Origin of the sequence: Ramlibacter sp. (assembly GCF_036676645.1) — a bacterium.
GTDB lineage: Bacteria > Pseudomonadota > Gammaproteobacteria > Burkholderiales > Burkholderiaceae_C > Ramlibacter.
Window position 1 is genome coordinate 57,253 of sequence record NZ_JAKFCM010000016.1, and the last position, 54,391, is coordinate 111,643.

Annotated in this window: 59 protein-coding genes and 1 tRNA gene (2 of these 60 running past the window's edge); 53 read left to right on the plus strand and 7 right to left on the minus strand. The window is 70.0% G+C overall.

Translation table 11 applies throughout. The annotated features are described in order from the left end of the window. The 7 genes in view from pilQ to V6M57_RS02495 are tightly spaced (at most 43 nt apart) and all read left to right on the plus strand, a layout consistent with a single transcriptional unit that may run on beyond the window. Positions 1 to 1,502, plus strand: the 3' portion of a protein-coding gene (gene pilQ / locus V6M57_RS02465) for a type IV pilus secretin PilQ (RefSeq protein WP_332813391.1). It extends 598 nt beyond the left edge of the window; the window shows 1,502 of its 2,100 coding nt (coding positions 599-2,100); its start codon lies beyond the left edge, outside the window; its stop codon occupies positions 1,500 to 1,502. Between the two features lie 43 nt (positions 1,503 to 1,545). Next, positions 1,546 to 2,049, plus strand: a complete 504-nt coding sequence (locus V6M57_RS02470; protein ID WP_332813540.1) for a shikimate kinase — start codon at positions 1,546 to 1,548, stop codon at positions 2,047 to 2,049. 30 nt (positions 2,050 to 2,079) lie between these two features. Continuing rightward, positions 2,080 to 3,189: a 3-dehydroquinate synthase gene (gene aroB / locus V6M57_RS02475; RefSeq protein WP_332813392.1), complete on the plus strand. Its 1,110-nt coding sequence runs from the start codon at positions 2,080 to 2,082 to the stop codon at positions 3,187 to 3,189. Between the two features lie 35 nt (positions 3,190 to 3,224). After that, complete coding sequence (locus V6M57_RS02480; RefSeq protein ID WP_332813393.1) at positions 3,225 to 4,352, plus strand: deoxyguanosinetriphosphate triphosphohydrolase; 1,128 nt, start codon at positions 3,225 to 3,227, stop codon at positions 4,350 to 4,352. Next, on the plus strand, positions 4,349 to 5,548 hold the full coding sequence (locus V6M57_RS02485) for an MFS transporter (RefSeq protein ID WP_332813394.1): 1,200 nt from the start codon (positions 4,349 to 4,351) through the stop codon (positions 5,546 to 5,548). Before V6M57_RS02480 ends, V6M57_RS02485 begins: the two co-directional genes overlap by 4 nt. Before the next feature lie 33 nt (positions 5,549 to 5,581). Next, positions 5,582 to 6,139, plus strand: a complete 558-nt coding sequence (locus tag V6M57_RS02490; RefSeq protein ID WP_332813395.1) for a DUF1415 domain-containing protein — start codon at positions 5,582 to 5,584, stop codon at positions 6,137 to 6,139. Continuing rightward, positions 6,136 to 6,984 carry a class I SAM-dependent methyltransferase gene (locus V6M57_RS02495; RefSeq protein WP_332813396.1) on the plus strand — a complete coding sequence of 283 codons (849 nt, stop codon included), beginning with the start codon at positions 6,136 to 6,138 and terminating at the stop codon, positions 6,982 to 6,984. The genes V6M57_RS02490 and V6M57_RS02495 overlap by 4 nt, the downstream gene beginning before the upstream one ends. Here the strand turns inward: V6M57_RS02495 and V6M57_RS02500 are convergent. Further along, positions 6,981 to 7,163, minus strand: coding sequence for a hypothetical protein (locus V6M57_RS02500; RefSeq protein ID WP_332813397.1), 183 nt, complete (start codon positions 7,161 to 7,163; stop codon positions 6,981 to 6,983). The genes V6M57_RS02495 and V6M57_RS02500 overlap by 4 nt on opposite strands. 171 nt (positions 7,164 to 7,334) lie before the next feature. Here V6M57_RS02500 and V6M57_RS02505 point away from each other — a divergent pair, with 171 nt between their 5' ends. From V6M57_RS02505 to tatC, 27 genes are all read left to right on the plus strand, one after another. Further along, positions 7,335 to 8,072 (plus strand): transposase, encoded by a 738-nt coding sequence (locus V6M57_RS02505; protein ID WP_332813398.1) that lies wholly within the window; start codon positions 7,335 to 7,337, stop codon positions 8,070 to 8,072. A gap of 96 nt (positions 8,073 to 8,168) precedes the next feature. Then, the gene (locus V6M57_RS02510) at positions 8,169 to 12,899 is read left to right on the plus strand and encodes a glutamate synthase-related protein (RefSeq protein WP_332813399.1); all 4,731 of its coding nucleotides are present in this window, start codon (positions 8,169 to 8,171) and stop codon (positions 12,897 to 12,899) included. A 23-nt stretch (positions 12,900 to 12,922) separates the two neighbouring features. After that, positions 12,923 to 14,389, plus strand: a complete 1,467-nt coding sequence (locus V6M57_RS02515) for a glutamate synthase subunit beta (RefSeq protein WP_332813400.1) — start codon at positions 12,923 to 12,925, stop codon at positions 14,387 to 14,389. 88 nt (positions 14,390 to 14,477) lie between these two features. Further along, positions 14,478 to 15,296, plus strand: a complete 819-nt coding sequence (locus V6M57_RS02520) for an ABC transporter ATP-binding protein (protein ID WP_332813401.1) — start codon at positions 14,478 to 14,480, stop codon at positions 15,294 to 15,296. Next, positions 15,293 to 16,075, plus strand: coding sequence for a lipid asymmetry maintenance ABC transporter permease subunit MlaE (gene mlaE / locus V6M57_RS02525; protein ID WP_332813402.1), 783 nt, complete (start codon positions 15,293 to 15,295; stop codon positions 16,073 to 16,075). The genes V6M57_RS02520 and mlaE overlap by 4 nt, the downstream gene beginning before the upstream one ends. Positions 16,076 to 16,085: 10 nt before the next feature. Then, complete coding sequence (gene mlaD / locus V6M57_RS02530; protein ID WP_332813403.1) at positions 16,086 to 16,571, plus strand: outer membrane lipid asymmetry maintenance protein MlaD; 486 nt, start codon at positions 16,086 to 16,088, stop codon at positions 16,569 to 16,571. Then, positions 16,568 to 17,437, plus strand: a complete 870-nt coding sequence (locus tag V6M57_RS02535; RefSeq protein ID WP_442968769.1) for an MlaA family lipoprotein — start codon at positions 16,568 to 16,570, stop codon at positions 17,435 to 17,437. Before mlaD ends, V6M57_RS02535 begins: the two co-directional genes overlap by 4 nt. 108 nt (positions 17,438 to 17,545) lie before the next feature. Next, positions 17,546 to 18,190, plus strand: coding sequence for an MlaC/ttg2D family ABC transporter substrate-binding protein (locus V6M57_RS02540; RefSeq protein WP_332813404.1), 645 nt, complete (start codon positions 17,546 to 17,548; stop codon positions 18,188 to 18,190). A 2-nt stretch (positions 18,191 to 18,192) separates the two neighbouring features. After that, the gene (locus V6M57_RS02545) at positions 18,193 to 18,471 is read left to right on the plus strand and encodes an STAS domain-containing protein (RefSeq protein WP_332813405.1); all 279 of its coding nucleotides are present in this window, start codon (positions 18,193 to 18,195) and stop codon (positions 18,469 to 18,471) included. Positions 18,472 to 18,532: 61 nt separating this feature from the next. Further along, the gene (locus tag V6M57_RS02550) at positions 18,533 to 19,453 is read left to right on the plus strand and encodes an ABC transporter ATP-binding protein (RefSeq protein WP_332813406.1); all 921 of its coding nucleotides are present in this window, start codon (positions 18,533 to 18,535) and stop codon (positions 19,451 to 19,453) included. A gap of 83 nt (positions 19,454 to 19,536) precedes the next feature. Next, complete coding sequence (locus tag V6M57_RS02555) at positions 19,537 to 20,274, plus strand: ABC transporter permease (protein WP_332813542.1); 738 nt, start codon at positions 19,537 to 19,539, stop codon at positions 20,272 to 20,274. Positions 20,275 to 20,279: 5 nt separating this feature from the next. Then, positions 20,280 to 20,528 (plus strand): BolA family protein, encoded by a 249-nt coding sequence (locus V6M57_RS02560; RefSeq protein ID WP_332813407.1) that lies wholly within the window; start codon positions 20,280 to 20,282, stop codon positions 20,526 to 20,528. A 1-nt stretch (position 20,529) separates the two neighbouring features. Next, on the plus strand, positions 20,530 to 21,798 hold the full coding sequence (gene murA, locus V6M57_RS02565; RefSeq protein ID WP_332813408.1) for a UDP-N-acetylglucosamine 1-carboxyvinyltransferase: 1,269 nt from the start codon (positions 20,530 to 20,532) through the stop codon (positions 21,796 to 21,798). Then, positions 21,795 to 22,442 (plus strand): ATP phosphoribosyltransferase, encoded by a 648-nt coding sequence (gene hisG / locus V6M57_RS02570; protein WP_332813409.1) that lies wholly within the window; start codon positions 21,795 to 21,797, stop codon positions 22,440 to 22,442. Before murA ends, hisG begins: the two co-directional genes overlap by 4 nt. Further along, entirely contained in the window at positions 22,439 to 23,761 is a 1,323-nt protein-coding gene (gene hisD / locus V6M57_RS02575; protein ID WP_332813410.1) for a histidinol dehydrogenase, read from the plus strand. The genes hisG and hisD overlap by 4 nt, the downstream gene beginning before the upstream one ends. Continuing rightward, positions 23,758 to 24,840 carry a histidinol-phosphate transaminase gene (gene hisC / locus V6M57_RS02580; RefSeq protein WP_332813411.1) on the plus strand — a complete coding sequence of 361 codons (1,083 nt, stop codon included), beginning with the start codon at positions 23,758 to 23,760 and terminating at the stop codon, positions 24,838 to 24,840. Before hisD ends, hisC begins: the two co-directional genes overlap by 4 nt. Further along, complete coding sequence (gene hisB, locus V6M57_RS02585) at positions 24,837 to 25,433, plus strand: imidazoleglycerol-phosphate dehydratase HisB (protein WP_332813412.1); 597 nt, start codon at positions 24,837 to 24,839, stop codon at positions 25,431 to 25,433. Before hisC ends, hisB begins: the two co-directional genes overlap by 4 nt. A gap of 34 nt (positions 25,434 to 25,467) precedes the next feature. Then, positions 25,468 to 26,112 (plus strand): imidazole glycerol phosphate synthase subunit HisH, encoded by a 645-nt coding sequence (hisH, locus tag V6M57_RS02590; RefSeq protein ID WP_332813413.1) that lies wholly within the window; start codon positions 25,468 to 25,470, stop codon positions 26,110 to 26,112. Positions 26,113 to 26,167: 55 nt separating this feature from the next. Beyond that, the gene (gene hisA / locus V6M57_RS02595) at positions 26,168 to 26,908 is read left to right on the plus strand and encodes a 1-(5-phosphoribosyl)-5-[(5-phosphoribosylamino)methylideneamino]imidazole-4-carboxamide isomerase (protein WP_332813414.1); all 741 of its coding nucleotides are present in this window, start codon (positions 26,168 to 26,170) and stop codon (positions 26,906 to 26,908) included. Between the two features lie 126 nt (positions 26,909 to 27,034). Beyond that, a complete protein-coding gene (gene hisF, locus V6M57_RS02600; protein WP_332813415.1) occupies positions 27,035 to 27,814 on the plus strand; it encodes an imidazole glycerol phosphate synthase subunit HisF in 780 nt (259 codons plus the stop codon). A gap of 32 nt (positions 27,815 to 27,846) precedes the next feature. Beyond that, positions 27,847 to 28,236, plus strand: coding sequence for a phosphoribosyl-AMP cyclohydrolase (gene hisI, locus V6M57_RS02605; protein WP_332813416.1), 390 nt, complete (start codon positions 27,847 to 27,849; stop codon positions 28,234 to 28,236). A gap of 5 nt (positions 28,237 to 28,241) precedes the next feature. Then, positions 28,242 to 28,610 (plus strand): phosphoribosyl-ATP diphosphatase, encoded by a 369-nt coding sequence (locus tag V6M57_RS02610; RefSeq protein ID WP_332813417.1) that lies wholly within the window; start codon positions 28,242 to 28,244, stop codon positions 28,608 to 28,610. After that, positions 28,607 to 28,963 (plus strand): DUF4870 family protein, encoded by a 357-nt coding sequence (locus V6M57_RS02615; protein ID WP_332813418.1) that lies wholly within the window; start codon positions 28,607 to 28,609, stop codon positions 28,961 to 28,963. Before V6M57_RS02610 ends, V6M57_RS02615 begins: the two co-directional genes overlap by 4 nt. A 5-nt stretch (positions 28,964 to 28,968) precedes the next feature. Continuing rightward, the gene (locus V6M57_RS02620) at positions 28,969 to 29,331 is read left to right on the plus strand and encodes a histidine triad nucleotide-binding protein (protein WP_332813419.1); all 363 of its coding nucleotides are present in this window, start codon (positions 28,969 to 28,971) and stop codon (positions 29,329 to 29,331) included. Positions 29,332 to 29,414: 83 nt separating this feature from the next. Further along, a complete protein-coding gene (gene tatA, locus V6M57_RS02625; RefSeq protein ID WP_332813420.1) occupies positions 29,415 to 29,657 on the plus strand; it encodes a Sec-independent protein translocase subunit TatA in 243 nt (80 codons plus the stop codon). A gap of 22 nt (positions 29,658 to 29,679) precedes the next feature. Beyond that, positions 29,680 to 30,138 carry a Sec-independent protein translocase protein TatB gene (tatB, locus tag V6M57_RS02630; protein WP_332813421.1) on the plus strand — a complete coding sequence of 153 codons (459 nt, stop codon included), beginning with the start codon at positions 29,680 to 29,682 and terminating at the stop codon, positions 30,136 to 30,138. Further along, complete coding sequence (gene tatC, locus V6M57_RS02635; protein WP_332813422.1) at positions 30,138 to 30,929, plus strand: twin-arginine translocase subunit TatC; 792 nt, start codon at positions 30,138 to 30,140, stop codon at positions 30,927 to 30,929. The genes tatB and tatC overlap by 1 nt, the downstream gene beginning before the upstream one ends. Before the next feature lie 31 nt (positions 30,930 to 30,960). Here tatC and V6M57_RS02640 read toward each other — a convergent pair whose 3' ends face one another. Then, on the minus strand, positions 30,961 to 32,106 hold the full coding sequence (locus tag V6M57_RS02640) for a S1C family serine protease (protein ID WP_332813423.1): 1,146 nt from the start codon (positions 32,104 to 32,106) through the stop codon (positions 30,961 to 30,963). A 133-nt stretch (positions 32,107 to 32,239) separates the two neighbouring features. Here V6M57_RS02640 and V6M57_RS02645 point away from each other — a divergent pair, with 133 nt between their 5' ends. Next, a complete protein-coding gene (locus V6M57_RS02645) occupies positions 32,240 to 32,998 on the plus strand; it encodes a Nif3-like dinuclear metal center hexameric protein (protein WP_332813424.1) in 759 nt (252 codons plus the stop codon). Continuing rightward, positions 32,995 to 34,050, plus strand: coding sequence for a 4-hydroxythreonine-4-phosphate dehydrogenase PdxA (pdxA, locus tag V6M57_RS02650; RefSeq protein ID WP_332813425.1), 1,056 nt, complete (start codon positions 32,995 to 32,997; stop codon positions 34,048 to 34,050). The genes V6M57_RS02645 and pdxA overlap by 4 nt, the downstream gene beginning before the upstream one ends. A 1-nt stretch (position 34,051) precedes the next feature. Here pdxA and mscL read toward each other — a convergent pair whose 3' ends face one another. After that, entirely contained in the window at positions 34,052 to 34,486 is a 435-nt protein-coding gene (gene mscL, locus V6M57_RS02655; protein WP_332813426.1) for a large conductance mechanosensitive channel protein MscL, read from the minus strand. A 137-nt stretch (positions 34,487 to 34,623) separates the two neighbouring features. On the opposite strand from mscL, the gene petA reads away from it, so the two are divergent. The 6 genes from petA (at position 34,624) to V6M57_RS02685 (ending at position 38,975) form a co-directional block, all read left to right on the plus strand. Then, positions 34,624 to 35,220 (plus strand): ubiquinol-cytochrome c reductase iron-sulfur subunit, encoded by a 597-nt coding sequence (petA, locus tag V6M57_RS02660; RefSeq protein WP_332813427.1) that lies wholly within the window; start codon positions 34,624 to 34,626, stop codon positions 35,218 to 35,220. A 13-nt stretch (positions 35,221 to 35,233) separates the two neighbouring features. Then, the gene (locus V6M57_RS02665) at positions 35,234 to 36,646 is read left to right on the plus strand and encodes a cytochrome b (RefSeq protein ID WP_332813428.1); all 1,413 of its coding nucleotides are present in this window, start codon (positions 35,234 to 35,236) and stop codon (positions 36,644 to 36,646) included. A gap of 16 nt (positions 36,647 to 36,662) precedes the next feature. Then, positions 36,663 to 37,427 (plus strand): cytochrome c1, encoded by a 765-nt coding sequence (locus tag V6M57_RS02670; protein WP_332813429.1) that lies wholly within the window; start codon positions 36,663 to 36,665, stop codon positions 37,425 to 37,427. 97 nt (positions 37,428 to 37,524) lie between these two features. Then, positions 37,525 to 38,136: a glutathione S-transferase N-terminal domain-containing protein gene (locus V6M57_RS02675; protein ID WP_324918091.1), complete on the plus strand. Its 612-nt coding sequence runs from the start codon at positions 37,525 to 37,527 to the stop codon at positions 38,134 to 38,136. A 26-nt stretch (positions 38,137 to 38,162) separates the two neighbouring features. Beyond that, on the plus strand, positions 38,163 to 38,669 hold the full coding sequence (locus tag V6M57_RS02680) for a ClpXP protease specificity-enhancing factor (protein WP_332813430.1): 507 nt from the start codon (positions 38,163 to 38,165) through the stop codon (positions 38,667 to 38,669). Between the two features lie 231 nt (positions 38,670 to 38,900). Beyond that, a tRNA-Thr gene (locus tag V6M57_RS02685) sits at positions 38,901 to 38,975 on the plus strand. Between the two features lie 42 nt (positions 38,976 to 39,017). Here V6M57_RS02685 and V6M57_RS02690 read toward each other — a convergent pair. After that, positions 39,018 to 39,326, minus strand: a complete 309-nt coding sequence (locus tag V6M57_RS02690) for a hypothetical protein (RefSeq protein ID WP_332813431.1) — start codon at positions 39,324 to 39,326, stop codon at positions 39,018 to 39,020. A gap of 25 nt (positions 39,327 to 39,351) precedes the next feature. On the opposite strand from V6M57_RS02690, the gene V6M57_RS02695 reads away from it, so the two are divergent. Next, positions 39,352 to 40,317, plus strand: coding sequence for a M23 family metallopeptidase (locus V6M57_RS02695; protein ID WP_332813432.1), 966 nt, complete (start codon positions 39,352 to 39,354; stop codon positions 40,315 to 40,317). Positions 40,318 to 40,441: 124 nt separating this feature from the next. Next, positions 40,442 to 43,240, plus strand: a complete 2,799-nt coding sequence (gene secA / locus V6M57_RS02700; RefSeq protein ID WP_332813433.1) for a preprotein translocase subunit SecA — start codon at positions 40,442 to 40,444, stop codon at positions 43,238 to 43,240. A 75-nt stretch (positions 43,241 to 43,315) separates the two neighbouring features. On the opposite strand, the gene V6M57_RS02705 is transcribed toward secA, so the two are convergent. Beyond that, positions 43,316 to 44,281 carry a response regulator gene (locus V6M57_RS02705; protein ID WP_332813434.1) on the minus strand — a complete coding sequence of 322 codons (966 nt, stop codon included), beginning with the start codon at positions 44,279 to 44,281 and terminating at the stop codon, positions 43,316 to 43,318. Positions 44,282 to 44,466: 185 nt separating this feature from the next. On the opposite strand from V6M57_RS02705, the gene V6M57_RS02710 reads away from it, so the two are divergent. The 8 genes from V6M57_RS02710 (at position 44,467) to V6M57_RS02745 (ending at position 51,026) form a co-directional block, all read left to right on the plus strand. After that, complete coding sequence (locus V6M57_RS02710) at positions 44,467 to 45,108, plus strand: helix-turn-helix transcriptional regulator (RefSeq protein WP_332813435.1); 642 nt, start codon at positions 44,467 to 44,469, stop codon at positions 45,106 to 45,108. A 72-nt stretch (positions 45,109 to 45,180) separates the two neighbouring features. After that, positions 45,181 to 46,116: a hypothetical protein gene (locus V6M57_RS02715; protein ID WP_332813436.1), complete on the plus strand. Its 936-nt coding sequence runs from the start codon at positions 45,181 to 45,183 to the stop codon at positions 46,114 to 46,116. 8 nt (positions 46,117 to 46,124) lie between these two features. Next, positions 46,125 to 46,898, plus strand: a complete 774-nt coding sequence (locus V6M57_RS02720) for a type III pantothenate kinase (RefSeq protein WP_332813437.1) — start codon at positions 46,125 to 46,127, stop codon at positions 46,896 to 46,898. Between the two features lie 194 nt (positions 46,899 to 47,092). After that, entirely contained in the window at positions 47,093 to 48,160 is a 1,068-nt protein-coding gene (locus V6M57_RS02725) for a BMP family ABC transporter substrate-binding protein (RefSeq protein ID WP_332813438.1), read from the plus strand. Then, positions 48,157 to 49,446 (plus strand): guanine deaminase, encoded by a 1,290-nt coding sequence (gene guaD, locus V6M57_RS02730; protein WP_332813439.1) that lies wholly within the window; start codon positions 48,157 to 48,159, stop codon positions 49,444 to 49,446. The genes V6M57_RS02725 and guaD overlap by 4 nt, the downstream gene beginning before the upstream one ends. A 58-nt stretch (positions 49,447 to 49,504) precedes the next feature. After that, the gene (dcd, locus tag V6M57_RS02735) at positions 49,505 to 50,071 is read left to right on the plus strand and encodes a dCTP deaminase (protein ID WP_325001473.1); all 567 of its coding nucleotides are present in this window, start codon (positions 49,505 to 49,507) and stop codon (positions 50,069 to 50,071) included. Positions 50,072 to 50,256: 185 nt separating this feature from the next. Continuing rightward, entirely contained in the window at positions 50,257 to 50,523 is a 267-nt protein-coding gene (locus V6M57_RS02740; RefSeq protein ID WP_332813440.1) for a hypothetical protein, read from the plus strand. 173 nt (positions 50,524 to 50,696) lie between these two features. Further along, positions 50,697 to 51,026 (plus strand): hypothetical protein, encoded by a 330-nt coding sequence (locus tag V6M57_RS02745; RefSeq protein ID WP_332813441.1) that lies wholly within the window; start codon positions 50,697 to 50,699, stop codon positions 51,024 to 51,026. On the opposite strand, the gene recJ is transcribed toward V6M57_RS02745, so the two are convergent. Both recJ and V6M57_RS02755 read right to left on the minus strand, forming a co-directional pair. Continuing rightward, a complete protein-coding gene (gene recJ / locus V6M57_RS02750; protein ID WP_332813442.1) occupies positions 51,009 to 52,724 on the minus strand; it encodes a single-stranded-DNA-specific exonuclease RecJ in 1,716 nt (571 codons plus the stop codon). The genes V6M57_RS02745 and recJ overlap by 18 nt on opposite strands. Next, positions 52,721 to 53,674: a phosphoglycerate mutase gene (locus V6M57_RS02755; protein WP_332813443.1), complete on the minus strand. Its 954-nt coding sequence runs from the start codon at positions 53,672 to 53,674 to the stop codon at positions 52,721 to 52,723. The genes recJ and V6M57_RS02755 overlap by 4 nt, the downstream gene beginning before the upstream one ends. A 51-nt stretch (positions 53,675 to 53,725) precedes the next feature. On the opposite strand from V6M57_RS02755, the gene V6M57_RS02760 reads away from it, so the two are divergent. Continuing rightward, positions 53,726 to 54,391, plus strand: the 5' portion of a protein-coding gene (locus V6M57_RS02760) for a lipoprotein-releasing ABC transporter permease subunit (RefSeq protein WP_332813444.1). It continues 591 nt past the right edge of the window; the window shows 666 of its 1,257 coding nt (coding positions 1-666); the start codon lies at positions 53,726 to 53,728; the stop codon falls past the right edge of the window.

A 54,391-nucleotide genomic window follows, 5' to 3' on the forward strand; every position in this document is an offset into this window, starting at 1 on the left:
CGCTGCCCGAGGGGCTGCGTCGCCGCATGGACGTGTCGGACTTCGGCACCCCGGTGCAGACCGTCACCACCTTCCAGAGCGGCGACCGCGTGCGTGTCGTGATCGAGCCCAGGGGCCAGTGGGAGCACAGCGCCTACCAGAGCGACACGCAGTTCGTGGTCGAGGTGCGCCAGCAGAAGGTCGACGCTTCCAAGCTCAGCCAGGGTCCCGGATACACGGGCGAGAAGCTGTCGCTGAACTTCCAGAACATCGAGGTGCGATCGCTGCTGCAGGTGATCGCCGACTTCACCAATTTCAACATCGTCACGTCCGACTCGGTGTCGGGTGCCGTGACGCTGCGGCTGAAGGACGTGCCCTGGGACCAGGCGCTCGACATCATCCTGCAGGCCAAGGGCCTGGGCATGCGCAAGACCGGCAACGTGCTGTGGATCGCGCCCAAGGACGAGATCGCCGCCAAGGAAAAGCTCGAGCTCGAGGCCCGCGCCGCGATCCAGAACCTGGAGCCGCTGCGCACCCAGTCGTTCCAGCTCAATTACACCAAGGCGGCCGACATCGCCGCCCAGATCACGGCCGGCACCGGCGCCGCCCGCATCCTGACCACGCGCGGCAGCGTCATCGCCGAGCCGCGCACCAACCAGCTCTTCGTCACCGACATCCCGTCGCGGCTGGAGCAGGTGCAGAACCTGATCGCCAAGCTGGACATCGCCGTCCGCCAGGTGCTGATCGAGGCGCGCATCGTCGAGGCCTCCGACACCTTCGGCAAGTCGCTCGGCGCGCGGCTGGGTGGCCGCCCCTTCACCTTCAATGGCAACCGCAACTCCATGTTCGGCGCGACCTACATCGCTCCCAACATTCCGGCAGGCGGCACGGCCACGCTGGGCGACAACGTGGGCACCACGGCCGGCGACTTCGTCAGCCTGCCGTCGTCCGGCGTCGGCGGCTTCCCGGCGGCCAGCTTCGCGGTGTCGCTGTTCGAGTCCAACCTGACCCGCCTGCTGAACCTGGAGATCTCCGCGCTGGAGGCCGACGGCAAGGGCAAGCTGGTGTCCAGCCCGCGCATCGTCACGGCCGACCAGACCAAGGCGCTGATCGAGCAGGGCACGGAGTTCCCCTACCAGCAGGCCACCTCCAGCGGCGCCACCTCGGTCGCCTTCCGCCGCGCCACGCTGAAGCTGGAAGTCACGCCGCAGATCACGCCCGAGGGCAACATCATCCTGGACCTGGACATCAGCAAGGACAGCCGGGGCGAGACCACGGCGGCCGGCATCGCGATCAACACCAAGCACATCCGCACCCAGGTGCTGGTCGAGAACGGGGGCACCGTGGTGATCGGCGGCATCTTCGAGCTGACCGAACTGGACACCGAAACCAAGGTGCCGCTGCTGGGCGACATCCCGGTGGCGGGCAACCTGTTCAAGAACCGGCAGCGCACCGCCAACAAGCAGGAGATGCTGGTCTTCATCACGCCCAAGATGGTGGCCGACCGCAGCGCGGCGCGCTGAGGCCGGGACTGGGGGCGCCGTGCGCAGCCTGGTCCTGGTCGGCATGCCGGGCAGCGGCAAGTCGACCGTCGGCCGCAGCCTGGCGCGGCGCCTGCGCCTGCCGTTCCATGACTCCGACCACCTGATCGAGCAGCGCATCGGCTGCTCGATCCGCGACTATTTCGCGCGCGAAGGCGAGGTCGCCTTCCGTGACCTGGAGCAGCAGGTGCTGGCCGAACTGGCGCGGGGCGAGCCTTGCATTCTGGCCACCGGCGGGGGCGCCGTCCTGCGCGAGGCCAACCGCCGGGCACTGCGCGCCGCCGGCCACGTGATCTACCTGCGCTCCAGCCCGGAGGAGCTGTGGCGCCGGTTGCGCCGCGACACCCAGCGCCCGCTGCTGCAGGTGGCGGACCCGCTGGACAAGCTGCGCCAGTTGCACGCCGAGCGCGACCCGCTGTACCGGGACGCGGCGCACTTCATCATCGATACGGGCCGGCCATCGGTGCCCACGCTGGTCAACATGGTCCTGATGCAGCTGGAGCTGGCCGGGGTGCTTCCGCCCGGGTGAGCCTTGCGGCCCGCTTACACTTGGCGGGCCATGTCTTCCGTCGTGTCCGAGCCGGCCATCCTGCACCAAGTGGCGATCGGGCTGGGCGAGCGCAGCTACCCCATCCTCATCGGTTCCGGCCTGCTGGGCGCCCCCGCCTGCTGGCGTGACCTGCCCGCCGCGCCGGCGGCAATGATCGTCAGCAACAGCACCGTCGCGCCGCTCTACCTGCAGCGGCTGGCCGGCGCGCTGCAGGGGCGGTTCCGCAAGGTGCACCACGTCGTGCTGCCCGACGGGGAGGCCCACAAGGACTGGGCCACGCTCAACGCGGTCTTCGATGCGTTGCTGGCCCATGCGTGCGACCGCAAGACGGTGCTGTTCGCGCTCGGCGGCGGCGTGGTCGGCGACATGACTGGCTTCGCCGCGGCCTGCTACATGCGGGGCGTTCCCTTCGTGCAGGTGCCCACCACGCTGCTGGCCCAGGTCGATTCGTCGGTGGGCGGCAAGACGGCGATCAACCACCCCCTGGGCAAGAACATGATCGGCGCCTTCCACCAGCCGGTGCGCGTCGTGTGCGATCTCGACACGCTGGCGACGCTGCCGGCGCGCGAGTTGAGCGCGGGGCTGGCGGAGGTGATCAAGTACGGTCCGATCGCCGACATGGGCTTCCTCGACTGGATCGAGGAGCACCTGGCCGCGCTGCTGGCGCGCGAAACCGGCGCCCTCGCCGAGGCGGTTCGCCGCAGCTGCGAGATCAAGGCCGCGGTGGTCGGCCAGGACGAGCGCGAATCGGGCCTGCGCGCCATCCTCAATTTCGGGCATACCTTCGGGCACGCCATCGAGGCCGGGCTGGGGTATGGCGAATGGCTGCACGGCGAGGCCGTGGGCTGCGGCATGGTGATGGCCATGCAGTTGTCACGCGGGCTGGGCCTGGTCGACGACGCGCTGGTGCAGCGGGTCACGCGCCTGGTGCGCGCAGCCGGGCTCCCGGTGCAGGGCCCGCGCCTCGGGGCCGACCGCTACCTGGAGCTGATGCGGGTGGACAAGAAGGCCGAAGGCGGCGACATCCGCTTCGTCGTCATCGAGTCGCCGGGGCGCGCCGGCGTGCGGCCGGCGCCCGAGCCGCTGGTGCGCGAGGTGCTGGAGCGCTGCACCGCGTGACACCGGCGCCCGATGCAACGGCTGCCTTCCCGCGCATGACGGCCCCCTACGCGTCCGATCCCGGCCGATCGCGCGGCCGCCGCCACCCCGAGCCGCCTGCGCCCACGCGCACCGAATTCCAGCGCGACCGCGATCGCATCGTGCATTCCACCGCCTTCCGGCGGCTGGTCTACAAGACGCAGGTGTTCCTCAACCACGAAGGCGACCTGTTCCGCACCCGGATGACGCATTCGCTGGAGGTCGCCCAGCTGGGCCGATCGATCGCGCGGCCGCTGGGGCTGGACGAGGACCTGGTGGAGGCGATCGCGCTGGCGCACGACCTGGGCCACACGCCCTTCGGCCATGCTGGGCAGGATGCGCTCAACGAGTGCATGCGGGCTCACGGCGGCTTCGAGCACAACCTGCAGAGCCTGCGGGTGGTGGACCGGCTGGAGGAGCGCTACCCGGACTACGACGGACTGAACCTCAGCTTCGAGGCGCGCGAGGGCATCCTCAAGCATTGCTCGCGCGCCAATGCCGAGCGGCTGGAAGCGGCCGAACCGGGCGGCGTCGCCCGCCGTTTCCTGGACCGCACCCAGCCCAGCCTGGAAGCGCAGTTGTGCAACCTGGCCGACGAGATCGCCTACAACGCGCACGACATCGACGATGGCGTGCGCTCCGGCCTGCTGGCGATGGAGCAGCTCGATGGCATCGAGCTGTTCGCGCGATTTCGCGACCAGGCGCTGCAGCAGCACCCCGGGCTGCACGGCCGCCGGCTGCTGTACGAGTCGATCCGCCGCATGCTCAGCGCGCAGGTCTACGACGTGATCGACGCCACCGCACAGGCGCTGGCTGCGAGCGGCATCGACAGCGCCGACGCGGCACGCGGGGCCGCGCCGATGCTTCGCTTCAGCCCCGGCATGCAGGTCCGCTCGGGCGCCCTGAAGCAGTTCCTGCTGCACAACCTGTATCGCCACCCGCAGGTGATGGAAACCATGGCGGGTGCGCGCCGCGTGGTGCGCGAACTGTTCGACGCCTACGTGGCGGAGCCAGCCCAGATGGGCGGGGGCTTCGACGAGCGCCCCGACCGCGAGCGGGCCGTGGCCGACTACATCGCCGGCATGACGGACCGCTTTGCGGCGCGCGAGCACGAGCGGCTGACCGGCCGCCGCCTGCTGCCGTGAGCGGCGCCGTCGCCGGCCGCGCTTGGCTGGTCGTGCTGGGTGGCGTCGCCGCCGCCGTGCACGTCGGCAAGCTGCCACCGGCCATCCCGGTGCTGCGCGACGTGCTCGGCATCACGCTGGTGGAGGCGGGCTTCCTGCTGTCGCTGGTCCAGTTCGCCGGCATGACGCTGGGGTTGCTGGCGGGCCTGGCGGCGGACAGCCTGGGGCTCAAGCGCACCATGGTGGCCGGGCTGTGGATCGTCGGCGGCGCCAGCGTCCTCGGGGGCTGGGCCACCGGAGCCGGTACGCTGCTGGCGCTGCGCGCCGTCGAGGGCTTCGGGTTCCTGCTGGCCTCCATGCCGGCGCCCGGCCTGATCCGCCGGCTGGTGCCGCCGCAGCACATGAGCGCGATGCTGGGCGTGTGGGGCGCGTACATGCCGTTCGCCACCGCGCTCGCCCTGCTGTGCGGGCCGGCCTGGATGGCCTGGACCGGATGGCCCGGCTGGTGGTGGCTGCTGGGGGGACTGTCGGCGCTGATGGCTGCGTGGCTGGCGCGGGCGCTTCCCGCCGATCCGGTGCAGCCGCCGGCGGCCTCGCGCGACTGGGCCGCGCGGATCGGGCAGACGCTGGTGGCGCCCGGCCCGTGGCTGGTGGCGGCCGCCTTCGGCGTGTACTCGGCCCAGTGGCTGTCGGTCATCGGCTTCCTGCCTTCGATCTACCTGGCGGCCGGCATTGCACCGGGCCTGGCGGCCGCCGCCACGGCCCTGGCCGCGGCCGTGAACATGGTGGGCAACCTGGCATCCGGGCGCTTGCTGCAGCAGGGGTTCACGGCCCGCCAGCTGATGTCGATCGGCTTCGTCACCATGGCGCTGGCCAGCGTCGTGGCGTTCTCGGCGCTGCTGGGGCCGCCGGAAGCGGGCGCGCTGCCGCGCTACCTGGCGGTGCTGGCCTTTTCCACGGTGGGCGGAATGATCCCCGGCACGCTGTTCTCGCTGGCGGTGCGGCTCGCGCCGAGCGAGCGCACCGTTTCGACCACCGTGGGCTGGATGCAGCAGTGGTCCGCCCTGGGCCAGTTCCTCGGGCCGCCGCTGGTGGCCTGGGTCGCGGCGCGCAGCGGCGGCTGGCAATGGAGCTGGCTGGTCACCGGCGGCTGCGCGCTGGCCGGGCTGGTGCTGGCGGGCCGGACCTCGCGCCTGCCCCAGGTGCGCGGCCACTAGGGACTTGGGCGCACGCCTAGAATCGCGTCCCCCATGCCCCAGGCACCCACTCCCGCACAGGTGATCGAGGACACGCGCCGCTGGCTCGAGCGCGCGGTGATCGGGCTGAACCTGTGTCCCTTTGCGAAGGCGGTGCACGCAAAGCGGCAGGTGCATTTCGTGGCGAGCGGCGCCGCCGATTTCGCGCCGGTGCTGACCGACCTGGAACGCGAGGCCGATGCGCTGGTGGCGCGGCCCGCCGGCGAGCGGGACACGACGCTGCTCGTGGTGCCGGCCGGATTCGACGACTTCCTGCTGTTCAACGAACTGGTGCGGGCCGGCGAGCGGCGGCTCGCCCGCCAGGGGCTGGAAGGCGTCTTGCAGCTCGCGAGCTTCCATCCCCGGTTCGTCTTTGCGGGTGCGGACGAGGACGACGTGGCGAACCACAGCAACCGGTCACCCTGGCCGACCCTGCACCTGTTGCGCGAAGCGAGCATCGACCGCGCCGTGGCGGCTTTCCCGCAGGCGCAGGCGATCTACGAAGCGAACATCCGCACGCTGGAGCGCCTGGGACCGCAAGGCTGGCAGGCGCTGGGAGTGGGCCGCTCATGATGGCCGCGGCGGCACGCGAACCGGACATCCGCCCGGGGCAGTCGACCGAACTGCTCAAGGAGCTGCACATCCTCACCCGCGAGGGCCGGCTCAACCAGGATTCGCGGCGCAAGCTCAAGCAGGTGTACCACCTGCACCAGTTCATCGACCAGCTGCTGGCGGAACTGCCTGCGTCCGACCACGGCCCCAGCATCGCCGACCATGGCGCCGGCAAGTCCTACCTGGGCTTCATCCTGTACGACCTCTCGCTCAAGCCGATGGGCAAGGGGACGGTGTTCGGGATCGAGACCCGTCCGGAGCTGGTCGCACGTTCGCGCGAGCTGGCGGCCCGACTGGGATTCGATCGCATGGCCTTCCTCAACATCAGCGCCGCCGAAGCGGCCAGCGAGCAGGGCCTGCCGGAACGCATCGACCTGGTCACCGCCCTGCATGCCTGCGATACCGCGACCGACGACGCGATCGCATTCGGGCTGCGCAAGCAGGCGCGCGCCATGGCGCTGGTGCCCTGCTGCCAGGCCGAGGTGGCCGGCCAGCTGCGCCGCAACAAGGCACTGTCGCTCTCGCGCACCCCCCTGGCGGAGCTGTGGCGGCATCCGCTGCACACCCGCGAGGTCGGCGGCCAGCTGACCAACGTCCTGCGCTGCCTGTACCTGGAGGCCAACGGCTACCAGGTCACGGTGACGGAACTGGTCGGCTGGGAGCACAGCCTGAAGAACGAACTGATCCTGGCGCGCCGCACCGGGCAGAGGAAGCGCAGTGCCGCCGAGCGGCTGCGGGCCCTGCTGGCGGAGTTCGGATTGCAGGAGCTCGAGCCGGTGCGCTTCCCGGGCCTGGCGCCGCTCTAGAAGGGGCCTCGCCGGCGCGGCCTGGACCGGGAACGTACCAGTCCTACCAGGCCCCCGATCACCAGCAGCACCAGCGCTGCGATGGTGATGTACAGCTGTGGCACCCCCACCACCACCGCCGCCCAGACCACGATGGCCATGAACAGCAGGAACCCGATCATGTAGACAGCAAACGGCATGGGGCACCTCCGGCGGCAAGGCGCATTCTTGGCCGCCGGTGGCCTGTCGCGCTGTCGGCCCAGTCCTCACGGCGCCGTCATCTTCCGGATAATTGGGGTCAGATACGCATTTTCAGGCTGGCTGGCGGCCATAATCGGGGTCAGAACCCAATTCTTTCTTCAATCAAGAATATGGCACGACTTCCGCGATTGACGGTTCCCGGTTATCCGCACCATCTGATCCAGCGTGGCAACAATCGCCAGCCGATCTTCGGCGGGGAGGCCGATTACCGCTTCCTGCTCGATCTGCTGGAGCAGTACTCGCGCGAATCCAGGGTCGCCATCCACAGCTACGTGCTGATGGGCAACCACTTCCACGTGCTGGCCACGCCGGAGACGGACAAGGGCCTGCCGGGGATGATGCAGGCGGTCGGTCGCCGGTACGTGCGCTACTTCAATGGGCGCTACGGCCGCACCGGGACCCTCTGGGAGGGGCGCTACCGCTCGACGCTGGTTCAGGCCGAGCGCTACCTGCTCGCCTGCATGGTCTATATCGACCTCAACCCGGTGCGGGCGGGGATGGTGACCGACCCGGGCGCCTATGCCTGGTCCAGCTTCAGGCACTACGCGGGGATCGCTCCCGATCGCCTGGTGACGCCTCACCCCCTGTATTGGGAACTGGGGAACACCCCGTTCGCGCGCGAGCACGCCTATGCCGACCTCATCGCCGCCGGGCTTGCCCGCGATGTGCAGCAGGCGCTGGCGGATTCCACCCACCGGGGTTGGGCCCTGGGGGACCCCGCCTACCTGGCAGACCTCCAACGGCGCAGCCCGCGCCGGATCGCCCCGTTGGCGGCCGGCCGCCCGTTCAAGCACCCGGACGCAAGTCGACTTGATATGTCCCCGATTAATCAAGAACCGCCTGAATGATCAAATTAATCTGTATCTGACCCCGATTATTTTTCTTGGCAGCCGTGCTGCGCTGCACTATGCTGGCAGACCCTGAGACGAACCGGAGGGCAAGCCATGGCGACGGCTGCCGAGATTTCCCACCTGCAAGAGCACGGCCTGTACTCGGCCGCGCACGAGCACGACGCGTGCGGCGTCGGCTTCGTGGCCCACATCAAGGGCGAGAAGAGCCACTCCATCATCACCCAGGGGCTGAAGATCCTGCAGAACCTGGACCATCGGGGCGCAGTGGGTGCTGACAAACTGATGGGTGATGGTGCTGGCGTGCTGATCCAGTTGCCGGATGCGCTCTATCGGGACGAAATGGCGCAGCAGGGAGTGGAACTGCCGCCGCCCGGGGAATACGGCGTCGGGATGGTCTTCCTGCCCAAGGAGCACGCCTCGCGCCTGGCCTGCGAGCAGGAACTGGAGCGCGCCATCAAGGCCGAGGGCCAGGTGCTGCTGGGCTGGCGCGACGTGCCGGTGGACCGCGACATGCCCATGTCGCCGGCCGTCAAGGCCAAGGAGCCGGTCCTGCGGCAAGTCTTCATCGGCCGCGGCAACGACGTGATCGTGCAGGATGCGCTGGAGCGCAAGCTGTACGTGATCCGCAAGACCGCCAGCGCCGCCATCCAGAGCCTGCGCCTCAAGCACTCCAAGGAGTACTACGTCCCCTCGATGTCCAGCCGCACCGTGGTCTACAAGGGCCTGCTGCTGGCCGGGCAGGTGGGAACCTACTACCTGGACCTGAACGATGAACGCTGCGTGTCCGCACTGGCGCTGGTGCACCAGCGCTTTTCCACCAACACCTTTCCCGAGTGGCCGCTGGCGCACCCTTACCGCTACGTGGCCCACAACGGCGAGATCAACACGGTCAAGGGCAACTACAACTGGATGCGGGCACGCGAAGGCGTGATGTCCTCCCCGGTGCTGGGCGCCGACTTGAAGAAGCTGTATCCGATCAGCTTCCCGACGCAGTCGGACACCGCCACCTTCGACAACTGCCTGGAACTGCTCACCATGGCCGGCTACCCGCTGGCCCAGGCGGTGATGATGATGATCCCCGAGCCGTGGGAGCAGCACACGCTGATGGACGAGCGGCGCAAGGCCTTCTACGAGTACCACGCGGCGATGCTGGAGCCCTGGGATGGGCCGGCCTCCATCGTGTTCACCGACGGCCGCCAGATCGGCGCCACGCTCGACCGCAACGGCCTGCGGCCGTCCCGCTACTGCGTCACCGACGACGACCTGGTGATCATGGCCTCCGAGACGGGCGTGCTGCCCGTGCCCGAGAACCGCATCGTGCGCAAGTGGCGCCTGCAGCCGGGCAAGATGTTCCTGATCGACCTGGAGCAGGGCCGCATGATCGACGACGAGGAGCTGAAGGCCACCCTCGCGAACGCCAAGCCCTACAAGCAGTGGATCGAGAACCTGCGCATCAAGCTCGATGACGTGCCGCCCAGGGCCATCGACATCCCGGTGTCCGAGCCGACCGGCCTGCTCGACCGGCAGCAGGCCTTCGGCTACACCCAGGAAGACATCAAGTTCCTGATGTCGCCGATGGCGCAGGCGGGCGAGGAGGGCATCGGCTCCATGGGCAACGACAGCCCGCTGGCCGTGCTGTCCGATCGCAACAAGCCGCTGTACAACTACTTCAAGCAGCTGTTCGCCCAGGTGACCAACCCGCCGATCGACCCGATCCGCGAGGCGATCGTGATGTCGCTGGTGTCCTTCATCGGGCCGAAGCCGAACCTGCTGGACATCAACCAGGTGAACCCGCCGCTGCGCCTGGAAGTGGGCCAGCCGATCCTCGACTACGAGGACATGGGCAAGCTGCGCGCCATCGAGGCCAGCACCCAGGGCAAGTTCCGCAGCTACACGCTGGACATCACCTATCCGCTGGCCTGGGGCAGCGAGGGCGTGGAGGCCAAGCTCGCTTCGCTCAACGCGGAAGCGGTGGACGCCATCCGCAGCGGCAAGAACATCCTGATCATCAGCGACCGCGGCGTCGGCCCCGAGAAGGTCGCCATTCCGGCGCTGCTGGCGCTGTCGTGCATCCACCAGCACCTGGTGCGCGAGGGCTTGCGCACCACCGCCGGACTGGTGGTGGAGACCGGATCCGCCCGCGAGGTGCACCACTTCGCGGTGCTGGCGGGTTACGGGGCCGAGGCTGTCCACCCCTACCTGGCGATGGAGACGCTGGTTGCCATCCACAAGGATTTCCCGGGCGACCTGAGCGCCGACAAGGCGATCTACAACTACGTCAAGGCGATCGGCAAGGGCCTGGCCAAGATCATGTCCAAGATGGGCGTGAGCACGTACATGAGCTACTGCGGCGCCCAGCTGTTCGAGGCCATCGGCCTGAACGGCGACACGGTGGAGAAGTATTTCACCGGCACCGCCAGCCGGGTCGCCGGCATCGGCGTGTTCGAGATCGCCGAGGAGGCGATCCGCATGCACAAGGCCGCCTTCGGTGGCGACGTGGTCCTGGCCAGCATGCTCGACGCCGGCGGCGAGTACGCGTGGCGCACCCGGGGCGAGGAGCACATGTGGACGCCCGACGCCATCGCCAAGCTGCAGCACGCGTCGCGCGCCAACAACTGGAGCACCTACAAGGAATACGCGCAGCTGATCAACGACCAGAGCCGCCGCCACATGACGCTGCGCGGCCTGTTCGAGTTCAAGGTCGATCCGTCGCGGGCGATCCCGGTCGACGAGGTCGAGCCTGCGAAGGAGATCGTCAAGCGCTTCGCCACCGGCGCCATGTCGCTCGGGTCCATTTCGACCGAGGCGCACACCACGCTGGCGATCGCCATGAACCGCATCGGCGGCAAGAGCAACACCGGCGAGGGCGGCGAGGACCCCGCGCGCTACCGGCAAGAGCGCAAGGGCATCCCGATCAAGGCCGGCCAGACCGTGGCCGAGATCATCGGCAAGGACGTGGTCGAGGTCGACCTGCCGCTGGCCGACGGCGATTCGCTGCGCTCGCGCATCAAGCAGGTGGCTTCGGGCCGCTTCGGCGTGACGGCGGAATACCTGGCGTCGGCCGACCAGATCCAGATCAAGATGGCCCAGGGCGCCAAGCCGGGCGAAGGCGGCCAGCTGCCCGGCGGCAAGGTCTCCCGGTACATCGGCAAGCTGCGCTACTCGGTGCCGGGCGTCGGCCTGATCTCGCCGCCGCCGCACCACGACATCTATTCGATCGAGGACCTGGCACAGCTGATCCACGACCTGAAGAACGTGGCCTCGCATGCGTCGATCAGCGTCAAGCTGGTGTCCGAGGTCGGTGTCGGCACCATCGCCGCCGGCGTGGCCAAGTGCAAGGCCGACCACGTGGTGATCGCCGGCCACGACGGCGGCACCGGCGCCTCGCCCTGGTCCTCGATCAAGCACGCCGGCTCGCCCTGGGAGATCGGCCTGGCCGAAACCCAGCAGACGCTGGTACTCAATCGGCTGCGCGGCCGCATCCGGGTGCAGGCCGACGGCCAGATGAAGACCGGCCGCGACGTCGCGATCGGCGCGCTGCTGGGCGCCGACGAATTCGGCTTCGCCACCGCGCCGCTGGTGGTGGAGGGCTGCATCATGATGCGCAAGTGCCACCTGAACACCTGTCCCACGGGCGTGGCCACCCAGGACCCGGTGCTGCGCAAGAAGTTCTCCGGCAAGCCCGAGCACGTCGTCAACTACTTCTTCTTCGTCGCCGAGGAAGTGCGCCAGATCATGGCGCAACTGGGCATCCGCAAGTTCGACGACCTGATCGGCCGATCGGACCTGCTGGACATGCGCAAGGGCATCGAGCACTGGAAGGCCCGCGGGCTGGACTTCAGCCGCCTGTTCGCGCAGCCGCAGGTCCCGGCGGAAGTGGCGCGCTACCAGGTCGAGGCGCAGGACCATGGCCTGCACAAGAGCCTGGACCGCATCCTGATCGAGCGCTGCAGGCCGGCGATCGAGCACGGCGAGAAAGTGCAGTTCATCGAGGTGGCGCGCAACGTCAACCGCTCGGTGGGCGCCATGCTGTCGGGCGCGCTCACCCAGGTCCATCCGGAAGGCCTGCCCGACGACAGCATCCGCATCCAGCTGGAAGGCACGGGCGGGCAGTCGTTCGGCGCCTTCCTGGCCCGCGGCATCACGCTGTACCTGATCGGCGACGCCAACGACTACACCGGCAAGGGCCTGTCCGGCGGCCGCATCGTGGTGCGCCCGAGCATCGACTTCCGCGGCGACGCCACCCGCAACATCATCATCGGCAACACCGCGCTGTACGGTGCCACCACCGGCGAGGCCTTCTTCGCCGGGGTGGCGGGCGAGCGCTTCGCGGTGCGCCTGTCCGGAGCCACCGCCGTGGTGGAGGGCACCGGCGACCACGGCTGCGAGTACATGACCGGCGGCACGGTGGTGGTGCTGGGCCGCACCGGGCGCAATTTCGCGGCCGGCATGTCGGGCGGCATCGCCTACGTCTACGACGAGGACGGCCAGTTCGCCAGCCGCTGCAACACCGCCATGGTGTCGCTGGAGCCGGTGGGCAGCGGCGCCGAGCAGAAGGTCCTGGGGCGCAGCCGGTTGCACCGCGACCAGACCGACGAGATGCTGCTCAAGAAGCTGCTGGAGGACCACAACCGCTGGACGGGCAGCAAGCGCGCGCGCGAGCTGCTGGACAGCTGGTCGGCCGCGCGGCAGAAGTTCGTCAAGGTGTTCCCCAACGAATACAAGCGCGCGCTGGCCGAGATGCACGAGCGCGAAGTCGAGGAAGCCAGCACCGGCAACAACGCGCACGTGGCGGTGCAGCACGAACCGGCGCCCGCCAAGTAGGGCCGCGAGGAGGACGACAAGCGATGGGAAAAGTCACGGGGTTCATGGAGTACGAACGCATCGAGGAGGGCTATCGCCCCGTTTCCGAACGCGTGAAGCACCACCGCGAATTCGTCATCGGCCTGGACGACGAGCAGGCCCGGGTGCAGGGCGCGCGCTGCATGGACTGCGGCACGCCCTTTTGCAGTTCGGGCTGTCCGGTCAACAACATCATCCCCGACTTCAACGACCTGGTGTACCGGCGCGACTGGGCCAACGCCTTCGCGGTGCTGGACTCCACCAACAACTTCCCGGAGTTCACCGGCCGCATCTGCCCGGCACCCTGCGAGGCGGCCTGCACCCTGAACGTGAACGACGACCCGGTCGGCATCAAGTCCATCGAGCACGCGATCATCGACCGGGCCTGGGAAAACGGCTGGGTGAAACCGCGGATTGCCAGGGTCAAGACCGGCAGGAAGGTGGCGGTGGTCGGCTCGGGTCCGGCGGGGATGGCGGCGTCGCAGCAGCTGGCGCGGGCCGGCCACGACGTGACGCTGTTCGAGAAGAACGACCGCATCGGCGGCCTGCTGCGCTACGGCATCCCCGACTTCAAGCTGGAGAAGCGCCACATCGACCGCCGGGTCGAGCAGATGGCGGCTGAAGGCGTCACCTTCCGCACCGGCGTCATGGTCGGCAAGCTGCCCGAAGGCTCCCGGATCACCAACTGGGCCAAGCAGACCGTGATGCCCGAGCAGCTGCTCGAGGCGTTCGACGCAGTGCTGCTGTGCGGCGGCGCCGAACAGTCGCGCGACCTGCCGGTGCCGGGCCGCGAGCTGGGCGGCATCCACTTCGCGATGGAATTCCTGCCGCAGCAGAACAAGGTCAACGCGGGCGACAAGGTCAAGGGCCAGATCCGCGCGGACGGCAAGCACGTGATCGTGATCGGCGGCGGCGACACCGGCAGCGACTGCGTGGGCACCAGCAACCGGCACGGGGCGGCCAGCGTGGTGCAGTTCGAGCTGATGCCGCAGCCGCCCGCGCAGGAGAACAAGGAGCTGACCTGGCCCTACTGGCCCTACAAGCTGCGCACCAGCTCCAGCCACGAGGAGGGCTGCGAGCGCGAGTTCGCCATCGGGACCAAGGAATTCGTGGGCGAGAAGGGCAAGGTCACGGGCCTGAAGACCGTGCGCGTGGCCTGGAAGGACGGCAAGATGGCCGAGGTGCCGGGCACCGAGCAGACGCTGAAGGCCGACCTGGTGCTGCTCGCCATGGGCTTCACCGCTCCGGTGGCCACCGTGCTCGATGCATTCGGCGTGGACCGGGACGCCCGCGGCAATGCCCGGGCGAGCACGGATATCCGCGGCGGCTACGCCACCAACGCGCCCAAGGTGTTCGCCGCCGGCGACATGCGGCGCGGCCAGTCGCTGGTGGTCTGGGCGATCCGTGAGGGCCGGCAGGCGGCCCGGGCGGTCGACGAGTTCCTGATGGGATTTTCCGACCTGCCGCGCTGAGCGGCGGTCCGCCGGCCCGGGGGAAGGGACGCCGCTATCATCGGCCCTCCGCCACCAGCAGCCGGGCGCGTCCCGGCTTTTCCATTTCATGTCCCAGACGGATGACAGCGCCATCGTCCAATGCCGGGAGCTGGGCTTCGGCTACGGCGAGCGCCGCATCCTCGACGGCCTGAGCTTCACCGTCCCGCGCGGCAAGGTGACGGCCATGATGGGCGCCTCCGGCGGTGGCAAGACCACCGTGCTGCGCCTGATCGGGGGGCAGGTCCGCGGCCAGACCGGCAGCCTGCGCTTCGACGGCAAGGAGGTCGGCGACCTCGGCCGCGACGGGCTGTATGCGATCCGCCGGCGCATGGGCATGCTGTTCCAGTTCGGCGCGCTGTTCACCGACATGTCGGTGTTCGACAACGTCGCCTTCCCGCTGCGCGAGCACACCGACCTGCCCGAGACGCTGATTCGCGACATCGTGCTGATGAAGCTCAATGCGGTCGGCCTGCGCGGCGCGCGCGACCTGATGCCGGCCAACCTGTCCGGCGGGATGGCCCGACGGGTCGCGCTGGCGCGCGCCATCGCGCTGGATCCGGACCTGGTCATGTACGACGAACCCTTCGCCGGCCTGGACCCGATCTCGCTGGGCACGGCGGCACAGTTGATCCGGCGCCTGAACGACACGCTCGGGATCACCAGCATCGTGGTGTCGCACGACCTGGACGAGACCTTCCGCATCGCCGACCAGGTGATCATCCTGGCCAACGGCCGCGTGGCGGCCCAGGGCACGCCGGCGGAGGTGCGCGCCTCGCAGGACCCGCTGGTGTCCCAGTTCGTGCAGGCGCGGCCCGAGGGGCCCGTGCACTTCCACTACCCCGGGCCCACCGTGGCCCAGGACTTCGGCGGGGGACTGGGTTCGTGAGCGGGTGGGGGCCTTCCGACGTCGGGCGCGCCACGCGCGGCCTGCTGGCCGACCTGGGGCTGGGCGCGCGGCTGTTCCTGCGCCTGGTCGCCCTGTCGGGGCCCGGGCTGCGCCGCTTCGGGCTGGTGCGCGACCAGATCCACTTCCTGGGCAACTACTCGCTGGCCATCATCACCGTCTCCGGCCTGTTCGTCGGCTTCGTGCTGGGGCTGCAGGGCTACTACACGCTGCAGCGCTATGGCTCGTCCGAGGCGCTGGGCCTGCTGGTGGCGCTGTCGCTGGTGCGCGAGCTGGGGCCCGTGGTCACCGCGCTGCTGTTCGCCGGCCGCGCCGGGACCTCGCTGACGGCCGAGATCGGCCTGATGAAGGCGGGCGAGCAGCTGTCGGCCATGGAGATGATGGCGGTGGACCCGATGCGCCGCATCCTGGCGCCGCGCTTCCTGGCCGGCATCATCGCGATGCCGCTGCTGGCAGCGGTGTTCAGCGCCGTCGGCGTCATCGGTGGCTATGTCGTCGGCGTGCTGCTGATCGGCGTGGATCCCGGCGCGTTCTGGAGCCAGATGCAGGGCGGCGTGGACGTCTGGGCCGACGTCGGCAACGGCGTGATCAAGAGCGTCGTGTTCGGCATCACGGTCACCTTCATCGCGCTGCTCCAGGGTTTCGAGGCGCGCCCCACGCCCGACGGCGTGTCCCGGGCCACCACGCGCACGGTGGTCCTGGGCTCGCTGTCGGTGCTGGGCCTGGACTTCGTGCTCACGACGATGATGTTCAGCATTTAGGAAAACGACCATGGAAAAGTCGAGGAACGACGTCTGGGTGGGGCTGTTCGTGCTGCTGGGCGCGGCCGCCATCCTGTTTCTGGCCCTGCAGTCGGCCAACCTGCTGGGCCTGAGCTTCCAGCCCACCTATGCCGTGGTCGCGAAGTTCGACAACATCGGCGGGCTCAAGCCGCAGGCGGCGGTCAGGAGCGCCGGCGTGGTGGTCGGCCGGGTCGACTCGATCACCTTCGACGACCAGAGCTTCCAGGCACGCGTGACACTGGCCCTGGAGAGCCGCTACCAGTTTCCCAAGGACAGCTCGCTGAAGATCCTGACCAGCGGCCTGCTGGGTGAGCAGTACATCGGCATCGAGGCGGGCGCCGAGGAGAATGCGCTGGTCGCCGGCGATACCATCTCCAGCACGCAGTCGGCCGTGGTGCTGGAGAACCTGATCGGGCAATTCCTGTACAACAAGGCAGCCGAGGCGCAGCCCGCAGGGGGGAACACGAAAAAATGAGCCGCATGATGCTTTCGCCATGGCGTCGGCAGGCGCTGGCGGGGGCTGCCCTGGCCGCGCTGCTGGCGCTGCAGGGCTGCGCATCGGGACCGCGGGCCAATCCGCAGGACCCGTTCGAGCCGTTCAACCGCGAGGTCAGCAAGTTCAACGAAGGCGTGGACGCGGTGGTGCTCAAGCCCAGCGCCACCTTCTACCGCGAGAACGTCCCGCCGCTGGTGCGCACCGGCGTCGCCAATTTCTTCGGCAACCTGGGTGACGCGTGGTCGGCGGTCAACAGCGCGTTGCAGCTGAAGGTGCGGGATGCCGCCGAGAACGCGATGCGCTTCTCGGTCAACACGGTGTTCGGCCTGGGCGGCATCCTGGACATCGCCAGCGAAGCCAACATCGAGCGCCACCGCGAGGACTTCGGCAAGACGCTGGGCCACTGGGGCGTGCCCGCGGGACCCTACGTGGTGCTGCCGTTGCTCGGGCCGTCGACGCTGCGCGACACGCTGGCGCTGCCGGTGGACTACCAGGGCGACCTGGTGCGCGAGATCGATCCCGCCGGCACGCGCAATTCGCTCTACGTGCTGCGCGCGGTGGACGTCCGCGCCAACCTGCTGCGCGTGGGCGACGTGCTGGAGGGCGCCGCGCTGGACAAGTACAGCTTCACGCGCGATGCCTACCTGCAGCGGCGCCGATCCCTGATCGAATCCGGCCGCACGGGCCGCGGCGGCGGCGGCGGCGGAGACGACGACTACGAGTACGAAGACGAGGGCGAGGGCGAGGGCGGCACCGCACCCGCTGCGCCGGCCGCACCCGCTGCGCCGGCCGCACCCGCTGCGCCGGCCGCACCCGCGGCGCCGGCGGCACCGCCCAGCCGTTAGAGTTGCAGGCTGTTTCATGTGCAGGCAGGGCGCCGGAACCCGGTCCTCGCAGTCCGGTTCCAATCCCGGACCGCGGGCGCCCGCCGCCCGCCCACGAAAGGATTTCGGATGATGAACAGACGTTCCCTTGGCCGCGCCGCTGCGGCGCTGGTGGCGACCAGCCTGCTCGGGGCGCCGCTGGTGCGCGCCGCCGACGAGGCGCCCGATGCGATGATCAAGCGGCTGTCGGAGGAAACGCTGGCCGCGATCAGGGCGGACAAGTCGATCCAGGCCGGCGACATCGACAAGATCATGGCGCTGGTCGACAGCAAGATCATGCCGAACGTGAACTTCCGGCGCATGACGGCCTCGGCGGTGGGCCCCGCCTGGCGCCAGGCCACGCCGCAGCAGCGCCAGCGCTTGCAGGAGGAGTTCAAGCAGCTGCTCATTCGCACCTATTCGGGTGCGCTCTCGCAGGTGAACGACCAGACCATCAGTGTCAAGCCGCTGCGTGCCTCGCCCGACGACAAGGAGGTGGTGGTGCGCAGCGAAGTCCGCGGGCGCGGCGACCCGATCCAGCTGGAATACCGGATGGAGAAGACGCCCGGCGAAGGCGCCGGCTGGAAGATCTACAACCTGAACGTGCTGGGCGTGTGGCTGGTGGATACCTACCGCAGCCAGTTCGCCCAGGAGGTCAACGCCAACGGCATCGACGGCCTGATCACCGCGCTGGCCGCGCGCAACAAGGCCAACGCCGCGCCGGGCAAGAGCTGAAGATGCTGGTCCTGCCCGCCGAGCTGACCCAGGCGCATGCGCCGGCCTGCTCGCGCATGCTGGCGCAAGCCTTGCGTGCCGAGCCGCAGCAGCAGGTGGTGGCCGACGCCTCGGCCCTGCTGCAGTTCGATTCCTCGGCGCTGGCCGTGCTGCTGGAATGCCGGCGCGAGGCGCTGGCGCTCGGCAAGCAGTTCGGGGTGGCCCACATGCCGGCCCGGCTGCAGGAACTCGCCGGCGTGTACGGCGTGGCGGAGTTGCTGGCGCCGCCGGCATCCGGATAGCGGGGCATCGCTCCCCGCGCCAGCGCCGCCGGGGTCCACCGCCTAAAATGGCGGGCTTCCCATGCCCGCGATCTCCTTCCAGTCCGTCAGCAAGACCTTCGCATTGCCGCGCGGCAGCTTCACCGCCCTGCACGGGGTCGGTTTCGACATCGAGGAGGGCGAGTTCTTCGGCCTGCTCGGCCCCAACGGCGCCGGCAAGACCACGCTGATCAGCATCCTGGCGGGGCTGGCGCGCGCCAGCTCCGGCCGCGTCTCGGTGCGGGGGTTCGACGTGCAGTCCGACTACGCACAGGCGCGGCGGCAGCTGGGGATCGTGCCGCAGGAGCTGGTGTTCGATCCCTTCTTCACGGTGCGCGAGGCGCTGCGCATCCAGTCCGGCTACTTCGGCCTGCGCAACAACGATGCCTGGATCGGCGAGCTGCTGGACAGCCTGGGGCTGGCCGACAAGGCGGGCGCCAACATGCGCCAGCTCTCGGGCGGCATGAAGCGGCGCGTGCTGGTGGCCCAGGCGCTGGTGCACAAGCCGCCGGTGATCGTGCTGGACGAGCCCACCGCCGGCGTCGACGTGGAGCTGCGCCAGACCCTGTGGCAGTTCATCGCCCGCCTGAACCGGCAGGGCCACACCGTGCTGCTGACCACGCACTACCTGGAGGAAGCCGAAGCCCTGTGCGGCCGCATCGCGATGCTCAAGGCCGGGCGGGTGGTGGCCCTGGAGCGCACCAGCGACCTGCTGCGGTCCGCCTCCAGCAACGTGCTGCGCTTCAAGGTGGACAGCGCGCTGCCGGCGGCGTTCGCGCAGAAGGCGCGCGTCACCGGCCGCATCGTGCAGCTGCCGGCGCGCGACGCCAACGAGATCGAGGAGCACCTCGCCGCCATCCGCCGCGCCGGCCTGCGGGTGGAAGACGTGGAGATCCGCAAGGCCGACCTGGAGGACGTGTTCCTCGATGTGATGGCGGCTCGGGGCGAACAGGTGGCGGCGTGAGCACGGGCCGTCCACCCGAGGGAGCCCAGCGCGCCGCCCAGCGCGGCAGCCACCCCGCGGCTGCGCCGGGCGGCTGGCAGACCCTGCTGTACAAGGAGATCCTGCGCTTCTGGAAGGTGGGCTTCCAGACGGTGGCGGCGCCGATCCTCACGGCCATGCTGTACCTGCTGATCTTCGGCCACGTGCTCGAGGGACGGGTCAAGGTGTACGACCGCATCGCCTACACCGACTTCCTGGTGCCGGGGCTGGTGATGATGAGCGTGCTGCAGAACGCCTTCGCCAACAGCTCCTCGTCGCTGATCCAGAGCAAGATCATGGGCAACCTGGTGTTCGTGCTGCTCACGCCGCTGTCGCACTGGAGCTGGTTCGTGGCCTACGTGGGCTCCTCGATCGTCCGCGGCCTGGCGGTCGGCATGGGCGTCCTGCTGGTCACCGTCTCGTTCGCGCGGCCCAGCTTCGTGGCGCCGCTGTGGATCGTCGTCTTCGGGCTGCTGGGCGCCGGCATGCTGGGTGCGCTGGGGCTGATCGCCGGGCTGTGGGCCGAGAAGTTCGACCAGATGGCCGCCTTCCAGAATTTCCTCATCATGCCGATGACCTTCCTGTCCGGCGTGTTCTATTCCATCCACTCGCTGCCGCCGTTCTGGCAGGCGGTGAGCCGCCTCAACCCCTTCTTCTACATGATCGACGGCTTCCGCTACGGGTTCTTCGGCGTCAGCGACGTCTCGCCCTGGCTGAGCCTGGCCATCGTGGGCAGTGCCATGCTGGCCGTCAGCGCCGTTGCCGTGCACCTGCTGCGCATCGGCTACAAGATCCGAGGATGACCGCCATGACCGCCGACGACCTGCATTCCCTCATCGCCTCCGGGCTGCCCTGCCAACACCTCGAAGTCGAGGGCGACGGCCGCCACTGGGCCGCGCTGATCGTCTCGGCCGAATTCGAGGGCAAGCGCCCGGTGCAGCGGCACCAGCGGGTGTACGCCGCCCTGGGCGGCAAGATGGAGTCGGACGAGGTGCACGCCCTGTCCATGACCACCCTGACGCCGGCCGAATGGGCCGAGCGCCGCGAGCCGGACTGAGATGGACAAGCTGCTGATCCGCGGCGGCCGGCCCCTGCGCGGCGAAGTGCGCATCTCGGGCGCCAAGAACGCGGCCCTGCCCGAGCTGTGCGCGGCGCTCCTCACCGATGAGCCGGTCACGCTGGAGAACGTGCCGCGCCTGCAGGACGTGGCCACCATGCTCAAGCTGATCCGCAACATGGGCGTGGACGCCGAGCGGGCGGACGAAGACCGGGTGCGCATCGACTCGCGCGGGCTGAGCTCGCCGGAGGCGCCCTACGAGCTGGTCAAGACCATGCGCGCCTCGGTGCTGGCCCTCGGCCCGCTGCTGGCCCGCTTCGGCGAAGCCACGGTGTCGCTGCCGGGCGGCTGTGCGATCGGCTCGCGCCCCGTCGACCAGCACATCAAGGGCCTGCGGCAGATGGGTGCCGAGATCGTGGTCGAGCACGGCTACATCATCGCGAAGCTGCCCAAGGGGCGCGAGCGCCTGCACGGCGCCAGCATCACCACCGACATGGTGACGGTGACCGGCACCGAGAACTTCCTGATGGCCGCGTCGCTGGCCGAGGGGGAGACCGTGCTGGAGAACGCGGCGCAGGAGCCGGAGGTCGGCGACCTGGCCGAGATGCTGATCGCCATGGGCGCGAAGATCGAAGGCCACGGCACACGCCGCATCCGCGTCGAGGGCGTGCCGCGGCTTTCGGGCGGCACGCACCGGGTGGTGGCCGACCGCATCGAGGCCGGCACCTTCCTGTGCGCCGTGGCCGCCACCGGCGGCGAGGTGCTGCTGCGGCACGGCCGCGCCGACCACCTGGAGGCGGTGATCGAGAAGCTGCGCCAGGCCGGCGCCGAGATCGGCGCGGTGCAAGAGGGCATCCGCATCCGCTGCAAGGGGCGGCTGAAGGCGCAGGCCTTCCGCACCACCGAGTACCCGGGCTTTCCCACCGACATGCAGGCGCAGTTCATGGTCCTGAACGCCATCGCCGAAGGCGCCTCGCACGTGACCGAGACCATCTTCGAGAACCGCTTCATGCACGTCAACGAGCTGGTGCGGCTGGGCGCAAGGATCCAGGTCGACGGCAAGGTGGCGCTGGTCGAGGGCGTGCCTCGGCTGTCCGGCGCCACCGTGATGGCGACCGACCTGCGCGCCTCGGCCAGCCTGGTGATCGCCGGGCTGGTGGCCGAAGGCGAGACCCTGGTCGACCGCATCTACCACCTGGACCGCGGCTACGACCGGATGGAAGACAAGCTGCGCGCCCTGGGCGCCGACATCGAGAGGCTGCACGCATGATCACCCTCGCACTGTCCAAGGGCCGCATCTTCGACGAGACGCTGCCGCTGCTGCAGGCGGCCGGCATCCAGGTGCTGGAGGACCCGGAGAAGTCCCGCAAGCTGATCCTGCCGACCAACCGCGACGGGCTGCGCGTGGTCCTGGTGCGGGCCACCGACGTGCCGACCTACGTGCAATACGGCGGCGCCGACCTCGGCGTGACCGGGCTGGACACCCTGATCGAGCACGGCGACCAGGGCCTGTACCAGCCGCTGGACCTGGGCATCGCCCGCTGCCGCGTCAGCGTGGCGGTGCGCGCCGACTTCGACTATGCCCACGCCGTGCGGCAGGGCTCGCGGCTGCGCGTGGCCACCAAGTACGTGTCCATTGCACGCGACTTCTTCGCCGCCAAGGGCGTGCACGTGGACCTGATCAAGCTGTACGGCAGCATGGAGCTGGCGCCGCTCACCGGGCTGGCCGACGCCATCGTGGACCTGGTGTCCACCGGCGGCACGCTCAAGGCCAACAAGCTGGTCGAGGTCGAGCGCATCATGGACATCAGCGCCCGGCTGGTGGTGAACCAGGCCGCCCTCAAGCTCAAGCAGGCTCCCATCCGGGACCTGATCGCCGTTTTCCGCCGCGCCACGGAGCCGGCCGCCGCATGACCGACCCCACCGCCCGCCCCTTGCGCCTGTCCACCGCCGATGCCGGTTTCGAAGCCGCCTTCCAGGCCCGCCTGCATTGGTCGGACGAGACCGATTCGCAGGTCGAGCAGGCCGTCGCGAGCATCCTCGAGGCCGTCCGCCGCCGCGGCGACGAGGCGGTGCTGGAGTTCACGCGCCGCTTCGACGACCTGCAGGCCGACAGCGTGGCGGCGCTGCAGCTGTCGCCCGCCGAACTGAAGGCCGCGTTCGATTCGCTGCCCGCGCCGCGTCGCCAGGCGCTGGAGGCGGCAGCGGCACGCATCCGCAGCTACCACGAGGCGCAGAAGCGCGCCGGCGGCGAGAGCTGGAGCTACCGCGAGCCCGACGGCACGCTGCTCGGGCAAAAGGTCACGCCGCTGGACCGGGTCGGCATCTACGTGCCGGGCGGCAAGGCCGCCTATCCGTCCTCGGTGCTGATGAACGCCATCCCGGCCCATGTCGCCGGCGTGGGCGAGATCGTCATGGTGGTGCCGACGCCGCGCGGCGGGAAGAACCCGCTGGTGCTGGCGGCCGCGCACGTGGCCGGCGTCACCCGCGTCTTCACCATCGGCGGCGCACAGGCGATCGGCGCGCTGGCCTGGGGCACCGCCACGGTGCCGCGGGTGGACAAGATCACGGGCCCGGGCAACGCCTACGTCGCCAGCGCCAAGCGTCGCGTGTTCGGGCAGGTCGGCATCGACATGATCGCCGGCCCCAGCGAGATCCTGGTGCTGGCCGACGGCAGCACGCCGGCCGACTGGGTGGCCATGGACCTGTTCTCGCAGGCCGAGCACGACGAGCTGGCCCAGAGCATCCTGCTGTGCCCCGATGCGGCCTACATCGACGAGGTGCAGGCCCAGATCGATCGCCTGCTGCCGCAGATGCCGCGCCGGGACATCATCGCCCGGTCGCTCAATGGCCGTGGCGCGCTGATCCACACCCGCGACATGGCGCAGGCCTGCGACATCAGCAACCGGATCGCCCCGGAGCACCTGGAGATCGCCAGCCGCGAGCCGCATCGCTGGGAGCCACTGCTGCGCCACGCCGGCGCGATCTTCCTGGGCGCCTTCACCAGCGAAAGCCTGGGTGACTACTGCGCCGGCCCCAACCACGTGCTGCCCACCAGCGGCACGGCGCGTTTTTCCAGCCCGCTGGGCGTGTTCGATTTCCAGAAGCGCAGCAGCCTGATCGAGGTCAGCGAAGCGGGCGCGCAGCGGCTCGGGCGCATCGCGTCCGAACTGGCGCACGGCGAGGGCCTGCAGGCCCATGCGCGTGCCGCCGAGATGAGGCTCAAGCCATGACGACATCCCCGCTGCCGCCACGGCTCGCCCGCCTGATCCGCCAGGACGTGCAGGGCATGCATGCCTACGCCGTCCAGCCGTCCGCAGGGCTGGTCAAGCTCGACGCCATGGAGAACCCGCACCGGCTGCCCCCGCAGCTGCAGCGCGCGCTCGGCGAGCGGCTCGGGGCGGTGGCGCTCAACCGCTACCCGGCCGACCGCATCGGGGTGTTGCGGGATGCGCTGGCCCGGCACGCCCGGGCGCCGCAGGGCTTCGGCCTGATGCTGGGCAACGGCTCGGACGAGCTGATCTCCTTGCTGGCCATGGCCTGCGACGTGCCCGGCGCCTCCATCCTGGCGCCGGTCCCCGGCTTCGTGATGTACGCGATGAGCGCGCAGCTGCAGGGCCTGAAGTTCATCCCGGTGGACCTGACGCCCGACTTCGAGCTGGACGAGGCCGCCATGCTGGCCGCCATCGAACGGCACCGGCCCTCCATCGTGTACCTGGCCTACCCCAACAACCCGACCGCCAACCTGTGGAACGACGCGGCGATCGAGCGCATCGTGCAGGCTGCGCCCGGCCTGGTGGTGATCGACGAGGCCTACCAGCCCTTTGCGAGCCGCAGCTACCTCGACCGGCTGCCCCACCACCCGCACGTGCTGCTGATGCGCACCCTGAGCAAGTTCGGGCTGGCTGGCGTGCGCATCGGCTACCTGATCGGCCCGCAGGCGCTGGTGGCCGAGATCGACAAGGTCCGGCCGCCCTACAACGTGAGCGTGCTCAACTGCGAGGCGGCACTGTTCGCGCTGGAGCACGCGGAGGTGTTCGCGCAGCAGGCCGCCGACATCCGGCGCGAGCGCGACCGCCTGCTGCAACGGCTGGCCGCGCTGGCGCCGCTGAAGGCCTGGCACAGCGATGCCAACATGATCCTGGTGCGCGTGCCCGACGCCGGCCGCACCTTCCAGGCCATGAAGGCCCGCGGCGTGCTCGTCAAGAACGTTTCTACAATGCATCCCTTGCTGGCCAACTGCCTGCGCCTGACCGTCGGCACCGCCGAGGAGAACGCGCAGATGCTGGAGGCCCTGCAGGCCAGTCTATGAGTACCGACCGCATCGCCGAGATCACCCGCAACACCGCCGAGACGCGCATCCGCGTGCGCGTCAACCTCGACGGCAGTGGCCAGGCACGCCTGGCCACCGGCATCGGGTTCTTCGACCACATGCTCGACCAGATCGCCCGCCACGGCCTGATCGACCTGGACGTCCAGGCCGAGGGCGACCTGCACATCGACGGCCACCACACGGTGGAGGACGTGGGCATCAGCCTCGGGCAGGCCGTTGCCAAGGCCGTAGGCGACAAGAAGGGCATCCGCCGCTACGGCCACGCCTACGTGCCGCTGGACGAGGCGCTGTCGCGCGTGGTGATCGATTTTTCCGGCCGCCCCGGCCTGGTCATGGACGTGCCGTTCCGCAGCGCCATGATCGGCACCTTCGACAGCCAGCTGGCGCACGAGTTCTTCCAGGGCTTCGCCAACCACGCCTTCGTGACGCTGCACATCGACAACCTGCGCGGCCAGAACGCGCACCACCAGTGCGAGACCGTGTTCAAGGCCTTTGCCCGGGCACTGCGCGCCGCGGTGGAATTCGATCCCCGCGCGGCCGGCACCATCCCCTCCACCAAAGGCGCACTGTAATTTCCTGCCCGGGCAGCCGGGCGTCTCGAGCCAGATGAATTCGGTAGCGGTCGTCGACTACGGCATGGGCAACCTGCGGTCGGTCTCGCAGGCGGTGGCCCACGCGGCCCGCGGCAGCGGCTTGCAGGTGGTGATCACCGGGCGTCCCGAAGCGGTGCGCGCGGCCGAACGCGTCGTGCTGCCCGGCCAGGGCGCCATGCCCGATTGCATGCGCGAGCTGCGTGAATCGGGCCTGCTGCCGGCGGTGCTGGAGGCCGCGGCCGCCAAGCCGCTGTTCGGCGTCTGCGTGGGCATGCAGATGCTGCTCGATCGCAGCGAGGAAGGCCCCAGCGACGGCCTGGGCCTCATCCCCGGCGAGGTGCGGCGGTTCCGGCTGGAAGGGCGGCTGCAGCCCGATGGCAGCCGCTTCAAGGTGCCGCAGATGGGCTGGAACCGGGTCTGGCAGGCCCGGCCCCACCCGCTGTGGGAAGGCATCGCCGATGGCGCCTGGTTCTATTTCGTCCACAGCTACTACGCCTGCCCGTCGGATGCGCGCCACAGCGCCGGCGAGACCGACTACGGCGGCCGCTTTACCGCCGCGCTGGCCCGCGATAATATTTTTGCGACCCAGTTCCACCCCGAGAAAAGCGCCGACGCCGGCCTGGCCCTGTACCGCAATTTCCTGCGCTGGAATCCCTGACGCCCCGCGGGCGCGGCGCGCAGCCCCCGTTTTCCCACGCCGACAACCTCCCCCGATGCTTCTCATCCCCGCGATCGACCTGAAGGACGGGCATTGCGTGCGCCTCAAGCAAGGCGACATGGACCAGGCCACCACCTTCAGCGAGGACCCCGCCGCCATGGCCCGCCACTGGCTGTCCAGGGGAGCCCGGCGGCTGCACCTGGTGGACCTGAACGGCGCCTTCGCCGGCAAGCCGCAGAACTTCGCCGCCATCCGTTCCATCCTCAAGGCGGTGGGCGACGACATCCCGGTGCAACTGGGCGGCGGCATCCGCGACCTGGACACGATCGAGAAGTACATCGACGGCGGCCTGCGCTACGTGATCATCGGCACCGCCGCCGTCAAGAACCCGGGCTTCCTGAAGGATGCCTGCAGCGCGTTCGGCGGCCACATCATCGTGGGCCTGGACGCCAAGGACGGCAAGGTCGCCACCGACGGCTGGAGCAAGCTGACCGGCCACGAGGTGGTCGACCTGGCCCGCAAGTTCCAGGACTGGGGCGTCGAATCCATCGTCTACACCGACATCGGCCGCGACGGCATGCTCACCGGCATCAACGTCGAGGCCACCGTCAAGCTGGCGCAGTCGCTGACCATCCCGGTCATCGCCTCCGGCGGCCTCTCCGGCCTGGCCGACATCGAGAAGCTGTGCGCGGTCGAGGATGAGGGCATCGAGGGCGTGATCTGCGGCCGCGCCATCTATTCCGGCGACCTCGACTTCGTCCAGGCGCAGGCCCGGGCCGACGAGATCGGCGCATGACGCATCGACGCCGGCTGCCGCCGCCATCGATGCATGACGAATGACAGATGACGAATGACTGACGCGTCATTCGTCATCGACGCCGCGCAGCGGCGGAGGTCATTCGTCATTTCCTAGAATCGACGCATGCTCGCCAAGCGCATCATCCCCTGCCTCGACGTCACCGGCGGCCGGGTCGTCAAGGGCGTCAACTTCGTCGAACTGCGCGATGCCGGCGACCCGGTGGAGATCGCCGCCCGCTACAACGAGCAGGGTGCCGACGAGCTGACCTTCCTGGACATCACGGCCACCAGCGATGCCCGCGACCTGATCCTGCCCGTGATCGAAGCGGTGGCTTCGCAGGTGTTCATCCCGCTGACGGTGGGCGGCGGCGTGCGGACCGTGGAAGACGTGCGCCGGCTGCTCAACGCCGGCGCCGACAAGACCAGCTTCAATTCGGCCGCCATCGCCAACCCGGACGTGATCAGCGCGGCGTCCGGCAAGTACGGCTCGCAGTGCATCGTGGTGGCCATCGACGCCAAGCGGCGGACCGGCGGCGACGAGGCCGACCGCGGCCCCGGCTGGGACGTCTACAGCCACGGCGGGCGCCGCAATACCGGGCTGGACGCGGTCCGGTGGGCGGTCGAGATGGCCGGCCGGGGCGCCGGCGAGATCCTGCTGACCAGCATGGACCGCGATGGCACCAAGACGGGCTTCGACCTCGAACTGACGCGCGCGGTCAGCGATGCGGTGCCGGTGCCGGTGATCGCCTCCGGCGGCGTCGGCAACCTCGACCACCTGGCCGACGGCGTGCAGCAGGGCGGGGCCGACGCCGTGCTGGCCGCCAGCATCTTCCATTTCGGCGAGTACACCGTCGCCCAGGCCAAGGCCCACATGGCCGGGCGCGGCATTCCGGTGCGCACCTGAGGGTGGCCGCCCGGATGGCCGACAATGCGGCCATGGATTGGCTCGACCAGGTCAAGTGGGACAGCGCCGGACTGGTGCCGGTGATCGCGCAGGAGCAGGCCACCGGCGACGTGCTGATGTTCGCCTGGATGGACCGCGAGGCGCTGCGCAAGACCGCCGAACTGGGGCGGGCCGTGTATTTCAGCCGCTCGCGCCAGCGCCTGTGGTTCAAGGGCGAGGAATCCGGCCACGTGCAGCAGGTCCATGAGATCCGCCTGGATTGCGACGGCGACGTGCTGCTGCTGAAGGTCACGCAGCTGGGTCACGACCCGTCGATCGCCTGCCACACCGGCCGTCACAGCTGTTTCTTCCGGCGACAGGAAGGCGGGCGCTGGGTTGGCGTCGAGCCGGTCTTGAAGAACCCGTCCGAGATCTACACCTGAATGCCATGAGCGCCAACGACTCCCTGGCCCGGCTGGCCGCCGTGATCGAAAGCCGCAAGCCCGGCCGCGGCGGCGATCCGGATCGCAGCTACGTCGCGCGCCTGCTGCACAAGGGCCCCGACGCCTTCCTCAAGAAGATCGGCGAGGAGGCCACCGAGGTGGTGATGGCCGCCAAGGACTGCGACCGCGGCGGCGACCCGGCGCGGCTGGTGGGCGAGGTGGCCGACCTGTGGTTCCACAGCCTGGTGGCGCTGGCGCACTACGGCCTGTCGCCGGCCGACGTGATCGCCGAGCTGGAGCGCCGCGAAGGCACCAGCGGCATCGAGGAAAAGGCATTGCGCAAGGCGCGCGAGCGCGAAGGAGCAGGGCAATGAGCGAAACCGACTTCAGCGCATTCGAGCGCAAGGAGCCGGGCGACCGCACGGTCATGCACGTGCTGTACGGCATGCACACCTTTGCGCCGTTCACCTACTGGGTGCTGGCGGTGATCGCCATGGTGGTCAACTACATCCGGCGCGCCGACGAGCTCGATGCGGTCTACGCGGCCCACCACAACTACATGATCGCCACCTTCTGGTGGAGCCTGCTGTGGCTGGTGGTGACGGCGCCGCTGTACCTGCTGCTGTTCCTGCCCGGCTTCATCGCGCATGCGCTGGTGGGCCTGTGGTACCTGTATCGCTGCATCCGCGGCTGGCTGCGCTTCACCGACGGCCGCCCTCCCCGCTGAAAGCCATGAGCCAAGCCGACCCCAACTGCCTTTTCTGCAAGATCGTCGAGGGCAAGATCCCCTCGCGCAAGGTGTACGAGGACGAGGAGATCTTCGTCTTCCACGACATCCACCCGTGGGCGCCGGTCCACTTCCTGATGGTCCCGAAGCAGCACGTGACGTCGCTCGCGCACGTGGCCGACGAGCACGCGCCGCTGCTGGGGCGCATGCTGGCCCTGGCGCCGCGCCTGGCCTTGCAGGAGGGGTGCCGTCCCTACCCCGATGGGGGCCACCGGGTGGTGATCAACACCGGGGCCGAAGGCGGACAGGAAATCCACCACCTGCACGTGCACGTGATGGGCGGCCCCCGGCCCTGGCTCAAAGGCTGAAACGCCGCCTGCCCTCCCGGGCGCATCCGCGTTCCGCGCGGGCCGCCCGACTAAAATCAGCACATTCATACAGGAGTTGATCCATGGGTTCCATTTCCATCTGGCACTGGCTGATCGTGCTGCTGATCGTGGTGCTGGTGTTCGGCACCAAGAAGCTGAAGAACATGGGGTCCGACCTCGGCGGCGCCGTCAAGGGCTTCAAGGACGGCATGCGCGACGGCTCGACCCCGGACGAGGCGGTGCCGCCAGCCGGCCAGGTCGCCAACAAGCCATCGGGCAGCGCCGACAAGACGACCATCGACGTCGAGGCCCGCAACAAGTCGTGAGGCGAGGCGAGGGCGCTGCGGGGTGATCGACCTCGGCCTATCCAAGATGGCGCTGATCGGGGTGGTGGCGTTGATCGTCATCGGCCCCGAGAAGCTGCCGCGCGTCGCCCGCACGGTCGGCACGCTGCTGGGCAAGGCCCAGCGCTACGTCAATGACGTCAAGGCGGAAGTCAACCGCTCGATGGAGCTCGACGAGCTTCGCAAGATGAAGGAAAACGTGGAGACGGCCGCCCGCGACGTCGAGCAGTCGGTGCGCTCGGGCGCCGCCGACTTCGAGAAGGAGTGGTCCGACGCCGTGGGCCCATCCTCGCCGGCCCTCCAGGAGCCGCCTTCCTATCCGGAATACCGCCATCCGCGCAAGAAATGGCGCCTCAAGCAGGGCGCCACCCCGCACTGGTACAAGGCCCGCAACGGCATCCGTACCCGCGCGCTTTCGGGCGCCGCCCGCGTGGCACGCTACCGCCCGAAGAAGTTCGACTGATGTCCCAGCCCGAAAAGGAAGACGAACTCGCCGGCACCGAGCAGCCCTTCGTCGCCCACCTGGTGGAGCTGCGCGACCGGCTGCTCTACTGCGTCTACGGCATCGCGCTGGCCGTCATCGCGCTGGCGATCTGGCCCGGCCCCAACGGGCTGATCGACTTCATCGCGCAGCCGATCCGCGCCCACATGCCGCCCGACACCAAGCTGATCGCGGTCGGCGTGTTCTCGCCGTTCTTCGTGCCGCTGAAGGTGCTGCTGATGGTGGCGGTGCTGGTGGTGCTGCCCTGGCTGATGTACCAGGCCTGGTCCTTCGTGGCCCCCGGCCTGTACAGCCACGAGCGGCGCTTCGCGCTGCCGCTGATCATCTTCGGCAGCCTGCTGGCCTACGCCGGGATCGGCTTCGTGCAGTTCTTCGTGCTCGACCGCATGTTCGGCTTCATCCAGGGGTTCACGCCCGACAGCGTGGCGGCCACGCCGGACATCGCCTCCTACGTCGAGGCCATCCTGTCGCTGTACCTCGCGTTCGGACTGGCCTTCCAGGTGCCGATCGTGGTGATGCTGCTGGTGCGCTTCGACATGGTGTCGATCGCCAAGCTGAAGGAGTTCCGCGGCTACTTCATCGTGGTGGCGTTCGTGATCGCGGCGGTCGTCACCCCGCCCGACGTCATCTCGCAGCTGGCCCTGGCCATTCCCATGGTCATCCTCTACGAGGTGGGCATCGTCGGGGCCCGGTGGTTCGTCAAGGTCTCGCGCGCCCCGGAGGACGACTCGGAAGCCGAGAAGGCGTCCTGAGCGCCGGCCGGCGGCAGCCCCGCTTGCGGCCCTAGCGCACCATCGCGCGCGGCCGGGGCCGCTCGCCGGGCGTGACGTTCAGCTCCAGCGCTTCGTTCCGGCGCTGGACCTTGAAGGCGGCCGGGGTGCCCGGCTTGAGCGCCGCCACCGTCGTGAGCAGTTCCGACACGTTGGCGATCGGCTTGCCGGCCACGTCGACGATCACGTCGCCCGGCCGCAGCCCGGCCTGGGCGGCCGGCCCGTTCTGCAGCACGCCGGTCACCAGCACGCCGTGCCGGGCCTTGACCCCGAAGGTCTCCATCAGGTCGGGCGACAGGTCGGCCGGCTCCACGCCGATCCAGCCGCGCCGCACCACGCCCTCCTTGACGATGCCCTCCAGCACCTGCTTGGCGGTGGACACGGGGATGGCGAAGCCGATGCCCATGCTGCCGCCCGAGCGGGAGTAGATCGCGGTGTTGACGCCCATCAGCTGTCCGTTGACGTCGACCAGGGCACCGCCCGAGTTGCCGGGGTTGATGGCGGCGTCGGTCTGGATGAAGTTCTCGAAGGTGTTGATGCCCAGCTGGTTGCGACCCAGCGCACTGACGATGCCGCTGGTGACGGTCTGGCCGACGCCGAACGGATTGCCGATGGCCAGCACCTGGTCGCCCACCTGCAGCGAATCGGAGTTGCCCAGCGTGATCACCGGCAGCCGGTCGAGCGTGATCTTGAGCACGGCCAGGTCGGTTTCGGGATCGGTGCCGATCACCTTGGCCTGGGCGGTGCGCGAGTCGTTGAGGGTGACCTCGATCTCGTCGGCGCCCTCGACCACGTGGTTGTTGGTGAGGATGTAGCCCTCGGGGCTGATGATGACGCCGCTGCCCAGGCCGACCTGCGGCTGGCCGCCCTGGTCGCCGAAGAAGAAGCGGAACCAGGGGTCATTCAGCTGCGGGTGGCTGGGCGGCGCCTTGCTGGTGTTGATGCTGACGACGGCCGCGGACGCGCGCTGCGCCGCCTGGCGGAAACTGCCCACCGGCGGCGGCGCATGGGCGGGCGTCGGGGCTTCCACCAGCGCCACCCCGGTGTGGGTGGTCACGGAGGCCCCGCGCAGCCAGTCCGGCTTGAGCGTGGCCACCACGAACCAGGCGGCCAGGACGAGGGTGACGGCCTGGGAAAAGAGGAGCCAGTAACGGCGCATGGAAACACGGCGAGCGGAACAAGCCGCCAGTGTAGACGGCGGCATCGTGGCGCGCTCCTCCATCGGCGCCTCCGCTGCGCATGAGCAGCGAAGGCGCGGCGGCTGCTCCACAATCGGGATTTCGCCTCTGCCCATGACCACGCGACAGCAACTGGCCGACGCCTTCGATGCCCTGCTCGAGCCGGCGCGCTTCAAGGACTACGGCCCCAACGGGCTGCAGGTCGAGGGCCGCGCCGCCGTGCGGCGCATCGTCTCCGGGGTCACCGCCAGCCGGGCCCTGATCGAGGCCGCCATTGCCGCGCAGGCCGACGCGCTGCTGGTCCACCACGGGCTGTTCTGGCGTGGCCAGGACGGGCGCGTCACCGGCTGGATGAAGCAGCGGCTGGCCCTGCTGCTGCAGCACGACATCAACCTGTTCGCCTACCACCTGCCGCTGGACGCGCACCCCGAGCTGGGCAACAACGCGCAGCTCGGCCGGGTGCTGGGCCTGCAGGCACAGGCCCGGTTCGGCGACCAGGACCTCGGGTTCCTGGGCGCACGCGTGCAGGAGGGGCCATTCGCCGGGCCGCGCGCGCTGGCCGACCACGTGCAGCAGGCGCTCGGCCGGCCCGTGACCCTGGTCGAGGGCGGGGACGGCCCGATCGGCCGCATCGCCTGGTGCACCGGCGGCGCCCAGGGCTGGTTCGAAGCGGCCATCGCGGCCGGCGCGCAGGCCTTCATCACCGGCGAGATCTCCGAGCCGCAGGCGCACTACGCACGCGAGTGCGGGGTGAGCTTCCTCGCCTGCGGCCACCATGCGACCGAGCGTTACGGCGCCCCGGCCGTGGCCGCCCACGTGGCGGCGCAGCTGGGCCTGGAGCACCGCTTCGTCGACATCGACAACCCGGCATGAGCGCGGCGCAGGGCAGGGCGGCCAGGCCGCTGGCGATCACCCAGGGCGATCCGGCCGGGATCGGCGGCGAGATCATTGCCCGCCTGTTCCGTGACGCGCCGGGCGACCTGGCCGGATGCTTCGTGGCCGGCGAGTTGATGCACCTGCGCCGGGCCAGCGTAGCGGCCGCGGGCGAGGGGCAGCTTGCCTTGCCGGTGGCGGTGATCGGCGACCCGGCCGAAGCCTTCGCCGTCCCGCCGCAGTGCATTCCGCTGCTGCCGACCAGCCCGGCGCACGCGCTGGTGCGCTGGGGGCAGGTCGATGCGGCAGCCGGCCGCATCGCCGCCGAGGCCGTCACCTGGGCCGCCGACGCCGCCCTGCGCGGCGAGATCGCCGGCCTGGTCACGGCGCCGCTGCACAAGGAAGCGCTGGCCGCCGCGGGGGTGCCCTTCCCCGGGCACACGGAGTTGCTGCAGGCGCGGTGCGCGGCCCATGCCGGCTGCCCGATCGACCGGATGCCGGTGCGCATGATGCTGGCCAGCGACGAGTTGCGCACGGTGCTGGTGAGCATCCACGTGTCGCTGCGCGAGGCGATCGAGGCCGTGACCCGGGAGGGCGTGCTGCAGTCGCTGCGCATCGCGCATGCCTCGCTCTCGGGGCTGCTCGGGCGCGCGCCGCGCATCGCGGTGGCCGGACTCAACCCGCACGCGGGCGAGGGTGGGCTGTTCGGCCGCGAGGAGGCCGACGCGATCGCGCCGGCCATCGCCGCGGCGCGGGCCGAGGGAATCGACGCGTCCGGCCCCTGGGCTCCCGACACGGTGTTCATGCGGGCCCGCGCCACGCCGCAGCGGCCGGGCGAGTTCGACGTGGTGCTGGCCATGTACCATGACCAGGGGCTGATCCCGGTCAAGTACCTGGGCGTGGACAAGGGCGTCAACGTCACGCTGGGGCTGCCCCTGGTGCGCACCAGCCCCGACCACGGCACCGCCTTCGACATCGCCGGCACCGGCCGGGCCGACCCGGCCAGCCTGCTGGCGGCGGTGCGGATGGCGCGGCGACTCGCCGGCGCCTGACCTATTTCCCGCGCAGGCTGTCGCGGATCTCGCGCAGCAGGACGATGTCCTCGGGCGGTGCCGCCGGCGCGGCTGCAGCCGGCTCGGCCTGGGCGCGCTTGAGGCGGTTGATCTGCTTGACCATCAGGAAGACGATGAAGGCCAGGATCGCGAAGTTCACCACCACGGTGACGAAGCTGCCCCAGGCGAATACCGGCACGCCGGCCCTGTTCAGGTCGGCCAGGGTGCGCGGCACCCCTTCCGGGATGCGGCCCAGCACGACGAACAGGTTCGAGAAGTCCAGGTTGCCGCCGACGACCGAGACCACCGGCATGATGACGTCCTTGACCAGCGAATCGACGATCTTGGTGAACGCAGCGCCGATGATCACGCCGACCGCCAGGTCGATGACGCTGCCCTTGACCGCGAATTCGCGGAATTCCTTCAGCATTCCCATTCGTTGACCCTCCGCAACACAGGCGCGAGTATCGCCTGAGGCAGGCGCGCGCACCACGCCGGCTGCAGTGGAATCGCCCCGATACGCTCCGCTACAATCACTGGTTGACCTTCCAAGCGATCTCCCCCGAGGACCCCATGAGTGACACCCCACTGGACACCAGCAAGCGGACGTGGCTGATCGCGTCCGGCTGCGCTGGCGCGGCAGGCGCTGCTTTCACTGCCGTTCCCTTCGTGGCCAGCTTCCAGCCGTCCGAGCGCGCCAAGGCCGCCGGCGCGCCGGTGGAAGTGGACATCGCGGCGCTCAAGCCGGGCGAGAAGGTGACGGTCGAGTGGCGCGGCAAGCCGGTGTGGATCCTCAAGCGCACGCCCGAGATGCTGGCCTCGCTGGAGAAGACCCAGCCGGAGGTCGCCGACCCCGATTCCGAGCGCACCGCCTATCCGACGCCCGAGTACGCGAAGAACCAGTACCGCTCGATCAAGCCCGAGGTGTTCGTCGCCGTCGGCATCTGCTCGCACCTGGGCTGCTCGCCCACCGACAAGCTGCAGCCGGGTCCGCAGCCCTCGCTGCCCGACGACTGGAACGGCGGGTTCCTGTGCCCCTGCCACGGCTCCACCTTCGACCTGGCCGGCCGCGTCTTCAAGAACAAGCCCGCGCCCGACAACCTGGAAGTGCCCCCGTACATGTACCTGTCGGACACCCGCCTGCTGATCGGCGAAGACAAGAAGGCCTGAGCGGGGAAGCACGATGGCTGAATTCAAGGAAATCTCCCCCAACGCCAGCATGGGCGCCAAGCTCACGAACTGGTTCGAGAACCGCTTCCCGACCGCCTTCTCCGAGTACGAGAAGCACATGTCGGGCTACTACGCGCCGAAGAACTTCAACGCCTGGTACTTCTACGGCTCGCTGTCGCTGCTGGTGCTGGTGATCCAGATCGTCACCGGCATCTTCCTGGTGATGCACTACAAGCCCGACGCGAACCTCGCGTTCGCCTCGGTCGAGTACATCATGCGCGACGTGCCCTGGGGCTGGCTGGTGCGCTACATGCACTCCACCGGCGCGTCGGCGTTCTTCATCGTCGTCTACCTGCACATGTTCCGCGGGCTGATGTACGGCAGCTACCGCAAGCCGCGCGAGCTGGTCTGGCTGTTCGGCTGCGCCATCTTCCTGGTGCTGATGGCCGAGGCCTTCATGGGCTACCTGCTGCCCTGGGGCCAGATGTCCTACTGGGGCGCGCAGGTGATCGTCAACCTGTTCTCCGCCATCCCCTTCATCGGCCCCGACCTGGCGCTGCTGATCCGCGGCGACTACGTGGTGAGCGACGCCACGCTGAACCGCTTCTTCAGCTTCCACGTGATCGCGGTGCCGCTGGTGCTGCTCGGCCTGGTGGTGGCGCACCTGCTGGCGCTGCACGACGTCGGCTCGAACAACCCCGACGGCATCGAGATCAAGGGCCCGAACGCCCCGATGGACGCCAACGGCAAGCCGCTGGACGGCATCCCGTTCCATCCCTACTACACGGTGCATGACATCGTGGGCGTGTCGGTGTTCCTGATGCTGTTCAGCGCCGTCATCTTCTTCGCGCCCGAGTTCGGCGGCTACTTCCTGGAGTACAACAACTTCATCCCGGCCGACCCGCTGAAGACGCCGCCGCACATCGCCCCGGTGTGGTACTTCACGCCGTTCTACTCGATGCTGCGTGCCATCACCAGCGAGATGATGTACGCGCTGGTGCTGTGCGTGGTGGCGGCCGCGGCCTTCGGCTTCATGAAGTCGCGCATGACCATGGGCGGCAAGGTCGCCACCGCGGTGGTCGCGGCGATCGCCATCGCGCTGATGCTGGCGATCGACGCCAAGTTCTGGGGCGTGGTGGTGATGGGCGGCTCGGTGCTGATCCTGTTCTTCCTGCCCTGGCTGGACAAGAGCCCGGTCAAGTCGATCCGCTACCGCCCGGACTGGCACAAGTGGGTCTATGGCGCGTTCGTGGTGATCTTCCTGGTGCTCGGCTACCTCGGCGTGCAGCCGGTGACGCCGCTCTTCACGCGGATGGCGCAGGTCGGCACGCTGCTGTACTTCGGCTTCTTCCTGCTGATGCCCTGGTGGAGCCGGCTGGGCGAGTTCAAGCCGGTGCCCGACCGCATCACCTACGCCGCGCACTGACCGGGACAAGACCGAAATGAAAAAGCTTCTCCTCTCCCTGGCGCTGTCGGTGGCGGCGCTGCTGCCGGTCGTGCCCGCCCATGCGGCCACCCAGGGGATCGCCTGGGACAAGGCGCCCGAGATGACGAACGACCTGCCCTCGCTGCAGACCGGCGCGAAGCTGTTCGTCAACTACTGCCTGGGCTGCCATTCGGCCTCGTTCATGCGCTACAACCGCCTGCGCGACATCGGCCTGACCGAGCAGCAGATCAAGGACAACCTGCTGTTCACCACCGACAAGGTGGGCGACACCATGAAGGCCGCGATCGATCCGAAGCAGGCCAAGGACTGGTTCGGCGCCAACCCCCCCGACCTGACCCTGGTGGCGCGTTCGCGCTCGGGCGCCGGGGGCACCGGTGCCGACTACCTGTATACCTTCCTGCGCACCTTCTACCGCGACCCGAGCCAGGCCACCGGCTGGAACAACCTGGTGTTCCCCGCCGTGGGCATGCCGCATGCCCTGTGGCAACTGCAGGGCGAGCGCGAGCCGGTGTTCGAGAAGGTCAGCGAGCACGGCCACGACGTGCAGGTGTTCAAGGGCTGGAAGCAGGTCAGCCCCGGCACGATGACACCGGCCGAGTACGACGCGGCGGTGGCCGGCCTGGTGGGCTACCTGCAGTGGATGGCCGAGCCGGCGCAGAACACGCGGGTGCGCGTGGGCGTGTGGGTGCTGCTGTTCCTGCTGGGCTTCACCGTGATCGCCTGGCGACTGAACGCCGCGTTCTGGAAAGACGTCAAATAGCCGGGAAACGCCGCCCCGCCGCGCGGGGCACGCGCCCTCGAAGGACACGGCCGGCTGTGCGCCGGCCGTGTTTTCAATTTCTTAGGAGCTACCAGCCATGATGGTGCTGTACTCGGGAACCACCTGCCCCTTCTCCCACCGCTGCCGGTTCGTGCTGTTCGAAAAAGGCATGGACTTCGAGATCCGCGACGTCGACCTGTACAACAAGCCGGAAGACATCAACGTCATGAACCCCTACGGCCAGGTCCCCATCCTGGTCGAGCGCGACCTCATCCTGTACGAGTCGAACATCATCAACGAGTACATCGACGAGCGCTTCCCGCACCCGCAGCTGATGCCGGGCGACCCGGTCGACCGCGCACGCGTGCGGCTGTTCCTGCTCAACTTCGAGAAGGAGCTGTTCACCCACGTCAGCACGCTGGAGGCGCGCAGCAACAAGGGCAACGAGAAGGCGCTGGAGAAGGCGCGTTCGCACATCCGCGACCGGCTGACCCAGCTGGCCCCGGTGTTCCTGAAGAACAAGTACATGCTGGGCGAGAACTTCTCGATGCTCGACGTGGCCATCGCCCCGCTGCTGTGGCGCATGGACTACTACGGGATCGAGTTGTCCAAGAATGCAGCCCCGTTGCTCAAGTACGCCGAGCGCATCTTCTCGCGACCGGCGTACATTGAGGCCCTGACGCCGTCCGAGAAGGTGATGCGCAAGTAAAGAGCAGGAGGCGGCAAGCCGCAGCGATGAACGCACTGGAGTCCACCTCGACGCGCCCGTACCTGATCCGGGCGCTGTACGACTGGTGCACCGACAACGGCCTGACGCCGTATGTTGCGGTGCACGTGGACGAAACCGTCCAGGTGCCGCGCGAGTACGTGAAGAACGGCGAGATCGTCCTGAACATCAGCTTCGACGCGACCAGCTCGCTCAAGCTGGGCAACGAGTTCATCGAGTTCAAGGCGCGTTTCGCCGGCAGCGCCCGCGAGATCATGGTGCCCGTCAACCGGGTGATCGCGATCTATGCGCGCGAGAACGGGCAGGGCATGGCCTTCCCGGTGCCTGCATCCGGTACGCCGGCGCCGCGGCCCTCGCCGCTCACCAGCGTGGCCGCGGCCGGCTCCTCGCCGGAGCAGGAGGGCAAGGTGGTGCAGCTGGTCAATCCCGACGTCGCGGGCGACGGCGCCGGGCCCGAGACCGAGCCCCCCAAACCGCCTTCCGGCCCCCGCCCCGCCCTCAAGCGCATCAAGTGACGTGCAAGCCAGCTCCGCTGGCGTAGCACGTCATCCCGGCGAGCAAAGCGAAAGCCGGGATCCAGGTCCCGATTGCAGCTCCGCTGGCGCAGCACATCATCCCCCCGAGCAAAGCGAAAGCCGGGATCCAGAGTCCCGATTGCAGCTCCGCTGGCGCAGCACGTCATCCCGCGTCCAGAGTTCGCGAGCCGGTCGGCAAGCACCCGCAGCACCACCCTAGAATCCCCCCAAGCCGATTTAGCTCAGTGGTAGAGCAACCGCCTTGTAAGCGGTAGGTCGTCCGTTCAATCCGGACAATCGGCACCAGTGCCGCGCCAGGCGGTGGCCCGCGCCACATCCGGTTACAGCTCAGCCGGGGCGCGCTTGGACCTTGATCCGGATTGCGGTAACCTGCCAGCCCCGGCTGCACAGATGAGCTTGAAGGGCAGGCAGCACCTGCCTGAGCTTGGCGGCCGCGGCGCTGCCCTCCACGAGCAGGCACCAGGCCGACCCGTCGATCGGGCCGGCCTTGACCCGGTGGCGCAGCGTGGCGGGGATCAACGATTCGACCGCCCGGAGCCGCTCTGCGGACTCGCGCGCCAGCTGCGCCAGCCTCGCCAGCGTCGGCGAGTCGTCGGCGGCCTGGAGCACGGTCACGGGATGCAGGCGGCGGTTCACGGGTGGCAGTGGAGAGGGGGCGGGAGTGCACTTCATTATCACGGACGCGTGGCTCGCGAAGAGCCGCGCCATCCACCTGAGCGGCCCTCGGCTGCTGCTCGCGCTGACCGGGCTGTCACTGGCCCTGATGCTGTCGGCCGCGCTGCTGTACCACTGGGTGTTCCTCAAGGGCGCGCGCGAAGGCTGGCCGGTGGTCGGCACGCTGGTGCGGCTGATCGTCAAGGACGAGTTCGAACAGCGCGACCGCTACCTGCGCGAGAACCTCGATGCCATGGCGCGCCGCCTGGGCGAGATGCAGGCCAAGCTGGTCCAGCTGGAGGCGCTGGGCGAGCGGGTGTCGGGGCTGGCCGGGCTCAACCCGGCCGAGATCAAGGGCACGCCCGGCCGCGGCGGGGTGCTGGTGCCGGGCCGGCCGCTCTCCATGGACGAGCTCGACCGCACCCTGGCTGAACTGGACGCGCTGGCCGAGCACGACTCCGACCTGCTCACCGTGGTCGAGTCGCGCCTGTTCGACCAGAAGGTGCGTCGCATGATGATCCCGACCCAGCACCCGGTCGAAGGCCCGCTCGGTTCGGCCTTCGGGTGGCGCATCGACCCCTTCACCGGCCGCTCGGCCCTGCACACCGGGCTGGACTTCGAAGCCCAGTCCGGCACCCCCATCCTTGCCGCCTCGGGCGGCGTGGTGGTCGCGCAGGAGCTGCACCCGGCCTACGGCCAGATGATCGAGGTCGACCACGGCAACGGCCTGGTGACCCGCTACGCTCACGCCTCGCGCACATGGGTCCGCAAGGGCGACCTGGTCAGGCGCGGCCAGAAGATCGCCGAAGTCGGCAGCACCGGGCGCTCGACCGGGCCGCACCTGCACTTCGAGGTGCTGGTGCAGGGCGTCCCGCAGGACCCGCAGAAGTTCCTGCGGGCCGGCGCCGAGGTGGCGGCGGCCCCCGCGGCGGCGGCGCGCGGCAAGCGAAGCACCGCTGCGGCCCGGCAGTAAAATCGTCCCCTTTGCCGCCCGGCCGGTGCTTGCATCGCCGCGCGGCATCCCCACCTGCTGCAGCACAACAAGGATTGCGCTGCCCTGCCGGCCTTTCGCGGCCCGGACGGGCGGCACCGCGTTCATGGCCACCAAGAACTTCCTCACCCAGATCTTCGGCTCCCGCAACGACCGGTTGCTCAAGCAGTACCGGCGCACCGTGGCCCAGATCAACGCACTGGAGCCGCAGCTGGAGCAGCTGGACGACGAGCAGCTGCGCGCCAAGACCCGGGAGTTCAAGGACCGCGTGGCCGGCGGCGAGTCGCTCGACGCCATCCTGACCGAGGCTTTCGCGGTGGTGCGCGAAGGCTCCAAGCGCGTCATGAAGATGCGCCACTTCGACGTGCAGCTGGTCGGGGGCATCGCACTGCACCAGGGCAAGGTCGCGGAGATGCGCACCGGCGAGGGCAAGACCCTCACGGCCACGCTGCCGGTGTACCTGAACGCGCTGGCCGGCAAGGGCGTGCACGTGGTGACCGTGAACGACTACCTGGCCAACCGCGACGCGCAGTGGATGGGGCGGCTGTACAACTTCCTCGGGCTGACCGTCGGGGTCAACCTGCCGCAGATGCCGCGCGAGGAGAAGCAGGCTGCCTACGGCGCCGACATCACCTACGGCACCAACAACGAGTACGGCTTCGACTACCTGCGCGACAACATGGTCTACGAGCCGGCCGACCGGGTGCAGCGCGGGCTGAACTACGCCATCGTCGACGAGGTGGACTCGATCCTGATCGACGAGGCGCGCACGCCGCTGATCATCAGCGGCCAGGCGGAGGACCATACCGAGCTGTACATCGCGATGAACCAGGTCGTGCCGCTGCTGCAGCGGCAGGAGGGCGAAGCCGACCCGCGCACCGGCGAAGGCGTCATCAAGCCCGGTGACTTCACGGTCGACGAGAAGGCGCACCAGGTCTACCTCACGGAGATCGGCTACGAGAACGCCGAGCGCATCCTTGCCGAGCGCGGGCTGATCCCGGCCGGCGCGTCGCTGTACGACCCGGCCAACATCACGCTGGTGCACCACCTGTACGCGGCGCTGCGGGCCAAGCACCTGTACCACCGCGACCAGCACTACGTGGTGCAGCGCGGCGAGGACGGCCGGCCCGAGGTGGTGATCGTCGACGAGTTCACCGGCCGCCTGATGTCGGGCCGGCGCTGGAGCGACGGCCTGCACCAGGCGGTGGAGGCCAAGGAAGGCGTGCCGATCCAGGCCGAGAACCAGACGCTGGCGTCGATCACCTTCCAGAACTACTTCCGCCTGTATGCCAAGCTCGCCGGCATGACCGGCACGGCCGACACCGAGGCCTACGAATTCCAGGAGATCTACGGCCTGGAGACGGTGGTGATCCCGCCCAACAAGCCGAGCCGACGCGACGACCAGCTCGACCGCGTCTACAAGACCACGCGCGAGAAATACGCCGCCGCGATCCAGGACATCCGCGAATGCTTCGAGCGCGGCCAGCCGGTGCTGGTGGGCACCAGCTCGATCGAGAACTCCGAGGTCATCGACAAGCTGCTGGACAAGGAAGGCCTGCCGCGCCAGGTGCTCAACGCCAAGCAGCACGCGCGCGAGGCCGACATCGTGGCCCAGGCCGGGCGCCCGAAGATGATCACCATCGCCACCAACATGGCGGGCCGCGGCACCGACATCGTGCTGGGCGGCAACGTGGAGAAGGCGATCGAGGCGGTCGAGGCCGACGACAGCCTGGACGCGGCAGCGAAGCAGCAGAAGATCGCGGCCCTGCGCGAGGCCTGGGAAAAGGACCATGCCCGGGTGGTCCAGCAGGGCGGCCTGCGCATCATCGCGACCGAGCGGCACGAGTCGCGCCGCATCGACAACCAGCTGCGCGGCCGCTCCGGCCGCCAGGGCGACCCCGGCTCCTCGCGCTTCTACCTGAGCCTGGACGACCCGCTGATGCGCATCTTCGCGGGCGACCGGGTCAAGGCGATCATGGACCGCCTGAAGATGCCCGACGGCGAGGCCATCGAGGCGGGCATCGTCACCCGCAGCATCGAGAGCGCGCAGCGCAAGGTCGAGGGCCGCAACTTCGATATCCGCAAGCAGCTGCTCGAGTACGACGACGTCGCCAACGACCAGCGCAAGGTGATCTACCAGCAGCGCAACGACATCATGGACGCGGCCGACCTGGGCCCGCAGATCGCGGCGCTGCGCGAGGGCTGCTTCACCGACCTGGTGCGCCAATACGTGCCGTCCGAGTCGGTGGAGGAGCAGTGGGACATCGCCGGGCTGGAAAAGGCCCTGGCGGACGACTGGGGCATCCAGCTGCCGCTGGGCCAGCAGGTGCAGGAGTCCAGCGCCATCAGCGACGAGGACATCCTCGAGAAAGTGCTGCAGGCCGCGCACGAGGCGTTCGACCGCAAGGTGGCGGAGATCGGCGCCGAGAACTTCACCCAGTTCGAGCGCATCGTGCTGCTGCAGAGCATCGACACCCACTGGCGCGAGCACCTCGCCGCGCTCGACTACCTGCGCCAGGGCATCCACCTGCGCGGCTACGCGCAGCAGCAGCCCAAGCAGGAATACAAGCGCGAGGCGTTCGAGTTGTTCGGCCAGCTCCTCGATTCGGTCAAGAACGAGGTCACCAAGGTGCTCATGACGGTGCGGGTGCAGTCCGGCGCCCAGCTGGAGCAGGCCGCCGAAGACCTGGAGGAGCGCGCCGAACGCATCACCAACGTCACCTACACGGCGCCCAACGAGACCGGCGAGGCCGAGAGCCGGCTCGACGAGAGCACCGCCGCGTCGCGCCCGACGGCGGCGGCCGCCGCCGTCGCCGCCGGAGCCGTCCCGCGCGTGGGTCGCAACGATCCCTGCCCGTGCGGCAGCGGCAAGAAGTACAAGCATTGCCACGGCCGGCTGGCCTGAGGGCCGCAGCGCGACGGCCGGCGCTCGCGCCGCATGGCGACTGTCAGGACTGACAGTGGCAGCGCCCCGCGCCGCTCAGGCCGAGACGTGGCGCAGCGGCTGGCGCGCCAGCCAGTGTTTGTAGCCGGCATCGCCCAGGCCGGCGGCCGCCAGCGGGAACCAGGCCGCCAGCAGCTCGCCGTCTTCTCCGACCGGCGAGGCGGCGGCCACCTGCGGCGGCTGGCGCATGGACTGGCTCACTTCCACGCTGGCCAGCCGGCGGCCGGCGCGGATCTCGGCCACGGTGCCCGGGTCCAGCCCTTCCAGCTGCGCCATCTCGGCCAATGCCGGCAGGGCGGCGGTGGTTTCCAGCTGCAGCCAGCCGGCGCGGCCGGCCGCATCCAGCGCCAGCACGCCGAACGGATCGCCGATCACCACGTGCTCCACCCAGCGGCCGGCGGCCAGCGCCGCGAGGTCGCGGGCGACCGCCGGCTTGCGCAGCAGCGCCTGTTGCTCGGGCCTGAGCGTCGCGCGCCAGGTCTGTGCATGGGCGGGATGGGGCACGGCCATCAGCCGCTCCACCACGTCCTGCAGGCGCTGGCCGATGTCGCCGGTCTGCTTGGGGATGAACTGCTCGATCAGGCCGCCGTTGAAGGCGTCGATGGCGACCTGGTCGTCGGCCTGGCCGGTCAGCAGCACGCGCGCGCCCGGCCACTCGCCCAGGGCGGCCAGCACCTGCAGGCCGTCCACCTCCGGCATGGAGAAATCCACCATGAACACCCGGGTCAGCGAAAAGCGCTCGCTGCTGCGGGCCCAGTACGCCAGCACCTGCGGCACCAGCGGCCGGCCGGCGCGCCACTGATCCACCAGCTCCTGCTGGCTCCAGGCATCGGCCTCCCAGAACGGCAGTTCCTGCTGCAGCCGCGCGATGCACTCGCGCGGCTGCACGAACAGCCGCGCGTGCCAGCGGCGCGGCAGGACCATCGCCAGCATCTCCAGGTAGTCCGGATCGTCGTCCAGGAAGGCGAGGGAGCCGGGGCGGCTGAACAGGGGAAAAGTCATGCGTGCAGGTGGGCCGGCCGCCTAGATGGCCGCGCACGCCGCCGCCGCCGGGGCGACGTCGGCGATCGGCCCGGGGGACGGGTCCATGGGTGGGGTGGTCGGTGTGGTCACGCGATGCTGCTATTGTCACAGCCCGGCGCAGGATGAGGGCCGGGCGAATGGGAGAGCCTGCTAACTTTGACAGTGTGGACCTGGACACGGTCCTGAGCGACTGGGTGGGCGCCTTGCGCGACCTCTCCGTCGAGGCCATCGCCGTGCTCGGCCCCGACCCCTTCGGCACACGGGAGGATCGGCAGGTGGTCGCCGTGCATCCGCCGCCGCTGGCCGGCGCCGCCCAGGCCCTGGCCGACAGCGGCGACTTCGGCGTGGGCTGGCGCGACTCCGACGCGCCGCTGGTGGCCTGGCAGTACATCGCCCGCGCCGATGGGCACGGGGGCAGCCGCTGGCGCCTGCTGTGGACGGCGCACGGCTACCAGACCCTGGTGCGGGTGGAGTTCCCGCTGCCGGCCGGGCGCGCGTTCGAGTGCTTCATGTTCAGCCCGCGCGCGCTGGGCGACCGGGGCGAAGCGGCGGCGCTGGTGTGGTCGGCGCTGAACGTCTGGCCGCGGGTGAAGCGCTGCATCGTCGCCGAGCGCTCCACGCTCAGCCCGCGCGAGCGCGAGTGCCTGGTGCTGGCCTTCCAGGGTCTGACCGCCCGCGAAAGCGCCCAGCGACTGCACTGCGCCGAGCGCACGGTGAACTACCACCTGGCCAACGCCATGGGCAAGCTGCGGGTGGACAGCAAGCTGGCCGCGATCCAGCGCGCCTGCTGGCTGGGAGCCATCTGAGCTGCCGCCGCCGTGCGGGTGCGCAGACGGAGGCGGTATATTGGCGCATCCTCTGCCTTGCCTTCGAGAGCCATGGACTCCTCCAACGACCGCACGGCTTCCCTGATGACCCCGGCCAAGCTGGCGCAGGTGGGCGCCGCGGCCCGCGCGCCGGTCTCGCCGGCAGCCTTCCTCGACCAGATGGCGGCGGATGTCGGCCACGCCCACGTCAAGCGGCTGGCCGAGCTGCGGCTGGAGCTGGAAGGCCACGCGCGCGGTTCGCGGGCCGCGAGCATCCGGCCGGCGCTGAAGCGGCTGCGGCAGGCGCTCGACCCACTGGATTTCTCGCTGCTGCAGCCCAGGGGCCTGTGGGCGGCCGTCACCGGCAAGAGCCGCGATGCCGGCGCCGAGTTCGCCGGCTGCGTCGAGCGGATCGACCAGACGGCCAAGGCCCTGGCCACCGAAGCCGCCGCCGTGCTGCAGCAGCAACAGCCCCATGCAACGGCCGTCGAGCGCGCGCTGGTGGAGTTCGAGGTCGAGTACCGGGCGCTGGACAAGCTGATCGACCAGGGGGCGCGCTGGCTGCAGGACATGCGCAACCAGATCAAGGCGCGCCAGGCCCAGGCCAGCTCCGATCCCGCCGCGCAGGCGCAGGTGCGCCTGGATGCGGCGCGCTGCGAGATCCTGGTGGCGCGGCTGAAGGCGCTGCGCGCGGGAGCCGCCGCCTCGCAGCAGGCGCACCAGCAGGTGCGCGCCACCGCCGAGCGCCGCTGCGCGCTGATGGCCCAGGTCCAGAAGGCGGCTTCCGGCGAAGTCAGGGAGTGGCGCTCGCGCCTGGGCACGCTGGCCAGCGCGGCTGCCGAAGGCAAGCTCGCGGGACTCAACCTCGAAGGGCCGCGCGACATCCATGAGGAGCTGCGCAAGCACCTCGAGCAGCTGCTGGCCGATAGCGCGCAGCTGCGCACGCACGAGGACCTGTTGTCGCGCCAGCTCGCCGCCATGGGCGAGCAGCTGGCCGCCGCGACCTGACCCGCCGCGTGTCCCTGCTGGCCATCGACATCGGCAACACGCGCCTGAAGTGGGCGCTGCATGAGCATGCCCGGCCGGGTGCAGCGGCGCTGGCCCACGGCGCCGAGTTCCTGGAGCACATCGAGCGCCTGGCCGAAGGCCCCTGGGCCGGCTTGCCGGCGCCGCAGCGGGTGATCGGCTGTGCGGTCGCCACCGACGCCGTGCGCCGCCGCGCCGAGCAGCAGGTCGAGGACGCCTGGGGGATCCCCTCGCAGTGGGTCCATGCCAGCGCGGAGGAAGCGGGCGTGTCCAACGGCTACGACCATCCGGCGCGGCTGGGTGCCGACCGCTGGGTGGCCATCATCGGTGCGCGGCACCGCATGCTGGCGCAAGGGCCGGCGCGGCCGATGGTGGTGGTCATGGTCGGCACCGCCGTCACCGTGGAAGCGGTGGATGCGGGCGGGCGCTTCCTCGGCGGCTTCATCCTGCCCGGGCACGGCATCATGCTGCGCGCGCTCGAATCCGGCACCGCCGGCCTGCACGTGCCGACCGGGGAGGTGCGCGAATTCCCCACCAACACCAGCGACGCGCTGACCAGCGGCGGCACCTACGCCATCGCCGGCGCGGTCGAGCGCATGGTGCAGCACGTGCGCCGCCATTGCGGCGCGGAGCCGGCGTGCTTCATGACCGGCGGCGCCGGCTGGAAGATGGCGCCGCACATGTCGGTTGCCTTCGAGCTGGTCGAGGGCCTCATCTTCGACGGCCTGCTGGAGATCGCCGCGCGGCGCTTCGCCGCGGCCTGATCCAGCGAAGCGGCCGCGTAGAATTCATTGCGTCGCTGCGCCAGCAGCGACACCCCTACCCAGCCCTTCGCTGGCGCCAGTCCAGCGGCCACCGCGGAACCGGCTTCGCCGGGCCGCTGGGGGCGCCCCCTCCGGGGGGAGGCGGCCGAAGGCCGCTTCGGGGGGGACCTGTTCTGGCCATGTAGAGGAACACCATGTACAAAAACCTCGCTGCCGCGCTCGCGGCCGCCCTCCTGTCCCTCCCCGCCACCTCCCAGCCGCCTGCGCTGAAGATCGCGTGGGTGCACGTGGCGCCCCTCGCCCAGGCCGGCTGGGTGCGCCAGCACGAGGAGGGCCGCAAGGCCGTGCAGGCGGCGCTGGGCGACCGGGTCGAGACCCGGTCGGTCGAGAACGTCCCCGAAGGGCCCGACGCCGAACGCGTGATCCGCGACCTGGCGCAGCAGGGCTACGGCCTGGTCTTCACGCCCAGCTTCGGCTACATGGAGCCGACACTGAAGGTGGCGCGCGATTTCCCGCACGTGAAGTTCGAGTCCGTCACCGGCTACAAGACCGCGCCCAACGTCGCCACCGCCAACGCGCGCTACTACGAGGGCCGCTATCTCGCCGGCGTGGCCGCCGGCCGCATGACCCGCACCCACGTGGCCGGCTACGTGGCGGGCTTTCCAATCCCGGAGGTGGTGCAGGGCATCAATGCCTTCACGCTGGGCATGCGCTCGGTCGACCCGGCGGCGCAGGTCCATGTGATCTGGCTGAACACCTGGTTCGATCCGCCGCGCGAGCGCGAGGCGGCGATGACGCTGTTCAACCAGAAGGCCGACGTGGTGGCGTTCCACAGCGCGTCGACCGCGGTCATGGCCGCCGCCCAGGAGCGTGGCAAGCTGGCCGTCGCCTACCACTCGGACATGCGCTTCGTCGCACCGGACGCGCAACTGCTGGCGGTCACCCACCACTGGGGCGACTACTACACGCGGCGCGCCAGCCAGGTGCTGGACGGCAGCTGGAAGCCGGGCCGGTTCTGGGGCGGCGTGCGCGAGGGCATGGTGAAGGTCGGGCATTTCGGCCCCAAGGTGCCCGCCGCCGTGCGCGAGGAAGTGCTGGCGCGCCAGCGCGACATCGGCGCCGGCCGGCTGAACCCCTTTGCCGGCCCGATCCAGGACAACCGCGGCCGCACCGTCGTCGCGGCCGGCCAGGCCCTCTCCGATGAGCAGATCCTGGGCATGGACTTCCTGGTGGCGGGCGTGCAGGGCACACTGGGCCGATGAAAGCCTTCCGCGCCGCGCTGCTGCGCTTTGCCGACGATGGCTCGGCCCTGTACGACGAAGACGGCCTGCTGCTGGTGGGCCCGGGCCCGGACGGCCGCCAGCGCGTGCGGGCGGCGGGGTCCTGGCAGGCGCTCGCACGCAACTACCCCGGCGTGGCCGTCGAGCACCTGCCCGGCCGGATCCTCGCGCCCGGCTTCATCGACCTGCACGTGCATTTCCCGCAGACCGACGTGATCGGCTCGCCGGCCGAAGGCCTGCTGCCCTGGCTGGCGCAGTACACGTTCCCGCACGAGGCCCGCTTTGCCGACCGCGCCTACGCCGAGTCGGTGGCGCCAGTGTTCCTGGACGAGTTGCTGCGCAACGGCGTCACCACGCCGCTGGCCTTTTGCAGCTCGCACCCGGCTTCGGTCGACGCCCTGATGGCGGCGGCGCAGGCGCGCGGCCTGCGGCTGATTGCCGGCAAGGTGCTGCAGGATCGGCACTCGCCCGAGGGGGTGCGGGACGAGACGGCGCAATCGCTGGTCGACACCGAGGAGCTGATTCGCCGCTGGCACGGGCAGGACCGCCTGGGCTACGCGATCACGCCGCGCTTCGCTCCCAGCTGCAGCGAGGCGCAGCTGCGCGGCGCGGGCGAACTGGCGGCGAAGTACGCCGACGTGTGGATCCAGTCGCACGTGGCCGAGAACCGCGACGAGATCCGCTGGGCGCGCGAGCTGTTCCCGCAGGCCCGCAGCTACCTGGCGGTGTACGAGGGCTTCGGCCTGCTGCGCGAACGCGCCGTCTACGCCCACTGCATCCACTTCGACGACGACGACCGCCGGCTGATGCGCAGCACCGGCGCGGCGGCGGCCGTCAGCCCGACCAGCAACCTGTTCCTGGGCAGCGGCTTCTTCGATTTCGAGGGCGCGCAGCGCATCGGCTTGCGCCACGGGCTGGCCAGCGACGTCGGCGGCGGCACCAGCTTCAGCCCGTTCCACACCATGCTGGCCGCGTACTGCGTGGGCCGCGAAGGGCAGACCAAGCCCGGCGTCAGCCTGAGCCCGGCCAGCCTGTGGTGGCAGCACACGGCCGGGGCGGCGCAGGCGCTCGGCCTGGAAGGGGTGATCGGCAACCTGCAGCCCGGCTGCGAGGCCGACTTCCTGGTGCTCGATCCGCGCGCCACGCCGCTGCTGGCGCGCAAGGTCGCACACGCCGGTAGCCTGGACGAACTGCTGTTCTCGCTGATCGTGCTGGGCGACGACCGGGTGGTCGAGCAGGCCTGGATCGGCGGCATGCCGGCCACTTGATTCGCGCCGGGGGGCGGGGGCGAGCGCCCACCTACAATGCGCGGCCGAGGAGCAGCCGATGACGATCAAGAGCGACAAGTGGATCCGCCGCATGGCCGAGCAGCATGGGCTGATCGAACCCTTCGAGCCGGGCCAGATCCGGCAGGTGAACGGCCAGCGTGTCATCAGCTACGGCACCTCCAGCTATGGCTACGACATCCGCTGCGCGCCCGAATTCAAGGTGTTCACCAACATCCACAGCACGGTGGTGGACCCCAAGAACTTCGACGAAAAGAGCTTCGTCGACTTCCACGACGACGTCTGCATCATCCCGCCCAACAGCTTCGCGCTGGCGCGCACGCTGGAGTACTTCCGCATCCCACGCAACGTGCTGACCATCTGCCTGGGCAAGAGCACCTACGCACGCTGCGGGATCATCGTCAACGTCACCCCGTTCGAGCCGGAATGGGAAGGCTACGTGACGCTGGAGTTCTCCAACACCACCCCCCTGCCGGCCAAGATCTATGCCGGCGAGGGCTGCGCCCAGGTGCTGTTCTTCGAGAGCGACGAGGTCTGCGAGACCAGCTACAAGGACCGCGGCGGCAAGTACCAGGGCCAGCGCGGCGTCACCCTGCCCAAGGCCTGAAACGGCGGCCAACCCGGCCGCGCTCCTGTCCCCCTGGCGGGTAAGCGATCGCCCGGACCAGCGGCTGCGGCTCGGGCACGCGCGCCGTGCTCCCGGGAGTCGAGGCAGCGCTGTCGATCTTGTCCTACGGCGGCTTGCGCGCCGGGCAGCAGTCCGGTGCGGGCGGGCGCTCCTAGGATGGGTTGGTGCCGTTCCGCCTGTTCGACCCCGACGATGGCCGCCCGCGCGATCCGGTGCTCTGGCTGCTGGCCGCAGCCATCGCCGGCGCCCAGCTGCTGGCCCTGCTTGCATTGTGCAACCAGCAGGTGGAAAAGGCCGAAGCTCGTCGCACCGTGGTCGTGCTGGCGCCGCGCCCAGCAGCCCCGACCTGCGTGGATCCCACCAGTGCCGATTGCGCGGTCTTCTACAGCCCCGGCCAGGGCGATCCGGGGACCCGGCTGGCGATCCGCTGATCCGCCGGTGCGCATTGCTCCGGCAGGCGCCGGCGGCGTCGGCCTGCGCCCGGCAGCGCCCCTGCGCCCTCCCTGTCCAGCCCGGGTCCGACAGAGGCAAGGCACAGCCGCCGACTGCGCAGCCGCGGCCGGCTGCCTAAGCTGACCTTCAAGCGTAGCTGCAGGAGCGTGCCATGACCCTCGCCCGTACCGATGTTGCGCAAGCCGAGCCTGCCTTCGAGGCGCGCTCGACTTCGCTCGAGGCTTCCGACGACTTCGATTCGCCGGCCGCGCCGGCGCGCTACTGCCCGGTTGAACTGCTGGACTCGTTCACGCTGCTGATGGCGGGCCATGGCCGATGCGTCAGCTCGGCCATGATGCTGGGCGACCGCGAGTACGCGGTGTGGCAGCTGGCGCGGGCCCAGGCCCTGTCCGACGAGGCGCTGGGCCGCGTGGCCGCGCGCCTGTTTGCCTGGCTGGAGGAAGCAGGCCCCACGGCCGGCGCGTCAGCCCGCCGGCTCTAGGCCTTCCAGCAGGAAGCGCACGCGGCGCACGCCCTGGTACTCCTCGGCTTCCAGCCGGAAGGCGATGCGCGCGCGCGCCGGCAGCGGCTCGGTGCGGCCGAACCAGATACCGTCGACCGGCTGCCCCTGGTGGCGCAGTCGAACTGCCAGGTGGCGCTCTCCGACCACCCGCTGCGACAGCACGTCCATCTCCTCGCTGAAGACCGGCGCAGCGAAGCCCTGGCCCCACACCTCGCGGCTGAGCGTGTCCACCAGGTCCGGGCGGCGGTACTCGGGCGCGAGCGGGCCGTCGGTGGGCAGCCGCCGCATCAGCGTGGCGGCATCCAGCCACTCCTGCGCGACCTGGGCCAGCGCCCGCTCGAAGGTGTCCAGGTGCTCTTCCGCGAGGGTGCAGCCGGCCGCCATGGCGTGGCCGCCGAAGCGCGACAGGACGCCCGGATGGCGCTTGGCCACCAGGTCGAGCGCGTCGCGCAGGTGGAAGCCGGGAATCGAGCGGCCGGATCCCTTGAGCTCGTGCTCGCGGCCGGGGGCGTGGCTGGCGGCGAACACGAAGGTGGGGCGGTGGAATCGCTCCTTCAGCCGGGAGGCGACGATGCCGACCACGCCCTCGTGGAAGTCCGGGTCGAACACGCACAGCGCGGCCGGCGGCTCCTGGCCGGGCTCGAACAGCGCCTCGGCCAGCTCCAGGGCCTGCTGGCGCATCTCGCCCTCGATGCCCTTGCGCTCGCGGTTGATGCCGTCCAGGCGCTGGGCCAGCTCGGCGCCGTGGGCCGGGTCGTCGGTCAGCAGGCATTCGATGCCGATGCGCATGTCCGCCAGCCGCCCGGCCGCATTGATGCGCGGCCCCAGCGCAAAGCCGATATCGAAGGTGGTGGCAGCCCGGGTCGTGCGGCCGGCCGCCGCGAACAGGCTGGCCAGGCCGCAGGGCAGGGCGCCGGCGCGAATGCGGCGCAGCCCCTGCGCCACCAGCCGCCGGTTGTTGGCGTCCAGCCGGACCACGTCGGCCACGGTGCCCAGCGCCACCAGCGGCAGCAGGACGTCGAGCCTGGGCTGGCCGGCTGCGTCGAAGGCGCCGCGCGCGCGCAGCTCGGCCCGCAGCGCCAGCAGCACGTAGAACATCACGCCGACCCCGGCGATGCACTTGCTCTCGAAGCCGCAGCCGGGCTGGTTGGGGTTGACGATGGCGGCGGCCGCCGGCAGTTCGGGGCCGGGCAGGTGGTGGTCGGTCACCAGCACCTGCAGGCCCAGGGCGTTGGCCGCCGCCACGCCTTCGACGCTGGCAATGCCGTTGTCCACCGTGACCAGGACATCCGCGCCGGCTTCCCTGACGCGCCGGGCGATCGGCGGCGTGAGGCCGTAGCCGTCGGCCACCCGGTCGGGCACGAGGTAGTCCACGCTGCGGGCGCCGAGCATCCGCAGGCCGCGCACCGCCACCGCGCACGCCGTGGCGCCGTCGCAGTCGTAGTCGGCGACGATGCACAGGCGCTTGTGTCCGGCGATGGCGTCGGCCAGCAGGGTGGCGGCTTCGGCGACGCCCTTCAGCGACGCCGGCGGCAGCAGGCGCGCCAGCCCGTCGTCCAGCTCCTCGCGCGCGCGCACGCCGCGCGCCGCATACAGGCGGGCCAGCAGCGGGTGGATGCCGGCCTGCTCCAGCGCCCACGCTGCGCGCGGCGGAACGTCGCGGGTGATGATCTTCACAGTTCGGCCAGCCAGTCGGCGGCGCGCCGGCGGGAGAAGGCGGCGGCCAGGCGGCGCCATCCGCCGCCGCCCGTGCTGCGCCAGGTGCGGGCCTGCCGCTCGCCGCAAAGGCTGATGGCCACCGGATGCCCTTTGGCGGCGGCCTGCTGCAGCCGGGCGCATTCGCCCTCGTCGATCTGCTGCCAGCCGGATGCCCAGGCGGCCCAGTCCTGCCGCAGCGCGGCGTCGCGCAGGTAGTGGGTGACGCGCAACTCCGGCGGGGGCGCAGGTGCGTGGCCGGCCGGCAAGGCGCCGTTGCCGCTCACCCAGAAGGAATTGACCGGCAACTGGCCGCCGGCGGTGCGGGCTTCGTTGACCGGGTGCGTGTACAGCAGCATCTGCATCTCCTGCTGCAGCCGGCGCAGCGGCTTGCCGGCGTCGCCGCGCGGCATCCAGTCGTTGATCACGCGCCCGACCACCCGGTCGAGGGAGGCGCAGGGGACCTGCGCGAACAGCGGCCCGCTGGCGAGCCAGCGGGTTGGCGCCTCGTAGGCCAGCTGCAGTCCGTCCTGCTCGAAGTATGGCCGCAGCGCCGCCAGCAGCGCCCGCGATTCGTCCGCGTCCAGACCCAGCTCCTGCGGGTGGTGCATGAAGACGCGGTCGGTGCCCACGCGCCAGTGGCAGGGCGTGATCCAGGCCCAGGCCTGCCCGGCCGGATCGATGCCGCCCTGCATCGCCTCCCAGGCGGCGAAGGGCAGCAGGCCGTCCGGCGCCTGCAGTGCGCATTCGCGCGCCAGCACACGCTCGTGCGGCATGGACAGCGCGTGTTCGTCGCCCGCTTCGGCCTGCGCCGGTGCCATCGCCGCCAGCAGCCGCTCCAGGTGCGGCAGCCGCAGCGTGGCCAGGCGCTCGCGGCAGCCGTCGGCGCTGCATGCGGCAAAGGGGATCAACAAGTGGGCAGCGTCCGACATGGCCCCGATTGTCGTGGATGCCACAATCGCGCCCACAACCGGACCCCTGGCATGCGTATCCCCTACGAGCTGGCACTGGGTTGGCGCTACACCCGGGCCGGCCGGGCCGCCCGCCGCAACGGCTTCATCTCCTTCATCTCCGGCGTGTCCATGCTCGGCATCGCGCTCGGCGTGGCCGCACTCATCATCGTGCTGTCGGTGATGAACGGCTTCCAGAAGGAGGTGCGCGACCGCATGCTGGGCGTGGTGTCGCACATCGAGATCCACGGGGCGGGCGGCGGCGTGCTGCCGGACGTGGAGCGCACCCTGCGCGAGGCGCGCAGCCACCCGCAGGTGGTCGGTGCCGCGCCGTTCATCTCGGCGCAGGCGCTGGTCGCGCGCGGCGAGGACATGCGCGGCGCCCTGGTGCGCGGCATCGAGCCGGCGCTGGAGCCGCAGGTCACCGACCTCGGCGGGGCCGCCGCGCCGCGCGCGCTGGCGCGCCTCGTGCCCGGGGCGTTCGGCGTGGTGCCGGGCATCGAGCTGGCGCGCGCGCTGGGCGTGCGCGAGGGCGATGCGGTGACGCTGATCGCGCCCAGCGGCCAGGTGACGCCGGCGGGCGTCGTGCCGCGCCTGAAGCAGATGACCGTGGTCGGCACCTTCGATTCGGGCCACTACGAGTACGACAGCGCCCTGGTGCTGCTGCACCGCGAGGACGCCGCGCGCATCTTCCGGCTG

Bases quoted from the DNA above. Each gene is read 5' to 3' on its own strand.
- V6M57_RS02470 (WP_332813540.1), top strand. From the start codon at position 1,546: ATGCCGGGCAGCGGCAAGTCGACCGTCGGCCGCAGCCTGGCGCGGCGC.
- aroB (WP_332813392.1), top strand. From the start codon at position 2,080: ATGTCTTCCGTCGTGTCCGAGCCGGCCATCCTGCACCAAGTGGCGATC.
- V6M57_RS02480 (WP_332813393.1), top strand. From the start codon at position 3,225: ATGACGGCCCCCTACGCGTCCGATCCCGGCCGATCGCGCGGCCGCCGC.
- V6M57_RS02490 (WP_332813395.1), top strand. From the start codon at position 5,582: ATGCCCCAGGCACCCACTCCCGCACAGGTGATCGAGGACACGCGCCGC.
- V6M57_RS02495 (WP_332813396.1), top strand. From the start codon at position 6,136: ATGATGGCCGCGGCGGCACGCGAACCGGACATCCGCCCGGGGCAGTCG.
- V6M57_RS02500 (WP_332813397.1), bottom strand. From the start codon at position 7,163: ATGCCGTTTGCTGTCTACATGATCGGGTTCCTGCTGTTCATGGCCATC.
- V6M57_RS02505 (WP_332813398.1), top strand. From the start codon at position 7,335: ATGGCACGACTTCCGCGATTGACGGTTCCCGGTTATCCGCACCATCTG.
- V6M57_RS02510 (WP_332813399.1), top strand. From the start codon at position 8,169: ATGGCGACGGCTGCCGAGATTTCCCACCTGCAAGAGCACGGCCTGTAC.
- V6M57_RS02515 (WP_332813400.1), top strand. From the start codon at position 12,923: ATGGGAAAAGTCACGGGGTTCATGGAGTACGAACGCATCGAGGAGGGC.
- V6M57_RS02520 (WP_332813401.1), top strand. From the start codon at position 14,478: ATGTCCCAGACGGATGACAGCGCCATCGTCCAATGCCGGGAGCTGGGC.
- mlaD (WP_332813403.1), top strand. From the start codon at position 16,086: ATGGAAAAGTCGAGGAACGACGTCTGGGTGGGGCTGTTCGTGCTGCTG.
- V6M57_RS02535 (WP_442968769.1), top strand. From the start codon at position 16,568: ATGAGCCGCATGATGCTTTCGCCATGGCGTCGGCAGGCGCTGGCGGGG.
- V6M57_RS02540 (WP_332813404.1), top strand. From the start codon at position 17,546: ATGATGAACAGACGTTCCCTTGGCCGCGCCGCTGCGGCGCTGGTGGCG.
- V6M57_RS02545 (WP_332813405.1), top strand. From the start codon at position 18,193: ATGCTGGTCCTGCCCGCCGAGCTGACCCAGGCGCATGCGCCGGCCTGC.
- V6M57_RS02550 (WP_332813406.1), top strand. From the start codon at position 18,533: ATGCCCGCGATCTCCTTCCAGTCCGTCAGCAAGACCTTCGCATTGCCG.
- V6M57_RS02560 (WP_332813407.1), top strand. From the start codon at position 20,280: ATGACCGCCGACGACCTGCATTCCCTCATCGCCTCCGGGCTGCCCTGC.
- murA (WP_332813408.1), top strand. From the start codon at position 20,530: ATGGACAAGCTGCTGATCCGCGGCGGCCGGCCCCTGCGCGGCGAAGTG.
- hisG (WP_332813409.1), top strand. From the start codon at position 21,795: ATGATCACCCTCGCACTGTCCAAGGGCCGCATCTTCGACGAGACGCTG.
- hisD (WP_332813410.1), top strand. From the start codon at position 22,439: ATGACCGACCCCACCGCCCGCCCCTTGCGCCTGTCCACCGCCGATGCC.
- hisC (WP_332813411.1), top strand. From the start codon at position 23,758: ATGACGACATCCCCGCTGCCGCCACGGCTCGCCCGCCTGATCCGCCAG.
- hisB (WP_332813412.1), top strand. From the start codon at position 24,837: ATGAGTACCGACCGCATCGCCGAGATCACCCGCAACACCGCCGAGACG.
- hisH (WP_332813413.1), top strand. From the start codon at position 25,468: ATGAATTCGGTAGCGGTCGTCGACTACGGCATGGGCAACCTGCGGTCG.
- hisA (WP_332813414.1), top strand. From the start codon at position 26,168: ATGCTTCTCATCCCCGCGATCGACCTGAAGGACGGGCATTGCGTGCGC.
- hisF (WP_332813415.1), top strand. From the start codon at position 27,035: ATGCTCGCCAAGCGCATCATCCCCTGCCTCGACGTCACCGGCGGCCGG.
- hisI (WP_332813416.1), top strand. From the start codon at position 27,847: ATGGATTGGCTCGACCAGGTCAAGTGGGACAGCGCCGGACTGGTGCCG.
- V6M57_RS02610 (WP_332813417.1), top strand. From the start codon at position 28,242: ATGAGCGCCAACGACTCCCTGGCCCGGCTGGCCGCCGTGATCGAAAGC.
- V6M57_RS02615 (WP_332813418.1), top strand. From the start codon at position 28,607: ATGAGCGAAACCGACTTCAGCGCATTCGAGCGCAAGGAGCCGGGCGAC.
- V6M57_RS02620 (WP_332813419.1), top strand. From the start codon at position 28,969: ATGAGCCAAGCCGACCCCAACTGCCTTTTCTGCAAGATCGTCGAGGGC.
- tatA (WP_332813420.1), top strand. From the start codon at position 29,415: ATGGGTTCCATTTCCATCTGGCACTGGCTGATCGTGCTGCTGATCGTG.
- tatC (WP_332813422.1), top strand. From the start codon at position 30,138: ATGTCCCAGCCCGAAAAGGAAGACGAACTCGCCGGCACCGAGCAGCCC.
- V6M57_RS02640 (WP_332813423.1), bottom strand. From the start codon at position 32,106: ATGCGCCGTTACTGGCTCCTCTTTTCCCAGGCCGTCACCCTCGTCCTG.
- V6M57_RS02645 (WP_332813424.1), top strand. From the start codon at position 32,240: ATGACCACGCGACAGCAACTGGCCGACGCCTTCGATGCCCTGCTCGAG.
- pdxA (WP_332813425.1), top strand. From the start codon at position 32,995: ATGAGCGCGGCGCAGGGCAGGGCGGCCAGGCCGCTGGCGATCACCCAG.
- mscL (WP_332813426.1), bottom strand. From the start codon at position 34,486: ATGGGAATGCTGAAGGAATTCCGCGAATTCGCGGTCAAGGGCAGCGTC.
- petA (WP_332813427.1), top strand. From the start codon at position 34,624: ATGAGTGACACCCCACTGGACACCAGCAAGCGGACGTGGCTGATCGCG.
- V6M57_RS02665 (WP_332813428.1), top strand. From the start codon at position 35,234: ATGGCTGAATTCAAGGAAATCTCCCCCAACGCCAGCATGGGCGCCAAG.
- V6M57_RS02670 (WP_332813429.1), top strand. From the start codon at position 36,663: ATGAAAAAGCTTCTCCTCTCCCTGGCGCTGTCGGTGGCGGCGCTGCTG.
- V6M57_RS02675 (WP_324918091.1), top strand. From the start codon at position 37,525: ATGATGGTGCTGTACTCGGGAACCACCTGCCCCTTCTCCCACCGCTGC.
- V6M57_RS02680 (WP_332813430.1), top strand. From the start codon at position 38,163: ATGAACGCACTGGAGTCCACCTCGACGCGCCCGTACCTGATCCGGGCG.
- secA (WP_332813433.1), top strand. From the start codon at position 40,442: ATGGCCACCAAGAACTTCCTCACCCAGATCTTCGGCTCCCGCAACGAC.
- V6M57_RS02705 (WP_332813434.1), bottom strand. From the start codon at position 44,281: ATGACTTTTCCCCTGTTCAGCCGCCCCGGCTCCCTCGCCTTCCTGGAC.
- V6M57_RS02715 (WP_332813436.1), top strand. From the start codon at position 45,181: ATGGACTCCTCCAACGACCGCACGGCTTCCCTGATGACCCCGGCCAAG.
- V6M57_RS02725 (WP_332813438.1), top strand. From the start codon at position 47,093: ATGTACAAAAACCTCGCTGCCGCGCTCGCGGCCGCCCTCCTGTCCCTC.
- guaD (WP_332813439.1), top strand. From the start codon at position 48,157: ATGAAAGCCTTCCGCGCCGCGCTGCTGCGCTTTGCCGACGATGGCTCG.
- dcd (WP_325001473.1), top strand. From the start codon at position 49,505: ATGACGATCAAGAGCGACAAGTGGATCCGCCGCATGGCCGAGCAGCAT.
- V6M57_RS02745 (WP_332813441.1), top strand. From the start codon at position 50,697: ATGACCCTCGCCCGTACCGATGTTGCGCAAGCCGAGCCTGCCTTCGAG.
- V6M57_RS02755 (WP_332813443.1), bottom strand. From the start codon at position 53,674: ATGTCGGACGCTGCCCACTTGTTGATCCCCTTTGCCGCATGCAGCGCC.